At 68.2% G+C, this 55096-nt stretch carries 62 protein-coding genes (1 of these 62 running past the window's edge); 40 read left to right on the forward strand and 22 right to left on the reverse strand.

What is annotated here, in order from left to right:
* On the reverse strand, positions 1-724 hold the 5' portion of the coding sequence (locus J2853_RS33655) for an alpha/beta hydrolase family protein (protein ID WP_307564731.1). The gene continues 635 nt to the left of window position 1, outside the view; 724 of the gene's 1359 nt are visible here — the first part of the coding sequence; the start codon lies at positions 722-724; its stop codon lies beyond the left edge, outside the window.
* A gap of 240 nt (positions 725-964) precedes the next feature.
* Between J2853_RS33655 and J2853_RS33660 the strand changes: the two genes are divergently transcribed.
* The 6 genes from J2853_RS33660 (at position 965) to J2853_RS33685 (ending at position 5265) form a co-directional block, all read left to right on the forward strand.
* The gene (locus J2853_RS33660; RefSeq protein ID WP_307564733.1) at positions 965-1525 is read left to right on the forward strand and encodes an ArsR/SmtB family transcription factor; all 561 of its coding nucleotides are present in this window, start codon (positions 965-967) and stop codon (positions 1523-1525) included.
* Positions 1526-1568: 43 nt separating this feature from the next.
* Positions 1569-2090 carry an NUDIX hydrolase gene (locus J2853_RS33665; protein WP_307564734.1) on the forward strand — a complete coding sequence of 174 codons (522 nt, stop codon included), beginning with the start codon at positions 1569-1571 and terminating at the stop codon, positions 2088-2090.
* A gap of 91 nt (positions 2091-2181) precedes the next feature.
* Positions 2182-3120, forward strand: coding sequence for an RNA polymerase sigma-70 factor (locus tag J2853_RS33670; RefSeq protein WP_307564735.1), 939 nt, complete (start codon positions 2182-2184; stop codon positions 3118-3120).
* A gap of 178 nt (positions 3121-3298) precedes the next feature.
* Positions 3299-3928, forward strand: coding sequence for a GNAT family N-acetyltransferase (locus J2853_RS33675; RefSeq protein ID WP_307564736.1), 630 nt, complete (start codon positions 3299-3301; stop codon positions 3926-3928).
* A 96-nt stretch (positions 3929-4024) separates the two neighbouring features.
* A complete protein-coding gene (locus J2853_RS33680) occupies positions 4025-4525 on the forward strand; it encodes a hypothetical protein (RefSeq protein ID WP_307564737.1) in 501 nt (166 codons plus the stop codon).
* 35 nt (positions 4526-4560) lie between these two features.
* Positions 4561-5265 (forward strand): class I SAM-dependent methyltransferase, encoded by a 705-nt coding sequence (locus J2853_RS33685; RefSeq protein WP_307564738.1) that lies wholly within the window; start codon positions 4561-4563, stop codon positions 5263-5265.
* Between the two features lie 69 nt (positions 5266-5334).
* On the opposite strand, the gene J2853_RS33690 is transcribed toward J2853_RS33685, so the two are convergent.
* Positions 5335-6855 carry a PucR family transcriptional regulator gene (locus J2853_RS33690; protein ID WP_307564739.1) on the reverse strand — a complete coding sequence of 507 codons (1521 nt, stop codon included), beginning with the start codon at positions 6853-6855 and terminating at the stop codon, positions 5335-5337.
* Between the two features lie 170 nt (positions 6856-7025).
* Between J2853_RS33690 and J2853_RS33695 the strand changes: the two genes are divergently transcribed.
* From J2853_RS33695 to J2853_RS33705, 3 genes are read left to right on the forward strand one after another with little or no spacing between them, the layout of a single operon-like run.
* On the forward strand, positions 7026-7388 hold the full coding sequence (locus J2853_RS33695; RefSeq protein ID WP_307564740.1) for a RidA family protein: 363 nt from the start codon (positions 7026-7028) through the stop codon (positions 7386-7388).
* Positions 7385-8347, forward strand: a complete 963-nt coding sequence (locus J2853_RS33700; RefSeq protein ID WP_307564741.1) for a threonine ammonia-lyase — start codon at positions 7385-7387, stop codon at positions 8345-8347. Before J2853_RS33695 ends, J2853_RS33700 begins: the two co-directional genes overlap by 4 nt.
* Positions 8344-9675, forward strand: a complete 1332-nt coding sequence (locus J2853_RS33705; protein ID WP_307564742.1) for an alpha/beta fold hydrolase — start codon at positions 8344-8346, stop codon at positions 9673-9675. Before J2853_RS33700 ends, J2853_RS33705 begins: the two co-directional genes overlap by 4 nt.
* Before the next feature lie 59 nt (positions 9676-9734).
* Here the strand turns inward: J2853_RS33705 and J2853_RS33710 are convergent, their stop codons facing one another.
* Both J2853_RS33710 and J2853_RS33715 read right to left on the reverse strand, forming a co-directional pair.
* Positions 9735-11090 (reverse strand): serine hydrolase, encoded by a 1356-nt coding sequence (locus J2853_RS33710; RefSeq protein ID WP_307564743.1) that lies wholly within the window; start codon positions 11088-11090, stop codon positions 9735-9737.
* The gene (locus J2853_RS33715) at positions 11091-11846 is read right to left on the reverse strand and encodes a Type 1 glutamine amidotransferase-like domain-containing protein (protein ID WP_307564744.1); all 756 of its coding nucleotides are present in this window, start codon (positions 11844-11846) and stop codon (positions 11091-11093) included.
* A gap of 66 nt (positions 11847-11912) precedes the next feature.
* On the opposite strand from J2853_RS33715, the gene J2853_RS33720 reads away from it, so the two are divergent.
* The 3 genes from J2853_RS33720 (at position 11913) to J2853_RS33730 (ending at position 15315) form a co-directional block, all read left to right on the forward strand.
* Complete coding sequence (locus tag J2853_RS33720; protein ID WP_307564745.1) at positions 11913-13004, forward strand: threonine synthase; 1092 nt, start codon at positions 11913-11915, stop codon at positions 13002-13004.
* Between the two features lie 142 nt (positions 13005-13146).
* A complete protein-coding gene (locus J2853_RS33725) occupies positions 13147-14631 on the forward strand; it encodes an amidohydrolase family protein (RefSeq protein WP_307564746.1) in 1485 nt (494 codons plus the stop codon).
* Positions 14632-14661: 30 nt separating this feature from the next.
* Positions 14662-15315: a Chromate resistance protein ChrB gene (locus J2853_RS33730; protein WP_307564747.1), complete on the forward strand. Its 654-nt coding sequence runs from the start codon at positions 14662-14664 to the stop codon at positions 15313-15315.
* Positions 15316-15376: 61 nt separating this feature from the next.
* On the opposite strand, the gene J2853_RS33735 is transcribed toward J2853_RS33730, so the two are convergent.
* Entirely contained in the window at positions 15377-16762 is a 1386-nt protein-coding gene (locus J2853_RS33735) for an MFS transporter (RefSeq protein ID WP_307564748.1), read from the reverse strand.
* A gap of 214 nt (positions 16763-16976) precedes the next feature.
* Here J2853_RS33735 and J2853_RS33740 point away from each other — a divergent pair, with 214 nt between their 5' ends.
* The 6 genes from J2853_RS33740 (at position 16977) to J2853_RS33765 (ending at position 22188) form a co-directional block, all read left to right on the forward strand.
* Positions 16977-18185, forward strand: coding sequence for a metal-dependent hydrolase family protein (locus J2853_RS33740; RefSeq protein WP_307564749.1), 1209 nt, complete (start codon positions 16977-16979; stop codon positions 18183-18185).
* A gap of 156 nt (positions 18186-18341) precedes the next feature.
* Positions 18342-19124 (forward strand): COG4280 domain-containing protein, encoded by a 783-nt coding sequence (locus tag J2853_RS33745; protein WP_307564750.1) that lies wholly within the window; start codon positions 18342-18344, stop codon positions 19122-19124.
* Positions 19121-19330, forward strand: coding sequence for a hypothetical protein (locus J2853_RS33750; protein ID WP_307564751.1), 210 nt, complete (start codon positions 19121-19123; stop codon positions 19328-19330). The genes J2853_RS33745 and J2853_RS33750 overlap by 4 nt, the downstream gene beginning before the upstream one ends.
* 3 nt (positions 19331-19333) lie before the next feature.
* A complete protein-coding gene (locus J2853_RS33755) occupies positions 19334-20041 on the forward strand; it encodes a VIT1/CCC1 transporter family protein (protein ID WP_307564752.1) in 708 nt (235 codons plus the stop codon).
* A 380-nt stretch (positions 20042-20421) separates the two neighbouring features.
* Positions 20422-20895, forward strand: a complete 474-nt coding sequence (locus J2853_RS33760) for a GNAT family N-acetyltransferase (protein ID WP_307564753.1) — start codon at positions 20422-20424, stop codon at positions 20893-20895.
* A 228-nt stretch (positions 20896-21123) separates the two neighbouring features.
* Positions 21124-22188: a DUF418 domain-containing protein gene (locus J2853_RS33765; protein ID WP_307564754.1), complete on the forward strand. Its 1065-nt coding sequence runs from the start codon at positions 21124-21126 to the stop codon at positions 22186-22188.
* A 165-nt stretch (positions 22189-22353) separates the two neighbouring features.
* Here the strand turns inward: J2853_RS33765 and J2853_RS33770 are convergent, their stop codons facing one another.
* The 3 genes from J2853_RS33770 to J2853_RS33780 all read right to left on the reverse strand — a co-directional run bounded on the left by J2853_RS33770 (position 22354) and on the right by J2853_RS33780 (position 24974).
* On the reverse strand, positions 22354-23139 hold the full coding sequence (locus J2853_RS33770) for a carbon-nitrogen hydrolase family protein (RefSeq protein ID WP_307564755.1): 786 nt from the start codon (positions 23137-23139) through the stop codon (positions 22354-22356).
* Positions 23140-23673: 534 nt separating this feature from the next.
* Entirely contained in the window at positions 23674-24018 is a 345-nt protein-coding gene (locus J2853_RS33775) for a GNAT family N-acetyltransferase (RefSeq protein ID WP_307564756.1), read from the reverse strand.
* Between the two features lie 269 nt (positions 24019-24287).
* Complete coding sequence (locus J2853_RS33780; RefSeq protein WP_307564757.1) at positions 24288-24974, reverse strand: alpha/beta fold hydrolase; 687 nt, start codon at positions 24972-24974, stop codon at positions 24288-24290.
* Positions 24975-25156: 182 nt separating this feature from the next.
* Between J2853_RS33780 and J2853_RS33785 the strand changes: the two genes are divergently transcribed.
* The 3 genes from J2853_RS33785 to J2853_RS33795 all read left to right on the forward strand — a co-directional run bounded on the left by J2853_RS33785 (position 25157) and on the right by J2853_RS33795 (position 26945).
* Positions 25157-26173: a helix-turn-helix transcriptional regulator gene (locus J2853_RS33785; protein ID WP_307564758.1), complete on the forward strand. Its 1017-nt coding sequence runs from the start codon at positions 25157-25159 to the stop codon at positions 26171-26173.
* 95 nt (positions 26174-26268) lie between these two features.
* Positions 26269-26556 (forward strand): ArsR/SmtB family transcription factor, encoded by a 288-nt coding sequence (locus J2853_RS33790; RefSeq protein WP_307564759.1) that lies wholly within the window; start codon positions 26269-26271, stop codon positions 26554-26556.
* Complete coding sequence (locus J2853_RS33795) at positions 26553-26945, forward strand: VOC family protein (protein ID WP_307564760.1); 393 nt, start codon at positions 26553-26555, stop codon at positions 26943-26945. The genes J2853_RS33790 and J2853_RS33795 overlap by 4 nt, the downstream gene beginning before the upstream one ends.
* Before the next feature lie 22 nt (positions 26946-26967).
* Here J2853_RS33795 and J2853_RS33800 read toward each other — a convergent pair whose 3' ends face one another.
* Both J2853_RS33800 and J2853_RS33805 read right to left on the reverse strand, forming a co-directional pair.
* A complete protein-coding gene (locus J2853_RS33800; protein ID WP_307564761.1) occupies positions 26968-27819 on the reverse strand; it encodes an RNA-guided endonuclease InsQ/TnpB family protein in 852 nt (283 codons plus the stop codon).
* A 1-nt stretch (position 27820) separates the two neighbouring features.
* Positions 27821-28180 (reverse strand): helix-turn-helix domain-containing protein, encoded by a 360-nt coding sequence (locus tag J2853_RS33805; RefSeq protein WP_307564762.1) that lies wholly within the window; start codon positions 28178-28180, stop codon positions 27821-27823.
* A gap of 118 nt (positions 28181-28298) precedes the next feature.
* Between J2853_RS33805 and J2853_RS33810 the strand changes: the two genes are divergently transcribed.
* Complete coding sequence (locus J2853_RS33810) at positions 28299-28829, forward strand: GNAT family N-acetyltransferase (protein WP_307564763.1); 531 nt, start codon at positions 28299-28301, stop codon at positions 28827-28829.
* Positions 28830-29160: 331 nt separating this feature from the next.
* On the opposite strand, the gene map is transcribed toward J2853_RS33810, so the two are convergent.
* Positions 29161-29943: a type I methionyl aminopeptidase gene (gene map / locus J2853_RS33815; protein ID WP_307564764.1), complete on the reverse strand. Its 783-nt coding sequence runs from the start codon at positions 29941-29943 to the stop codon at positions 29161-29163.
* A 66-nt stretch (positions 29944-30009) separates the two neighbouring features.
* Here map and J2853_RS33820 point away from each other — a divergent pair, with 66 nt between their 5' ends.
* The gene (locus tag J2853_RS33820; protein WP_307564765.1) at positions 30010-30312 is read left to right on the forward strand and encodes a helix-turn-helix domain-containing protein; all 303 of its coding nucleotides are present in this window, start codon (positions 30010-30012) and stop codon (positions 30310-30312) included.
* A 107-nt stretch (positions 30313-30419) separates the two neighbouring features.
* Positions 30420-30893 carry a hypothetical protein gene (locus J2853_RS33825; RefSeq protein WP_307564766.1) on the forward strand — a complete coding sequence of 158 codons (474 nt, stop codon included), beginning with the start codon at positions 30420-30422 and terminating at the stop codon, positions 30891-30893.
* On the opposite strand, the gene J2853_RS33830 is transcribed toward J2853_RS33825, so the two are convergent.
* From J2853_RS33830 to J2853_RS33840, 3 genes are read right to left on the reverse strand one after another with little or no spacing between them, the layout of a single operon-like run.
* Positions 30874-31677 (reverse strand): VOC family protein, encoded by an 804-nt coding sequence (locus tag J2853_RS33830; RefSeq protein WP_307564767.1) that lies wholly within the window; start codon positions 31675-31677, stop codon positions 30874-30876. The two genes, J2853_RS33825 and J2853_RS33830, sit on opposite strands and share 20 nt — an antisense overlap.
* Before the next feature lie 60 nt (positions 31678-31737).
* On the reverse strand, positions 31738-32151 hold the full coding sequence (locus J2853_RS33835; RefSeq protein WP_307564768.1) for a VOC family protein: 414 nt from the start codon (positions 32149-32151) through the stop codon (positions 31738-31740).
* 20 nt (positions 32152-32171) lie between these two features.
* Positions 32172-32606 carry a helix-turn-helix transcriptional regulator gene (locus J2853_RS33840; RefSeq protein WP_307564769.1) on the reverse strand — a complete coding sequence of 145 codons (435 nt, stop codon included), beginning with the start codon at positions 32604-32606 and terminating at the stop codon, positions 32172-32174.
* Between the two features lie 177 nt (positions 32607-32783).
* Here J2853_RS33840 and J2853_RS33845 point away from each other — a divergent pair, with 177 nt between their 5' ends.
* The 3 genes from J2853_RS33845 to J2853_RS33855 all read left to right on the forward strand — a co-directional run bounded on the left by J2853_RS33845 (position 32784) and on the right by J2853_RS33855 (position 34552).
* Entirely contained in the window at positions 32784-32975 is a 192-nt protein-coding gene (locus tag J2853_RS33845; RefSeq protein WP_307564770.1) for a hypothetical protein, read from the forward strand.
* Positions 32976-33014: 39 nt separating this feature from the next.
* Positions 33015-34225 (forward strand): IS3 family transposase gene (locus J2853_RS33850; protein ID WP_307568558.1). Its coding sequence is split into 2 segments (ribosomal slippage): positions 33015-33324 and positions 33324-34225, totalling 1212 coding nucleotides; the frame shifts between segments, so codons are not numbered across the junction.
* 51 nt (positions 34226-34276) lie between these two features.
* The gene (locus J2853_RS33855) at positions 34277-34552 is read left to right on the forward strand and encodes a DUF1801 domain-containing protein (RefSeq protein ID WP_307564771.1); all 276 of its coding nucleotides are present in this window, start codon (positions 34277-34279) and stop codon (positions 34550-34552) included.
* Positions 34553-34920: 368 nt separating this feature from the next.
* Here the strand turns inward: J2853_RS33855 and J2853_RS33860 are convergent, their stop codons facing one another.
* Together J2853_RS33860 and J2853_RS33865 are read right to left on the reverse strand one after the other, a co-directional pair.
* Positions 34921-35736 carry an alpha/beta fold hydrolase gene (locus tag J2853_RS33860; RefSeq protein ID WP_307564772.1) on the reverse strand — a complete coding sequence of 272 codons (816 nt, stop codon included), beginning with the start codon at positions 35734-35736 and terminating at the stop codon, positions 34921-34923.
* Positions 35737-35821: 85 nt separating this feature from the next.
* Positions 35822-36193 carry a DUF1048 domain-containing protein gene (locus tag J2853_RS33865; RefSeq protein ID WP_307564773.1) on the reverse strand — a complete coding sequence of 124 codons (372 nt, stop codon included), beginning with the start codon at positions 36191-36193 and terminating at the stop codon, positions 35822-35824.
* Between the two features lie 311 nt (positions 36194-36504).
* Here J2853_RS33865 and J2853_RS33870 point away from each other — a divergent pair, with 311 nt between their 5' ends.
* The 3 genes from J2853_RS33870 to J2853_RS33880 all read left to right on the forward strand — a co-directional run bounded on the left by J2853_RS33870 (position 36505) and on the right by J2853_RS33880 (position 39553).
* A complete protein-coding gene (locus J2853_RS33870) occupies positions 36505-37233 on the forward strand; it encodes a GbsR/MarR family transcriptional regulator (protein ID WP_307564774.1) in 729 nt (242 codons plus the stop codon).
* Between the two features lie 206 nt (positions 37234-37439).
* Positions 37440-37661, forward strand: a complete 222-nt coding sequence (locus J2853_RS33875) for a hypothetical protein (RefSeq protein WP_307564775.1) — start codon at positions 37440-37442, stop codon at positions 37659-37661.
* 200 nt (positions 37662-37861) lie between these two features.
* Positions 37862-39553 carry a hypothetical protein gene (locus tag J2853_RS33880; RefSeq protein ID WP_307564776.1) on the forward strand — a complete coding sequence of 564 codons (1692 nt, stop codon included), beginning with the start codon at positions 37862-37864 and terminating at the stop codon, positions 39551-39553.
* Positions 39554-39826: 273 nt separating this feature from the next.
* On the opposite strand, the gene J2853_RS33885 is transcribed toward J2853_RS33880, so the two are convergent.
* Complete coding sequence (locus J2853_RS33885) at positions 39827-40405, reverse strand: YwqG family protein (RefSeq protein ID WP_307564777.1); 579 nt, start codon at positions 40403-40405, stop codon at positions 39827-39829.
* Positions 40406-40683: 278 nt separating this feature from the next.
* Here J2853_RS33885 and J2853_RS33890 point away from each other — a divergent pair, with 278 nt between their 5' ends.
* Both J2853_RS33890 and J2853_RS33895 read left to right on the forward strand, forming a co-directional pair.
* On the forward strand, positions 40684-41268 hold the full coding sequence (locus J2853_RS33890; RefSeq protein WP_307564778.1) for an RNA polymerase sigma factor: 585 nt from the start codon (positions 40684-40686) through the stop codon (positions 41266-41268).
* A complete protein-coding gene (locus tag J2853_RS33895; protein ID WP_307564779.1) occupies positions 41265-41945 on the forward strand; it encodes a hypothetical protein in 681 nt (226 codons plus the stop codon). The genes J2853_RS33890 and J2853_RS33895 overlap by 4 nt, the downstream gene beginning before the upstream one ends.
* Positions 41946-42369: 424 nt before the next feature.
* Here the strand turns inward: J2853_RS33895 and J2853_RS33900 are convergent, their stop codons facing one another.
* The gene (locus tag J2853_RS33900) at positions 42370-42873 is read right to left on the reverse strand and encodes an ArsI/CadI family heavy metal resistance metalloenzyme (protein WP_307564780.1); all 504 of its coding nucleotides are present in this window, start codon (positions 42871-42873) and stop codon (positions 42370-42372) included.
* 89 nt (positions 42874-42962) lie between these two features.
* Between J2853_RS33900 and J2853_RS33905 the strand changes: the two genes are divergently transcribed.
* From J2853_RS33905 to J2853_RS48010, 5 genes are all read left to right on the forward strand, one after another.
* Complete coding sequence (locus J2853_RS33905) at positions 42963-43334, forward strand: ArsR/SmtB family transcription factor (RefSeq protein WP_307564781.1); 372 nt, start codon at positions 42963-42965, stop codon at positions 43332-43334.
* On the forward strand, positions 43331-44110 hold the full coding sequence (locus J2853_RS33910) for an aquaporin (RefSeq protein WP_307564782.1): 780 nt from the start codon (positions 43331-43333) through the stop codon (positions 44108-44110). The genes J2853_RS33905 and J2853_RS33910 overlap by 4 nt, the downstream gene beginning before the upstream one ends.
* Positions 44107-44526, forward strand: coding sequence for an arsenate reductase ArsC (locus tag J2853_RS33915; RefSeq protein WP_307564783.1), 420 nt, complete (start codon positions 44107-44109; stop codon positions 44524-44526). The genes J2853_RS33910 and J2853_RS33915 overlap by 4 nt, the downstream gene beginning before the upstream one ends.
* A gap of 88 nt (positions 44527-44614) precedes the next feature.
* Positions 44615-44959, forward strand: a complete 345-nt coding sequence (gene cutA, locus J2853_RS33920; RefSeq protein ID WP_307568916.1) for a divalent-cation tolerance protein CutA — start codon at positions 44615-44617, stop codon at positions 44957-44959.
* 40 nt (positions 44960-44999) lie between these two features.
* Entirely contained in the window at positions 45000-45281 is a 282-nt protein-coding gene (locus tag J2853_RS48010) for a tyrosine-type recombinase/integrase (RefSeq protein ID WP_370879550.1), read from the forward strand.
* A gap of 250 nt (positions 45282-45531) precedes the next feature.
* Here J2853_RS48010 and J2853_RS33925 read toward each other — a convergent pair whose 3' ends face one another.
* Positions 45532-47652 carry a transglycosylase domain-containing protein gene (locus tag J2853_RS33925; RefSeq protein WP_307564784.1) on the reverse strand — a complete coding sequence of 707 codons (2121 nt, stop codon included), beginning with the start codon at positions 47650-47652 and terminating at the stop codon, positions 45532-45534.
* An 808-nt stretch (positions 47653-48460) separates the two neighbouring features.
* Here J2853_RS33925 and J2853_RS33930 point away from each other — a divergent pair.
* The gene (locus J2853_RS33930; RefSeq protein WP_307564785.1) at positions 48461-48979 is read left to right on the forward strand and encodes a SigE family RNA polymerase sigma factor; all 519 of its coding nucleotides are present in this window, start codon (positions 48461-48463) and stop codon (positions 48977-48979) included.
* Positions 48976-50055, forward strand: a complete 1080-nt coding sequence (locus J2853_RS33935; RefSeq protein WP_307564786.1) for a hypothetical protein — start codon at positions 48976-48978, stop codon at positions 50053-50055. Before J2853_RS33930 ends, J2853_RS33935 begins: the two co-directional genes overlap by 4 nt.
* Before the next feature lie 900 nt (positions 50056-50955).
* Here J2853_RS33935 and J2853_RS33940 read toward each other — a convergent pair.
* Together J2853_RS33940 and J2853_RS33945 are read right to left on the reverse strand one after the other, a co-directional pair.
* Entirely contained in the window at positions 50956-52152 is a 1197-nt protein-coding gene (locus J2853_RS33940; RefSeq protein ID WP_307564787.1) for a hypothetical protein, read from the reverse strand.
* Complete coding sequence (locus J2853_RS33945; protein ID WP_307564788.1) at positions 52149-52670, reverse strand: SigE family RNA polymerase sigma factor; 522 nt, start codon at positions 52668-52670, stop codon at positions 52149-52151. The genes J2853_RS33940 and J2853_RS33945 overlap by 4 nt, the downstream gene beginning before the upstream one ends.
* A 183-nt stretch (positions 52671-52853) precedes the next feature.
* Here J2853_RS33945 and J2853_RS33950 point away from each other — a divergent pair, with 183 nt between their 5' ends.
* Positions 52854-54110, forward strand: coding sequence for a hypothetical protein (locus tag J2853_RS33950; RefSeq protein WP_307564789.1), 1257 nt, complete (start codon positions 52854-52856; stop codon positions 54108-54110).
* Between the two features lie 186 nt (positions 54111-54296).
* On the opposite strand, the gene J2853_RS33955 is transcribed toward J2853_RS33950, so the two are convergent.
* Positions 54297-55022 (reverse strand): helix-turn-helix transcriptional regulator, encoded by a 726-nt coding sequence (locus J2853_RS33955; protein ID WP_307564790.1) that lies wholly within the window; start codon positions 55020-55022, stop codon positions 54297-54299.
* Positions 55023-55096 lie beyond the last annotated feature (74 nt).

Below are 55096 nucleotides of genomic sequence, written 5' to 3' on the forward strand. Positions count from 1 at the left end.
ACGTGTAGTGGCGGTTGCCGCCCTTCTCCAGTGCCTCGGCGAATATCGGCGGACTCTCCTTCGGTGGTGTCAGCAGGTCGTGGGTGCCCCAGATGCCCAGCACCGGCTGGCGTACCGCGCTCAGGACCGGCGCGGGGTCGTAGTAGGGCTCGGGGAACATGCCGCCGTCGGAGATCGCCCGGTACAGGTTGAACTCGGCCCGGTCGATCAGCGAGCCCGACACCCCCGCCTTGCGGAGCCCGGCCGCCACGGTCCAGGTCTGCTGCCGCAGCGGTGGCAGCCCGTTGGCTCCCACGAGCACGACAAAACCGATGTCCTTCGAGCGGGACGCGGCGATCGGGACCACCCAGCCGCCCTCGCTGAACCCCCAGATGCCGATCTTCGCCGGGTCGACGCCCGGCTGGGAGCGGAGCGCGGCCACGGCGCCGAGCGCGTCGTCGGCGAGCTGCGAGTAGGACCGGTGGAAGAGCGAGTAGCCCTCGGACCGCTTGTCGTAGATCAGCACCGACAGACCTCTGCGGGCGAACTCGACGGCCTCGCCCATCAGCTTCTCGCGAGGGCCCTCACCCGCGCCGTGCACGAGGACCATGCCGGGGCGTGCGGGTTTCGCCGCGGCGGGTGAGACGACCGTGCCGTGCATGGCGAGGCCCCCGCTGCCGCGGAAGCTCACCTCCGTCGCGGTCAGGTCGGAGGGTACGGCGGGCGAGGGCGTCGGTGCCGCCACCGTCGTTGCCGCTGCTGTCGTTGTCGTTGTCGTCGCTGTCGCTGCCGTTGCTGTCGTTGCCGTTGCCGTTGCTACCGCCGTCGCTGTCGTCGCTGCCGTCGCCGCGGCGGGAGTGGCGAACAGGCAGAGGGCGAGGACTGCGGCTGGGAGGATTCTTCTCACATACCGAATATATTCTGCAGAATTTTTTCGGCAAAGACTTGTCTGCAGATATCATTCGGCAGGACTAGGCTGGTCATCATGAAGGATGAAGAGTCGTTCATGCTCGACGATCCGGCGAAGCTCAAAGCGCTGGCCCACCCCCTGCGACGGCTCATGCTGCGTCACCTCAACGTGCACGGCCCCGCGACCTCGACGACGCTCGGCGAGGTGCTCAACGCCAAGACGGGCACGACCAGCTACCACCTGCGCCTGCTTGAGAAATGCGGCTTCATCGAGGAGATCCCCGAGCGCTCGACCGGCAGGGAGCGCTGGTGGCGCAAGGCCGGCCCCACGGACATGCGGCTCCCGACGCCCGACCGGCTCGCCCCCGAGGACCGTCCCGCGCTCGCCGAGTTCCATCGGATCGGCATGGACGAGGATCGTGAGCTGTTCGAGCGCTTCCCCGCGGCCTACCTGCGCGATCCCGAGTGGGCCAGGGGCTCGCGCGGCTTCAGCTGGATGACCGGGGCGGAGCTGGAGGAGTTCTACGAGGCCTACATCGCGCTGCTGATGAAGTACCACCGCCGGCCGGAGGAGGCTCCGCCGGACGCGCGGCCCCTGTACATCCGCCTCTTCACCCTGCCCGCCGACGAGGAATGATCCGGCCTGGCCCGCTCCTGACGCGAGCTGGCATGCTACCGGCGTGACCGACCAAGTGATCGCCGTTCAGACCGTGCCCTGGATCCCGGTGCCGCACCGACTGGAGATCGTCCTCACCCGGGATCTCCCACCGGTCGACCAGATCACCACCGCCTTCGTCTTCGTCGTCGACGACCTCGGCCGGACCCTGCTGACGTACGTCGACCGAAAGGGACGTGGCTGGGACCTCCCCGGTGGGCACGTCGAGGCGGAGGAATCACCCGTGGAGGCCGCGATCCGGGAACTCGCCGAGGAGACCGGGCTGGTCCTGGAGGCCGATCGGCTGTCGGTCCTCGCCTGGCACCGCATCCGGCTGACGGCTCCCGTACCGGCCGGCCATCCGTACGGGCCGCTGACGTTCATGGTGATGTACGAGGCGCGGCTGACGGAGCGGGGCATGCCCACGCGGCCGGATCCGCGGTCCGAATCCACGCGGGCGGAATGGCTGACCCGCGAGGAAGTGGAACAGCGGTGTTCCGGACGCACCTGGCTGACCGTCCATCGCGTTCTGACGGCACAGGGATAGCTCGCGGGCCTTCCGGCGAACAGGCCATCGACCAGCCCTTATAGGCTGGGCGAACGTCAGAGCCAGGGAGCCGGGGGAGGCAGTCGCGATCATGCACCCAGAAGACCCGCAGGCGGCGAATGCCCTCGATCAGGCCGCTTCGAGCTTCAACGGCCTGCGTCCCCGGCTCTTCGGCATCGCCTACCGCCTGCTCGGCAGCTCCGCGGAGGCCGAGGACATCGTGCAGGAGGTCTGGGTGCGGTGGCAGAGCACAGACCGCACGGTCGTCATGGATCCGGCGGCGTTTCTCGCGACGACGACGACGCGACTGGCGATCAACGTCGCCCAGTCCGCCCGGAAGCGGCGTGAGACGTACATCGGCCCCTGGCTTCCCGACCCGGTGGACACCGGCGCCGACCCCGAGGCCAGAGCCGAACGGGGCGAGGAGCTGGAACTCGCGGTCCTGCTTCTCCTGGAGAAACTCCCGCCCACGGAACGGGCGGCGTACGTTCTCCGGGAATCGTTCGACTACCCGTACGGCCAGATCGCGACCATCCTTCAGCTGAGCGAGGCGAACACCCGGCAGCTCGTCAGCCGCGCGCGCAAACACATCGCCACCGAGCGCCGCACTCCGGTGAGTTCGTCCGCGCACCGACGTCTCTTGAAGGCTTTTCTCGCCGCGGCCCAGAAGGGCGACTTCGCCGCCCTGGAAGAGCTCTTCGCCGCGGACGTCGTCAGCTACTCGGACGGCGGGGGAGCCGTGCGCGATGCCGCGCGGATCCCGGTGGCCGGCCGTACGCGCGTCGCGAGGTTCGTCGCGGCGTTCTCGTCACGATTCTGGCCCGGTACGGCGATCACATGGGTCGAGGCGAACGGGCAGCCGGGTGTGCTGATCTCACAGGGTGAGACCATCGTCGCCCTCCTGACCATAAGCGCCTCCGCGCAGGGCATCGATCAGCTCATGTGGATGATGAACCCCGGCAAGCTCTCCGGATCGCACTGGCGACTCCAGGGTCGCGCAGGCGCAGCCTCCGGCTCCGAGCCCGACTGATCGATCGGCACGGCCGCCGCCTCCCTGACCGGGCGACCGTGCTCCGGCTTCCGAGGACCGGCCGGCCACAGGGCGGCCAAGCCGAACGTCGGGCCGAAGAGTCCCCCTGGCTCACGCCGCCGAGCCCGGGGCATGATCGGTTGGGAGGATCGGGCGGGTGCCCGATACCGTGCCGCCTATGACCCAAAATGACGGAATCCAGGCGGTCAGGGAGACTGAGGCGGCGGTCGAGGCGTTCCTGGCCGGCCAGACGGACGATTCCCGCAGGGTGACCCTGCGCCCGCTCGCCGCCGGCGATCAGAGCGAGTTCCTCGACCTGGTGAACACCAGTGCCGAACTGCACCACCCGTGGATGTCCCTGCCCTCCACCCCACGGGAGTTCCAGACCTACCTCGCGCGATACGAGCAGCCCGGCGAGGAGTCGCTGCTGGTCTGCCTACGGAGCACCGGGGCCATCGCCGGCATGGTCAACATCAACAGCATCATCCGCGGGCGTTTCCAGAACGGCTCTCTCGGCTACGCGGCCTTCGCGCCCACCGCCGGCCAGGGATACATGTCCGAAGGACTCGACCTGGTGGTGCGCTATGCCTTCGAGCAGTTGCGGCTCCACCGGCTGGAGGCCCAGATCCAGCCCGGCAACCACGCCTCCCTGAAGCTGATCCGGAGAAGCGGCTTCCACCAGGAGGGCTACTCCCCCGAACTCCTGTTCATCGACGGCGCCTGGCGCGACCACGAACGGTGGGCCCTCATCAGCACCATGGTCGACATCGCTCCCACGGCCCCGCATCCCACCCTGCCCGAACGCTGAGACGCCTGCCCTTCGGCGCCCGGCCTGGCCCACCCGCCCGAAGGTGTCCCCGGCGAAGCCGACGGCCCACGGGAACGTCAGTAAGGAGTTGTCGCGGTGAGCCCGGAATTCCTGGAGCGTACGAGGTCGCTCTCGGTGACTCTGACGGCGTTGCTGTGCATGTGGCTGTTCGGCAACCTCTACGAGGGACTCGTCACCAACCCCCAGTTGATCGCCAATCCCCGGCCGGGCACCTTCGTCGGTGAGTTCGCCGTGGGAAGTCCTGTCTACTACTACCTGCCCTGGGCGCCTTTCTGCGTCATCCTGATGATCGTCCTGCGCGTACGATTCGGCCGCGGCGCACCGGCTCGGGTGCGCCGGGCCTGGAACGGCGCGATCGGCTTCGTCGTGGTCGCCGTGATCGCGAAGGTCGTCCTCATCACCCAGGTCAATCCCGTCTTCCGGGATCCCGCCGTGTCCGGCGAGCTGGTCCGCGACCGGGCGGTGTGGTGGGCGTTCGGCAACGGCGTCGCGACCATCGCGGTGGCGGCCGCGGTGGTGCTCCTCACCTTCCATCGTCGTCCGTCCACGGTGGGAGACGGCGTCGAATCCCGGTGACGGCGGTCGACGGAGTCGCGGTAGCGTGGCGCGCCATGACGGACTTCATCGCCCTCCCCTTCTATGACCTGTTCCATGAGAACGGGCACGTGCCGGGAATCCGTATGTCGTTGCCCCCGCTGCTCACCGGGGTACGGCGGAGCATCCTGGAGATCGGTGCGGGAAGCGGTCTGATCACCACGTCACTGGCCGACTGGACACCGGCCGAGATCTTCGCGCTCGAGCCCTCGGCCGGTATGCGCGGGATGTTGCTGTCCCGGCTGAGCGCGCGTCCGGAGCTGCTCAAGCGCGTGACCGTGCTTCCCTGCGACGCGCTGAGCATGAACCTGGCCGAGCCGGTCGAGGCCATGGTGATGATCAACGTGATGTACGCCCTGGAGCCGGACTACCGCAAGCGGCTCTGGCCGGTGCTGGCTGCCCAGCTCGAACCCGGTGGCCTGCTGGTCTTCACCTGGCGCGACGGCGGTCCCCCGGCGCCGCGTCCTCTCCATGAGCTGGACTCCCGTCAGGTGGGCCGGCACACCTACACGGCTCTGTCGGAGATCCTCGAGTCGGAGGAGGAGTCGTGCAAGGCCCGCTACCTCTATCGGATCACCGAGGACGACAGGGTGGTCAGCGAGGAGGAGATCGTCGGCCACGCCTACCGTCCCACCTGGAAGACGATCGAAGGGGAGCTGGTCGGGGCGGGGTTCGTCCAGGTCGACGCGCCCGAGGGGCTCCTCGCCTGGCGGCTCGTCTGAGGTCGGGCAGGCCCCCCGCCACGCGCTGAACGACGTCTGATCCTCCGGTCCCCGTTGTGGTGCCGGTCGTCAGGTGAGCCGTAGCTGCAGGGTGACGACCAGCCGCTCGTCGGGGTCGGACAGATCCAGGCCGAAGACCTCGTTGATGCGTTTGAGTCGGTATCGGAAGGTGTTGGGGTGCACGCCGACGCGATCGGCGGCCACCGTGACGTCACCGAAGGCGTCGAGATAGGCGCGAACGGTCGCCACCCAGGAGGTGCCCTTCTCCGCGTCCTGGGCGGCGAGCGCGGTGAGCCCGCCCTCGCGCAGCCCGTGGAACTCCGGGTGCTCCCGCAGGAGGTCCCGCAGTCCCTCGATCGTGACTCTCGCCCGCACGTCGTCGATTCCCGCGACGGCGGGCCCCGTCCCGCCCGCCAGCAGGTCGAGCACCTGGTCTGCCTCGCGGCGGGAGGCGACGACCCCGGCCAGGTCGCTCACGGCGGCGCCGATGCCCGCGCGCACGGCCAGCCGCAGGGTGGCCGTCGCTCGATCGACCACCTTCCCGGCGAGTTCGCGCGCCAGGTCCACGTCGCCCACCAGCGCGTAGGCGCGCCCGCCACTCGCCGAACAGGCCACGCGGCGGTGGTAGGCGGCGGCCGTGAGCGTGACGAAGTCGGCGACGCGCCGCGCGGCGGCGACCTCCTCGGCCGAGCCGTCCATGCCCGGGCTCTCGGGAGCGAAGGCGATGACGGTCATCTCGCCCACCGGGGCGATGCCCAGGGCCTCCCTGGTGAGCAGGCTCGCCGCGCGGCCGTCGAGTACGGCGAGCAGCGCGGCGTCCCCGCGTCTGCGGGCATGGGTCACGGCGCGGGAGCTGAGCAGGTCGAGCGCGACGAGGTCGGCGGCCGAGCGCAACGCGCGTTCGGCCTCGACGCCCAGCGGCTGCTCGCCCTCCACCACCCAGACGCTGCCCAGCGGCTCGCCCCCGGCCCGCACGGCGACGGCGAGCCGCGGGCGGTAACCGGGAGCGTCGAAGACCGTGACCTTCACCACCTCCTCGCTCCGCCACAGGCGGTGGAACACTCCGGCGTCCCGCAGGTTCCTGACCCACTCACCCGGCACCCGCCGCTCCAGGATGACCTGCCGCCTGGGTGGGTCGGTCGGATGGCCGAGGTTGGAGTAGGCCAGGACCCGGCCGTGCGGATCCTCGATCGTGGTGGCGCCGCCGACGGTGGCGGCGACGGTGTCGGCCAGCTGGAACAGGTCGTCGAGCGGCTCGTGCGGACCGAGGTCGGAGGCGGCCTGGAGCGAGGTGTGGAGGCGGCCCCAGGAGAGCGTGTGATCGGCGGTCAGCAGCGCGACCCCGGCCCGCTCTGCCTCCGTGAGCGTGCCCGGCTCCACCGGCGGCCGGAAGACGGCCGCCGCCGCGCCCGCCGCGCCGAGCGCGCGCAGCAGGTCGGCTCTGGCCGAGGGCGTGTCCACCCCGACGGCCAGCACGACCGCACCCGCCGACGGGTCGAGGATGGCGGGCGCGCCGACCTCCACGTCCAGGCCGCGCGGGGCGGCCAGCACGTCAAGGCCGGCCTGCTCGGCGACCAGCCGCAGGCTCATCGGAGGAAGAGGAGGAATCGAGGGGATCGAGGAAATCGATGGAGTCGAGGGGATCGTCATCTGATTCATGGCAACAACCAGTCCGTTGTGCGGATAGTCCGACAACCGGGTCCGAAGTCTGGCCGGACGTACGAGATTCATGGCCGACGGGGGCGATTACAGTCCCTGACATGCCTAGACCTCCTGCTCCGTACTCCTCCGCCCGGCGAGCCGGTGACCTGCTGTTCGTCTCGGGTCAGCTCGGCTTTCACCCCGACGGCACGCTCCCCGAAGGTCTTGACGCGCAGACGCGGCAGGCGCTGGCCAACCTGGACGCCGTACTCGCCGAGCACGGCTTGGGCCGCGACGACGTCGTGAAGTGCCAGGTGTTCCTGGCCTCGATCGCCGACTGGTCGGCGCTGAACGCCCTCTACGAGGAGTACTTCACCCGGCCGTACCCCGCCCGCTCCGCCTTCGGCGTCCAGCTTCATCCGGGCGCGCTGGTGGAGATCGAGGCCATCGCCTTCTACCCGCCCTCATCCGGGGCGTCGTGAGACTTCCGACGACCGGCGACGTACGGGGGGCGCGGAGCGCGCTGCTGGGCCGCGTGGTCCGCACCCCCGTGCTCGGTTCGGCCGCCCTGGACGCGCTGACCGGCTGCCCGACGCTGGCCAAGGCCGAGTGTCTGCAGCTCACCGGCTCCTTCAAGGTGCGCGGCGCGCTGTACAGGATCACCACCCTGCCGCCCGGAGCGCTGTCGGCGGGGCTCGTCACGGTCAGCGCGGGCAATGCCGCGCTGGGCGCGGCACACGCCTGCCGCGAACTCGGTGTCGAGCTCACCGTGGTGATGCCGGAGAAGGCGGTACCCGAGAAGCTGGCCGCCGTCGCGGCGCTCGGCGCGACCGTGGTCAAGGACGGCGTCACCGGTTCGGCGGTCGCCTTCGAACGCGCCGAGGCCCTGCGGGCCGAGCGTGGCCTGACCTTCGTGCACCCCTTCGACGACCCCATGGTCATCGCGGGTGCGGCGACCGCGACGCTCGAACTGCTGGAGGACCACCCCGATCTGGAGCGCCTGCTGGTGCCGTGCTCGGGCGGCGGGCTGCTGGCCGGTGCGATCATGGCGGCCCGTACGGCGGGCTCGTCCGTCGAGGTCGTCGGGGTGCAGCCGTCGGGCGCCGACGGCATCGTGCGCTCGCTCGCGGCCGGACGGCCCGTCGCGCCGCCTGTGATCTCCACCATCGCCGACGGCCTCACCGCCCCGAAACCGGGCGAGGTCAACCTCGCGGTGATCGCCGAGGCGGGGGTGCGTGTCCTCACCGTCGGCGAGGAGGCCATCCACACCGCGCTGGGCGAGGTGGTCCGTACGCTGAGGGTCGTCGTCGAGCCGTCGGCCGCGGTGGGCCTGGCCGCGCTGTCGGTCCACCGCGAGTTGCGCGACGGCGCCCGCACCGGGCTGCTGTTGTCGGGAAGCAACGTCAACTGGCGACTGCTCGCCGAAGGAGTGATCCCTTGAGAATCCATCCGCACGTCCTGATCAGCAACGACGGCCGCACCCGGGTCCCCTGCGAGGCCGGGTGGTTCCCCGTGCCCGAGAACCGTCACGTGGCCGGGTCCAGGACGATCGAGCTGGCCTTCGCCCGTATCCGGAGCACCTCTCCCAACCCCGGGCCGCCGCTGGTCTACCTGGAGGGCGGCCCCGGCGGGTCGGGGCTGAGCACCTGGGCGTCGCAGCCCGATCGCTACCTGTGCTTCCTGGAGTTCGGCGACGTGATCGCCCTCGACCAGCGCGGCGTCGGGCTGTCGAGGCCCAACCTGACCGGACCCTTCAGGCTCGACCTGCCGCTGGACCGGCTGGTCACCCGCGAGGAGTATCTCGCCGAGCACCTGGCCAAGGCGGCGGAGACCGCGGCCTTCTGGCGGGAGCGGGGCACCGACCTCGACGGTTACACCACCGAGGAGAACGCCGACGACGTCGCGGAGTTGATGGAGGCGCTCGGTTACGACACCTTCCGCACCTCCGGAGGCTCCTACGGCTCCCACCTGTCGCTGTCGGTGATCCGCCGGCACGGCGAGCGGGTCGACCGCAGCCTCGTCTACGGGGTCGAGGGACCGGACGACACCTACAAGCTGCCGAGTGCCACCGACCGCCACCTGGGAAGGCTCGCCGAGCTCGCGGCGGCGGCGCCCGAGCTGGACGGGCGGGTGCCCGACCTGCTGGGCCTGATGAGCAGGGTGTTCGAGCGTCTGAGCAAGGAACCCGCCGTGGTCGACGGCCTGGTGATCGGGGAGTTCGACGTCAAGGCCCTCACGGCGACGGGGATGGGCTTCCACCCGTTCCTGAAGATGCTGCCCAAGCTCTTCCTGGCCATGGACTCCGGCGACTTCGCCTGGTGGGCCGGGCACGTCAGGAAGATGCGGACGGCACCGGTCGACAACCTGATGGCGCTGGTCATGGACTGCGCCTCGGGGGCCACGGCGGAGCGGCTGCGAAGGATCGAGCGGGAGACGTCGCTCCTGGACGACCTGATGAACTTCCCCTTCCCCCACATCGGCCAGGCGATCGGCGGGCCGGACCTGGGAGACGCGTTCAGGGCTCCGGTCAGCTCCGCCGTACCGGCTCTGTTCATGAACGGCACGCTCGACGGGCGTACGCCGGAGACCAACGCGCTCGCCGTCATGAAGGGTTTCTCCGACAGTCATCTCATCCTCGCCGAGAACGCCGCGCATCAGACGGTGCACAACATGCCCGAGGTCTTCGACGCGATCAGGGACTTCATGCACGGCCGCCCGGTGACGCTGACGGACGTGCGGCTGGACTTCACCTTCGATCCGGCTCCGTGACCGTGATCCCGTGATGTTGGGGCATGGCCCTCGGAGGAATCCGAGGGCCATGCGCGTTCCTACGCGATGCGCCGGGCCACCCGGTGCGACCAGCGCACCCCCACGATCTTGCCGTCGGCCAGCCTGACGAACGTGCCGTCGGGCTGGCGCCCGGAGCGGCCGGCCTGGAAGAAGGCGTCGCCCGCGAGCGGGATGAGCGTGAGAGGTTCCTGGACGGGGATGACCAGGTCGGGCTTGAGCGCCCGGTATCGGGCGATGATCGCTTCGGAGTACTCCCTGAGGACCTCCAGGCGGTCGCCGTCGGGGCGCACCACGAGCAGGTGGCCGTCGCCGCGGTCGTAGGTACCCGCGTACTCGGCCAGTTCCTCCGCCGTCAGGCTCACCGGCTTCGGCACCGCGGGCACCAGGCCGAGGTGGTCCTCAAGGATCAGCTCCTCGATCTCCCGCAGCAGGGTGACCGACCCCGTGCCGATGGTGTTGACGGTCACGGCGACCGCGACGTCGCGCTCGGGGACGAGTTGCAGGACCGCCGCCCCGCAGACGGTGCCTCCCGTGTGCTGGACGACCCGGCCGCCTTCGAAGTCGCGCAGCGTCCATGACAGGCCCATCTGCGTGTCGTCGTAGGGCAGGTCGGTGGAGGGCAGCCGCATCAACGCGAGGTCCTCGTCGTCGAGGTGGTGCCTGCCGTAGGCGAGCAGGTCCCTGATGTCGCAGAAGACGCCTCCCGCGGCCGCCCGGTCACGCTCCATGTGCCAGGAGTGGATGACCGCGGTGGACCCGTCGTCCGCGCCCTTGTTCCCGTGCCCGACCGCGAACCTGCGGGTGATCACGTCGGCGACGTCGAAGAAGCTGTTGCGCAGCCCCGCGCGGTCGAACACCAGCTCCTTGATCGCCGCCTCGTAGGTCTTGCCCGTCACCTTCTCGATGACCCGCCCGGCCAGGCAGAACGCGGCGTTGTTGTAGGAGACGACCCTGCCGGGCGAGAAGACCTGCTCCAGCCGCGCCATCCTGTCCACGAAGGCCGCCAGCGCGCCGTCGTCCCTGGAGGGCCCGCCCGCGCCGTCGCCGCCGTTGAACCCGGCGGTGTGGTTGAGCAGCTGGAGGACGGTGATCTTGGTTTCCTTGAGCGCGAGCTCGGGGACGTAGCGGGTGACGGGGGCGTCCAGCTCCACCTTGCCGAGCCCGGCCAGCCGCACGATGGCGGTGGCCGTGTAGGTCTTGGTCACCGAGCCGATCGAGAAGAGGGTGTCCTCGGTGACGGGCAGCGGGTTCTCGGTGGAGGTGACGCCGTGGCAGAGGTGGAACTCCGCACCCGCCTGGTAGACGGCCACCGTGGCGCCGGGCACGCCGAGCTCGGGCGCACGGACGGCGAGCAGCTTCTCAAGGCGTCCGCGCAGGGTGTCGAGGTCGGTCATTCAGATCCCCGCCTCGGGGTTCGGCTCGACGGCGTCGAGGGCGTCGAGTGAGTGGTGGGCGCCCTTGTGGAAGACGACGACCCCCGGCGCGCCGATGGTGACCCAGCCGCCGTCCGGCCCCCGGACGACGCCGGCGTTCTCGGGCACGGCGAGGATCGGGACGTGGATGGGGGTCGCGGCGAGCATGGAGGTCAGCATCCACTGGCCCTTGGCGGTGTCGCTGTGGGGCACCACCCGCATGCCCGGCAGCAGACCGAGACCCGTCGCCTCGTAGGTGTACCAGTAGGGATCGGGGACGGCCGGTCCCTTGCCGCCCTTGCCCACCCCCTCCGAGTCGATCACATATTCGGTGAGCACCACGGCACCGGCGGACTCACCGGCCAGCACGGCGCCCGCCTGCCACCGGTCCATGATCGCCTGCCAGAACGGGGTGCCACGCAGGATCGCGGCCAGCGGCTTGGGCCGCCCGCCGGTCAGGAAGATGTAGTTCGCCTTCTCGACGGCCTGGACGTTCGCCGGGTCGTGGGCGTCCTCCCGGCTGAACACCTCCGGCACGGTGACCTTGGTCCCGAGCTTCTCCTCGTAGAACCCGACGCGTTGGTTCAGAAGCTCGGTGGCGCGATCCCTGGGCCACTCCACGGTGGCCGTGGGAACGACGAGCACCTCGTTCCCGCCGGACCGTTCGAGCAGGTGACTGTCGATTTCCGCGCGGGTGTCGATGTCGTTCTGCCCGACGAGGGCTATGGGGCCTGGCATGTCGTTACTCCTTAATATGAAATATGTGTTTCAATGTAGCAGATGTTACTTCAGAGAGAAGGTCCCGTGATCGTTCCCTACGAATGCCGTTGCGGAAGCTCCTACGCCCCGACGGCCGACCGCTGGCGCTGCGACTGCGGGGGCCTGCTCGACCTGCCGCTCGGCGCCGTGACGTGGCCACCGCGTGCCGGGGGCCGGTCGATGTGGCGCTACCTGGACGCCGGCGATCTGCCCTGGCGCGACATCACCCTCGGCGAGGGCGACACCCCGCTGATCGAGGAGGACGGCGGGATGCACCTGAAGCTGGAGTTCGCCTCCCCCACCGGTTCCTTCAAGGACAGAGGCGCGGTCGTGCTGGTGGCGCTGGCCAGGGCGCTCAACGCGAGCAGGCTGGTCGCCGACAGCAGCGGCAACGCCGGCACCGCGGTGGCCGCCTACGCGGCCCGCGCCGGCATCGCGGCGGAGATCTTCGTCCCCGCCGGAACCAGCGAGAAGAAGCTGCACCAGATCAGGGGGCACGGCGCCGAGGTCACCGTGGTCGAGGGCTCGCGCGAGGACACGGCGACGGCCGCCGCCGCCCGCGTGGAGGAGAGCGGCGCCTTCTACGCCAGCCATGTGTACAACCCCTACTTCCACGAGGGCACCAAGACCTACGCACTGGAGATCTTCGAGCAGCTCGGCGGCGCCGTACCCGCGACGTTGGTGCTGCCCGCGGGGAACGGCACGCTCGTGCTGGGCGCCCATCGTGGCTTCGCCGAGCTTCGTGCCGCCGGGGTGATCGACCGCGTCCCGCGCATCGTCGCCGTCCAGTCCGAGCTCTGCGCCCCGCTGGCCGAGGCCTGGACGGCGGGGCGCGACGAGCCCGAACCGGTACAGCCCGGCCACACCCTCGCCGAGGGCATCGCCATCGCCGATCCGGCCAGAGGATCGCGGATCCTCGCAGCCGTCGAGGACAGCCACGGCGCCTTCGTCACGGTCGGCGAGGACGAGATCGCCGAGGCTCACGCCGCGCTCGCCGCCCGGGGCCTGTGGGTCGAGCCGACGGGCGCCGTCTCCTACGCGGCCGTGAGGCGGCTGCGCGCCGAGGGCTCGCCCCTGGTCATCGGCGGAACGATCGTGGCGCCGCTCTGCGGTTCGGGCCTCAAGGCCTCCCTGTGAAAGGCACCCTCGTGAAAGGAAACCCTGTGAAAGGCGACCCCGTGAAAGGCGTGGCCGGGATGGTCCGGACGGACGAGAAGCCCCGCCCGTTTCCGTCGTCACGGACGAAAGCCCGCGTCGGCGCCGTCCCTGTGGTGACGCCATGACCACGAAGACCCATGATCTGGTGCTGGCGGGAGCCAGGGTGCTCGACCCGGAGACCGGCCACGACGCGGTCGCGAACGTCGGCGTGACCGGCGGGACCATCACGGCGGTGTCGCCGGACGCGCTCGAAGGCCACCGGACGCTCGACGTCGCCGGGCTCGTCCTCGCCCCCGGCTGGATCGACCTGCACAGCCACTCACACACCATCGCCGGTCACCGCCTTCAGGCACTCGACGGCGTGACAACGGTCCTCGACCTGGAGGCGGGCGTCTTCCCGGTCGCCGAGGCCTACGACGTGGCCGCCGCCCAGGGCCGCCCGCTCAACTACGGGTTCTCCGCCTCCTGGGCGCAGGCCAGGATGACGGCCGTCGGCGGGCTCCCGCCGGGCGGCGGCCTCGACGCCGGGCTGCGCAACCTCGGCAACCCCGCCTGGCAGCGCGAAGCGACCTCGCGCCAACTCGACGCACTGTTCGAGCTGATCCGTCACGACCTCGCCGCCGGCGCTCTGGGAATCGGCCTGCTCGTCGGCTACGCCCCGCGTGTCGCCCCCGAGGAGTATCTGTCTGTGGCCGGACTCGCCGCCGAGGCGGGCATGCCCACCTATACCCACGCCCGCGACCTGGTCGACCAGGTCCCCGACATTCCGATCGACGGCGCCGAGGAGGTGGTGCGGGCGGCCGCGGCCACCGGGGCCCACATGCACTACTGCCACATCAACAGCACGTCCCTGCGCCAGGTGGACCGGGTGCTGACGCTGGTCGACAAGGTCCGCGCCGAGGGTGCCAGGATCTCGACCGAGGCCTACCCGTACGGCGCGGGCATGACCGGCGTCGGCGCGGCCTTTCTCGCCCCCGAGGCCCTGCACACCCGGGGCATCGGGCCGAGCTCGATCACCTACGTGCCGACCGGGGAGCGGGTGGCCGACGCCGCACGGCTGCGTGAGCTGCGCGCCGCCGACCCGGGCGGCCTGGCGATCGTCCACTTCCTCGACGAGAACGTCCAGGCCGACCATGCCTTCATCGACCGCGCGCTGCTCAGCCAGGACACCGTGATCGGCTCCGACGCCATGCCGCTGACGTGGACGGGAGACGAACAGCCCGACCCGATGACCTGGCCGCTGCCGCCGGGCGCCGTCACCCATCCTCGTACGGCCGGCACCTTCTCCAAGGTCCTGCGTCGCTACGTCCGTGAGACCGGCGCGCTCTCTCTGCTGGAGGCGGTACGGCGGTGCAGCCTGCTGCCGGCCCAGGTGCTTGAGGGGTCGGTGCCGGCCATGCGGCGCAAGGGCAGGATCCAGGCCGGTTGTGACGCCGACCTGGTCGTCTTCTCCCCGGAGGAGGTCAGCGACCAGGCCACCTACGCGGCCAGCACCAGGCCGTCGACGGGTTACGCGCACGTGCTGGTCGGCGGACAGCACGTGGTGCGCGACGGCGAAACGGTCCTCGACACGCTTCCCGGCCGTGCGATCAGGTGCTGGCGATAGAGTTGAACACTCCCGGTTGAAGGAGTGTGTATGAGCCCGACGGTTCGCGGACCATCGCAGAAGAAGGCTCCCACCGAGAAGAGCGGCGCCAGGAAGAAGCAGTCGCGCCCGGTCGTGGCGCCCGCGGAGCCGCGGCTGCCCAGCACCTGGCTGCTGCTCACCTACAAGGTCCCCAGCGAGCCCTCCCGCGTGCGCGTCTCCGTCTGGCGAGAGCTCAAACGCCTGGGCGCCCTCTATCTGCAGCAGGCCGTCTGCGTCCTGCCCGACGTCGGCACGGTCGGCGAGGACCTGCTGCAGATCAGGCAGCGCATCCATTCGCTGGAAGGCACCTCCTACTTCTTCCAGGTGCCCCTCGGCGACGAGGAGCAGGACGCCACGCTCATCCAGAGCTTCAGGGAGATGGCGGGCAAGGAATACGACGAGATCATCGAGGAGTGCCAGACCAAGTTCGTCAAGGAGATCGAGTTCGAGCGCTTCCGCGACAACTACACCTTCGAGGAGGCCGAGGAGATCAGGCAGGATCTGGAGAAGATCCACCGGTGGTTCGGCAAGGTCGTGGAGCGTGACTGGTTCGGCGGCTCCGGCAGGGCCGAGTGCGAGCAGTGGCTGGCGACCTGCGAGACCCTCCTCGAAGAGTTCGAGAACGACGTCTACGAACGGACCACGGGCACCGGGGAGGCCTGACCCTCTCACGCGGGGTCTCCGGCGGCACGGATGACTCCCCGACGGTACGGACGACCCCGGCTCACGCCATCTCCCTGGACGCGCGGATGTCCCCGGCGACCGAGCGCATGGCGGTGAACTGGATGAGGCCGGCGACGACGACCACCGGGACGAGGCTGAGCAGGGTGTAGCGCAACGGCATGCCCTCGGTCAGCGCCAGCAGGGCGGGACTCAGCACCCCGCCGGCGAGCTGGAAGGGCGCGGTGAGCTGCAGGCCGACGCCTCGATGCCGGGCGGGGAGCACCTGGGTGATGAGGATGATGAAGGACGGCACCTGAGCGCCGGCGATCATCGAGAACAGCAGGTTGACCCCGATGTAGACCGGGACCGAGGGGAACAGCCCCAGGGCCAGGACCAGACAGCCGATGCTGAGGGTGCACACGCCCTGCATGGCGGCCAGCAGGGCGGGACGCCGTTTCATGAAGCGGTCGGCCAGCACACCGGCGAACGGGACCACCAGCAGCCCGAGGATCATCTGCCCCTCCAGCACCAGCGAGCGCTGGAACGGATCGAGGGAGAAATCCTGCTTCGCCATCAGGGACGCGACCATGCCGACCAGTCCGGTTATGATCGAATACACGAAGCTGCTGATGGCCAGGATTCGCAGGGTCCTGATGGACCAGGCGACCCGGATTCCCTCCCAGAACCGCGGCGGCGGCCTTTCCTCCGTGGCGGGCCGCTCGACCGCGACGGCCCCGTCGGCGACTTCGGACCGTCCGACCGCGACGGCCCTGTCGGCTGCCTCGGCCCGGTCGGCCTCGGCCCGGTCGGCCGCCCCGCGGCGGGGCTCGCGCAGCAGGAAGGTCAGGCAGGCGACGGTGGTCGCCATGACGGCCAGCATCAGCGTGGCCGTGCGCCAGCCGTACACCGTGACCGTGTAACCGGCGATCGGCGCGGCCAGCAGGCTGCCGATGCCGCCGGCCATCCGCAGCAGCGCGATGACCCGCCCGCGTGAGGACGGAAGGTAGTAGTCGGACAGCAGCGGGACCTGGGCCACGTCGTTCGGCAGCCTGCTCACCCCGCCGAGCGTCCGGCCCACGATGAGCAGGCCCACGTTGGGGGCCAGCGCCTGGATGACGTCTCCCAGGTTGGCCGCTATCTGGCCGAACTGGACGAGTCGCACGCGTTTGGGGACCCGGTCGGTCAAGTATCCGAGCGGGAGTCCCGCGGCGTTGGTCACGATCAGCGTGATCGTGCCGATGACGCCCAGCATCGTGACCGAGAGCCCGAAATCCTCTTTGATCTCGGGAAGTGCCAGTTGAAGTGCGGTGTCGTCCCAGCCTGCCAACAGTGCCACCAGGCAGAACACGGTCAGCGGGAGCCGGGGACCTTCGATGTTGCGGGGGTTGAGGTCACTCAGGAGTCCACGCAGGCCGCGGCGTCCAGTGATGGGGGATTCAGTCTCCACTGCCGCCTCCGGCGAGAGATGCTTCGAGATAAGTGCAAGTGTTACATTATCCCTACTGTTACCTTTAACAGAAGTTCTAAATCAGTTCTTCTGCTGGAAATGTGGGCGCGATGCCCTGACATGGATCGGTCCATCGGCCACCTCTTGATCACAAGAGGAAGGCGCCGACCTCCATTCCCCCCGGATTCCCCTAATGAACAGACGGTGATTGATCATGAAAACCACGGTGGTACGGGCGGCCAGACTCTTCGACGCGATCGAGGGGGTGACCCTGAAAGACGTCGACGTCGCGGTGCGCGGCGACGTGATCACCGAGGTCGGCCCGGGACTGCTCGGCGACGAGGTGATCGACCTCGGCGACCGGACGCTCCTGCCCGGTTTTCTCGACGTGCACATGCACCTGACCGGAATGCGCTCCTATGCCGAGGGGCGCAACCTGCCTTCCAGGGAGATCCTGGCCGTGCGTGCCGCCCAGGACTGCGAGGCTTTGCTGACGGCCGGGTTCACCACGGTCCGCGACTGCGGCAGCGCCATCGCGCTCAACCTTCGCGACCTCGTCGCCGACGGCACGATCCCCGGCCCGAGAATCCACGCAGCGGGGCCGGTGATCTGCCAGACCGGCGGCCACGCGGACGCGCACCACCTGCCGCTGGACCTGGCCCGCGCACAGCCCGACTCGCTGATCGCCGACGGTCCGTGGGCGTGCAGGCAGGCCGTACGAGAGGCGGTCCGGGCCGGCGCCGACTTCATCAAGATCTGCACTACGGGCGGGGTGTCCTCCGAGCGCGACCACCCCAACGACGCGCACTTCACCGCCGAGGAGATCACCGCCATCGTCGACGAGGCGCACCGGCTGGGCCGCAGGGTGGCCTCCCACGCACAGGGCACGTCGGGCGTGCTGACCGCGGTGCTCGCCGGCGTCGACTCCATCGAGCACGGCTACTACCTCGACGACGAGTGCGTCGCCGAGATGGCCGCCCGTGGCACCTTCTACGTGCCGACGTTCGACCTGCGGACCTTCTTCCAGCGGACGGTCGACGGAGGCCACGGGCTGCCCGAGTGGCGCCTGCGCAAGCAGCGCGAGGCCATCGCCGCCATGGGGCCGTCCCTGCTCCGGGCGTACGAGGCGGGCGTGCTGATCGCCACCGGTTCCGACTACCTCGGCACGCCGCTGCGCGCGCACGGCGCCAACGCCGACGAGCCGATCGCCATGGTCGGCGGCGGTCTGCCGCCCGTCGAGGCGCTGCGCGCGCTGACCGTGAACGCGGCCACGGTGATCGGCGTCGAGGACCGGACGGGCAGCATCGAACCGGGCAGGTGGGCCGACCTGGTGGCCGTGGACGGCGACCCGCTCACCGACATCGAGGCACTGCGCGCGGTGGCCTTCGTCATGAAGGGAGGGCAGGTGCACTCACCTCGATGACCAGCGCTTTCCCGCGGCCTCGACCAGGTGGCCACGACCGCGGCCACCCGGTGGAGCCACGGCCCGCCGGCATCCCAGACCGCCCGTTGACACGATCAGGACATCTGATGAAACATCTGATACAAATAAACAACTGTTACTTCTAAGGAGTCGCCGGTGACCGGTGCGACATGGGGCCTGGTGGCCTCGGTATTCGTGGCCTCGATCGTGGAGTTCGTCGAGGCGTTGACCATCGTGCTGGCGATGGGTGTCACCCGGGGCTGGCGCTCCGCCGTCGCGGGCGTGCTCGCGGCGCTGGCGGCGCTGGTGGCGTTCACCTTCGCCGCGGGGTACGCGCTCAGAACGTGGATGCCCGAGTCGCTGCTGCAACTCGTGGTCGGCACACTGCTACTGATCTTCGGACTGCAGTGGCTGCGCAAGGCGATCTTGCGATCGTCGAAATTGAAAGCCCTGCACGACGAGGAGGAGGAGTTCGCGTCACAGACCGCCGCCGCACGCCAGGCGGCGGCGAACAGCCGCTTCGGCATCGACACCTTCGCCTTCGTGGTTTCGTTCAAGGGAGTGTTCCTCGAAGGCGTGGAGATCGTGTTCATCGTGATCACGTTCGGCCTGAGCGCGGACAACATGACCGCCGCCATCGGCGGCGCGGTGGTCGCGGGCCTTCTGGTGCTGATCGTCGGCCTGATCCTGCACAAGCCTCTCGCGATGGTGCCCGAGAACACCCTCAAATACGGCGTGGGCCTGCTGCTGGCGTCGTTCGGCGCGTACTGGGCCGTCGAAGGACTGGGCGTGTTCACCGACGGCGGCGAGAGCCTGCACTGGCCTGGCGGCGACTGGGCCATCCTCGCGCTGCTCGCGGCATGGGTGATCGTCGGTCAGGTGATGGTGCGGACGCTGCCCGGTATCAAGAACAAGCGAAAGGAGGTCGTGGCCCGATGAGATTCCTGAAGGGTTTCGGCAGGTTCTGGTACGACTTCATCATCGGCGACGACTGGAAGATCGCAGTAGCCGTGGTCCTGGCGCTCGCCGTCACGCTCGGCGTCACCCTGACCGGCCTGGCGCCCCTCGGCGCCGTCACGGTGGTGGGCGGCCTGCTGCTGCTCGTGTTCTTCGTGGTCAGTCTCGTCATCGACGTCAGGAGGTAGACGGTGCTCGCGCATACCGCCGAGCTGCACACCCACCACCGCGACGTCACCGGAGGCTGGCTGCGGCCCGCCGTTTTCGGAGTGATGGACGGCCTGGTGTCCAACGCCGCGCTGTTGGCGGGTGTGGTGGGCAGCGGTGCCTCGGCCACCGCGATCGCCGTCACCGGGCTGGCCGGGCTCGCCGCGGGCGCCTTTTCGATGGCGACGGGGGAATACACCTCCGTCGTCTCCCAGCGAGAGCTCACCCTGGCCGAGATCGACGTCGAGCGCAGGGAGATCTCCCGCAACCCGGAGGCCGAGGAGCGCGAGCTCGCCCTGGTCTACGAGTCGCGGGGGCTGACGCCGGAGCTGGCCATACAGGTGGCCGGGCAACTCCACAAAGACCCGGAGATCGCCTGGCGGGTGCATGCCCGTGAGGAGCTGGGGGTGGATCCCGACGACCTGCCCTCACCGTGGGTGGCCGCCGGGTCGTCCTTCCTGGCGTTCGCGATCGGGGCGCTGATCCCCGTGCTGCCGTTCCTGCTGGGCCTCTCCTCGGCCGCCGTGTCGATCGGGCTGACCGGGTTCGCACTGTTCGGGACGGGCGCGATGGTGGCGCGGCTCACCAAGCGGTCACCGCTGTTCGGCGGGGTCCGCCAGCTCGGGCTCGGCGCGGCGGCGGCCGCAGTGACCTACGGCATCGGCGCGCTGGTGGGAGCCGCGATCTCCTGAGCCCGGCACATGAGCCCGGACGACATGAGCAGAGCACATGAGCTCGGCATATGAGCCCGGCGCATGCTCGGCACATGAGCAGGGCACATGAGCCCGGACGACATGAGCGGGGCGCCGCGTCCGCCGGAGGACGCGGCGCCCCGCTCATGTCGTCCGGAACCACCGGATCCGCCGAGCGTTCACGGCGCCGGGTGGCGTCTCTCCGGGAGAACGGGGCCTCGCCCGTCCGGCCGAAGCGCAAGATCATTGAACGGACGTCGCACGTCCGGCACCGCCGACGCGGCGCCCCTCCCTCATCGGGATCACCCGAAGGGGCGTCGCCCGCGCCCCGGGGCACTGACCGCGCATGACCGCGCGCGTTCGACCCCTATTGTTCTCGCATGACTGGAAGCCTCCGCCTTGTGCCCATCACGCCTGCCAACATCGAGATGGCCCTCGCGGTGCAGGTCAGTCCCGACCAAGAGCGCTTCGTCTCACCCGTGGTGAAGTCGCTGGCCGAGGCCTACGTCCACCCGCAGGTGGCCTGGCCGCGTCTCATCCTCGACGGCGACCGTCCCGTGGGCTTCCTCATGGCCTTCCTCGACATCGACTGGAACGGCAAGGGCGTCGACTTCCGGTCCGGTTTGTGGCGCCTCAACGTGACACCCGACGCGCAGGGGCGCGGGGTCGGCCGCTTCGCCGTCGAATCGGTGGCCGCCGAGGTCAAGCGTCGTGGCGGCACGCAGATGTACGTCACGTGGGAGCCGGATGAGGACGGGCCCGAGGGCTTCTACCTGAAGCTCGGGTTCCAGCTCACGGGTGAGAAGAGTGGGGGCCAGACGGTCGGGGTGCTGGATCTGACGAACCACGCGTAACAACCGGCACCGTGGCGACATCCGGCAGGACGCCATGCCGTTCGGGAAATCAGACCGGGAGGTCACCACCCCGTTCAGGCGATCAGACCAGGAGGCCACCCCACAGTTCGGGCGATCAGGCCAGGAGGTCTCCACCTCGCGCCGAAGCGGCCTGAAGTATGGCCCGGACCGCCGCGAACCCTACTTTCGACCGATCCGGCCTCGGAACGGGGATCGCAGGATGAGCCCATGCCACCTGCAACGCTCCCCCCGGCGCCGAAAGCCACCGGATCGGGGCTTCCCTCCTCGACCTCCTCCGGCCGGCCGCGTATCACCGCGCTCGACGTGCTGCGCGGGTTCGCCCTGTGCGGAATCCTGCTGGCCAACGTCAAGCCGATCGCCCACATGGTCGACGCCGTATCGGTCGTGCGGCCCGTGGTGACGGCGAATCGAGACGACGCCTGGCTGGGGCCGGGGTTGTTCGTCGACCAGCGATTCTTCCCGATCTTCTCCCTGCTGTTCGGCATCGGTTTCTCGCTGCTGCTGGAGTCCGCGGGACGAAACGTCCCGCGTCCGCGGGTGCTCCTGCTGCGCCGGCTCCTGGTGCTGCTCGCCGTGGGCCTGGCTCACATGTTCCTCCTGTGGCGGGGCGACATCCTGACCGTCTACGCCGTCGTCGGCCTGCTGGTGCTGCTGCCCTCGACCTGGCTGCCGCGCTGGGCCGTCGCGGGGCTCGCCGCCGTCCTCACCGTGACGCCGCCGATTTTCGGCCAGCAACACCTGGCGCTGGTGCCCGGGCTGTTCCTCCTGGGCTCGGCGTTGACCCGATACGGCGTCATCGACCGGATCGAGCGCTCCGCCCGTGTTCCGGCCGCGCTGGGCCTGGTCTTCGCGGCGGGCGCGGTGCCCGCGGTGTGGATGCAGATCGAGTCGGGTGCCTCCGGCACGGATGATTTCACCTCCTGGTTCGCCCTCGCCGGGTTGCTGCTCGCAGGTGTGTACGTGTGCGCTCTGCTGCTCCTGCTCAGAACGCCGCTCCGGCCGGTGCTCCAGGGGGTTTTCGCGCCGCTGGGCCGGATGGCGCTGACCAACTACCTGTCCGCCACGCTCCTCGTCCTGATGGCCGCCCGCCTCATCGGCAGTTCGCCGGACGGCTGGTCCTCGGCGACGGTGCTCCTGATCGCCGGAGCGATCCTCATCCCTCAGTGGCTGGTCTCCACCCTCTGGCTGCGCCGCTACCGCCAGGGTCCCCTGGAATGGCTCTGGCGCTGGGCCACCTGGGCCGTCCGTCCACCCCTGCGCCGCACCCCCTGACCGCCGTACCCCCTGACCAGCCGTACCCTGCGCCGCACCCCCTGACCACCGAGTCCGGTGAGCGTGGCTCAGGCCGCGGGGCCGGCGGCCGGCATCGGCCTTCGACGACGAGATGAGCCGTCTCGCGTCTCCGGATCGGTGTCTCATCCGAACCGGTGAACATCACTACGCCGCTCCGCGCGGGTATCCGGCCCGTGTGTCCCTGTCACGCAACGCCTGCAGTTCGCCGCGTGACAGGGACGCGGTGAACAGGCCCGGACCGGTCGCGGCCTGTGTCAACCGCGTCCCGTCCGGGTGCCAGGCCCCGCTGCCGCCGCACGACACCCAACCCGGCCCCGTGCCGGCGTAGTTGGCGGCGACCGCGAACATGCGGTGGTCCATGGCCCGTGCCGCGAAGTGGAGGTCCAGCCGCCGTGTCTCCGCCAGCGTGTACAGGACCGATCCGGCGTAGACATCGGCGCCTCGACGGGCGGCGTCCTCGGCATGGGCCGGCACCCCGGCGTCGTAGCAGATGGCGAGGGCGATCTTCCAGCCGTCGACGTCGAGAAGCCGGCCCGGCCCACCGGGCTGAAAGAGGTCGCGCTCCCGGCCGTGCAGATTCCGCTTGCCGTAAACGTGGATGCTCGCGTCCGGGCGCACCGCCAGCGAGGCGATCCAGCCCGTGCCGTCCGCCTGGCGGTAAGCGGCGCCCACCACCGCCGTCACCCCGCAGTCCTGCGCGGTCCGCCGGACGACGTTCAGCCGAGGGTCGTCCTCGGTCACCCACGCCGCCGGATCGTGGAAGAGGTCAAGGTCATAGCCGACGAGAGAGAGTTCGGGAAACATGAGCAGTTTCGCCCCGGACTCGGCGGCCGCTCGGATCGAATCCACCGCCGCACGAGCATTGGCGGCCACGTCTCCCGGCTCGGAGGAAGTCTGGGCCACCGCCACGATCAACGTTTCTTGGGACACCGCGGCATCGTAGCGTCCGTACCTATTGTGTTAGCGGTTATTACTCGGGTGGATCCAGCCCATGGGCCTTGAGCGCCTTGCGAACCCGGTGGAGGCATTCTTCTGCGGAGTCAGCGTCGGCTCGGATAGTCCATCTGTCGTCTTGGGGGCCGCCGCTCGCGTGGAAGGTCTAGGGTCGAACGCCCTGACGCTCGGCGTCCACCCTGAGCAGGGCACTCACGTCGCGCTCCAGGAGCCATTCGAGCATCGCGACCGCGTCCACTGGGGCAGCATACGACCTCGATGGCGCGTCGCAGGGCGGCGAGTGGGTTGGCTACGGCGAGCGCGCAGATCGATGGACGGCTCGGGTCGCCGCCGACCTGGACCGGCGCCCACGCCACACGTCCCGGCGTGCAGCGGTTTCGGCAGACAGCGCCCCTTCTCGTCATCCACGAGGCCTGTGGTCAAGACCGCTGAGCAGGGGCAAACGCAACACCCATTGAAGATGTTGCACGAGATCAGCTGCGAATGCGGTAGGGGCCTGGTGGCGGACGCTCACACCGGGTCGACCACTTTGCTCACGATCCATGCGTGCTTGCCAACCTGCCGTCCGCGGGCGAATCCGAACTGCTCGAGGAGTTCGACGGTCGCGCTGAACAGGAAACGGCCCGGCGCCTCGCGGCCGGTGGTCACCTCGGAGATGGCTTCGACGAGGCCGCCGCCGGCATGGGCGATCTGGTCGAGCGCGCCTTCCAGCGCCGCCCGTGCGACGCCCTGGCCGCGGTGCTTCTTGTCGACGTAGAAGCAGGTGATCCGCCAGTCCGGACCCGGTCCTCCTTGGCCGCGCGATGGCTGATCCCCTCCTGGCGGCGCTCCTGGTGGAAACCGATGCACCAGCACCCACCGAAGATCCCGTTGTTGCGCTCGACGAGCTCCGCGAAGGCAGCCCAGGTAGAGGCGTCCAGGGGCCGGGTCGTGTACGACATCCTTGAGTCCTTCCGCGCGTTTCCATTGTCCCGGCCCGCGAGTTCGAGGCACAACAACCGCTCGCCGCCCAGCCGGTCGATCACCGCCGTGAACCCGGCGTCGAGAGACGTCGGCCAAAGGTCCGCAGCGGAGTTCCTCGTCGATGGCGCGTGACGTGTCCGGCCCCTGTCCGCGACGTCAGGTCAGGCCTCGGCGGCCGACGCGGCCAGGATCCGGGCGAGTTCGATCGGCTTGGTGACCATGGGCCAGTGGCCGGAGTCGATGTCGACGACGTCAATGTGCTTGGCTTTGGCGAGCTCGGGCACGTCACCGGCGCCGATCCACTCCTGAGCCTGGGCGGGGGTGAATTCGGGGCACACGAGTACGACCGGGACCTCGAAGCGTCGCTCGTCCGTCAGACGTACCACGCCCTTGGCCACTCCCCCGGGGACGGAGATCGCAGCGGACGCGATGGTTCGCCTGGTCTCCTCGTCGAGGTCGGCGGAGTCCGGTCCCTCGAACGGGCCCCAGCCGGGGAAGGGCATGACGCCGTCCTTCAGCTCGAAGAAGTCGGCGTAGGAGTCCCCGTCGGCGGACGGGAAGCCTCCGATGAGGGCGACCTTGGCGACCTTCTCCGGTCGCGCGTCGGCGGCCAGCCACGCCAGGGTGCAGGCGGCGGAGTGCCCCACCACCATGGTCTTTCCGGACGCCGAGTCCACAGCGGCCAGCACCGCCGCCACCTGATCGTCGAGCGTGGCCGAGGTGGATCCGTCGCCCTGCCCGGGGAGGGTGAGCGGCACGGGACGGTGGCCGAGTGCCTCAAGCGTGGGCACGACCTCGTTCCACGCGGATCCGTCGAGCCACAGGCCGGCGATGAGCAGTATGTCCATGATCAGTTCTCTTTCTCCAGTGCGGTCAGATCACGTTCGGCGTAGAGCCGGTGTTCCCATTCCTCGTTGAGGACGATGCTGAGACATTCCTTGAAGAGGGAGAACTCGGTCATGGACGCATGCTAGGACCGGTTCCGGACAATCTACTTCCGGTTTGTCCCGTGACCACCTAATCTGCTCGTGTGCCGACCGATCTCAGCCCCACCGCACGAGCGCTGCGTGCCATGGAGATCCTCCAGACCCGCCCCGGCGTGACGGCCGACGAACTCGCCGCGTTTCTGGGGGTCACGGAGCGGGCCGCGCGCCGGTACGTCGGGATCCTCCGAGAGGCGGGCATCCCCGTCGAGTCGGCCCGGGGCCCCTATGGCGGGTACCGGCTCGGGCGCGGGACGAGGCTCCCTCCGGTCGCCTTCACGGAGCCCGAGGCACTCGGTCTGGTCATGGCGGTGCTCGACGGCCAGCCGGCGGCCACCGACGTCGACGACCTCGTCGGCTCCGCTCTGGGCAAGGTCATCCGGGCACTGCCCGAGAGCGTCGGCCGGCAGGCGGCGGCGCTGCGAGAGCATGCGTCGGCCGCGCCCGACCGGTACTCGACCCGTCCGGACCCCGCCACCGTCAGCGCACTCGTCGCCGCCGTCGCGGTACGGCGTCGCGTGCTGGTCACGTATCGAAGCGAGGCCGGCAACGAGTGGGAGGCCGAGGTGGATCCCTGGGCGGTCGTCGTCCGCCACGGGCGCTGGTACCTCCTGTGTCACTCCCATCGCGCGGACGCGATCCGTACCTACCGGGTCGACCGGGTCCGCGCGGTTCAGCAGACCACGCACGCGTTCGAGCCGCCCGACGGCCTCGACCCGGTGGCGGCGCTGGAGGAGAACCTGGGCACCGGGTGGGAGTTCCCCACTCGCGTTGTGTTCGACGCCCCACTGGCCGAGGTGGCGCCCTGGGTCCGGTCTCCCATGGGACGGCTTGAGCCATCGGGAGACGGGTGCGTGCTCGTCGGCAGCACGAGCAATCCGGCGATGTACGCGCAGGAGTGGTTGGCGAGCATGCCGTTCGCCTTCCGCGTCGACGGCGGGCAGGAACTCCGTGCCGCGGTCGGGACGGTCGCGGCGCGTTTCGCCGCCGCCCTGACGGACCAGCCCCTGACCGCGGCGTCGAAGGACGCGGTCGACCCAGGGCACGCGGAGAGGAAAGCCTGACGGTGACCGTCCGGCGCGCCCCTCTTCCCGGAGCCGGAACGCCCCGCCGGAGGCATGCTTGACAGGCAAGTGACGACTTGCCTATCATCGCCCGCATGGGCGATGTCTTCAAGGCCCTCGCCGACCCCACTCGGAGAACCATCCTCGACGAGCTGACCGAGCGCGACGGTCAGACGCTGTTCGAGATCTGTGTCCGCCTGACGAGTCGACATCAGTCGAACCTGACCCGGCAGGCCGTGTCCCAGCATCTGGCGGTGCTGGAGGAGGCCGGGCTGATCACGACGCGCAAGCAGGGACGGTACAAGTTCCACCACCTCGACACCACCCCCCTGGCCGCCATCTTCGAGCGGTGGCCGGTCACCAGGAAAGGACAGGCACCGTGAAGATCTATGTCACCAGCGTGTTCGTGGACGACCAGCAAAAGGCCCTCGACTTCTACACCGAGGCGCTCGGCTTCACCACAAAGCACGACATCCCGCTGGGCGAGGCCCGGTGGCTGACGGTCGTCTCACCGGAGGACCCCAAGGGCACGGAGCTGCTGCTGGAGCCGGACGGGCACCCCGCGGTCAAGCCGTACAAGGAGGCGCTGGTCGCCGACGGCATTCCGGCCGCCTCGTTCCAGGTCACGGACGTGCAGGCGGAGTACGAGCGGCTGCGCGGGCTGGGGGTGACGTTCACGCAGGAGCCGATGGAGGCGGGGCCGGTGACCATGGCGGTCTTCGACGACACCTGCGGAAACCTGATCCAGATCTTGACATCCTCCTCTGCCTGAAGGGCAGAGGATTCAACGGCACCTACCCCACCAGGAGGAGATCACGTTGAGGTTCGCGGTTCGCAGGCCCGCCCAACGGCAAGCCTCCCCGCGCAGCCACCGCATATCCCTCGGCGGTATCTCGGATGTTCTTCGCCGCGTTGACGTCGGCGTGATCCTGGTGCTTGCAGGCCACACACCGGAAGAGAGCTTGGCTCTCACGACTCTCCCGGGCGACATGTTTGCAGGCGTTACAAGTCTGCGACGTATACCGCGGATCGATCTTCCAGACCCGGCCCGGAGCCTTGTCCTCCAGCCGGGCCGCCAACCGCCCCCACCCGCTGGCCAGAATGCCCCGATTCAACCCCGCCTTCTGCCGCACGTTCCTACCCGGTGCCTCCAGGGTGCCTTTCGCCGACCGGGTCATCGCGGAGATCTTCAGGTCCTCGATGCCGATCACGTCGAAACGCCGCGCCAGATCGGTGCTGGTCTTCTCCACCCAATCCTTGCGCCGATCACCATCCCGCGCCTTCAGCCGAGCGACGGCGGCCTTGACCTTGGCGCGGCGCTTGGACCCGGACCGGGCGCGGGCCAGGGCGCGCTGCAACCGCAGCAGCCGCTTCTTCTCCGCCTCGCCCAAGGTGGGAACGGTCAGCGGTTCACCGGTGGACAACGCCGCCGACACCACCACACCCCGATCCACGCCGACGGCCGCACCCGTCCCCGGGGCCGGAATCGGCTCCGGAATGATCGCGAACGCCACATGCCAGCGGCCCGCCGCATCCCGGGTCACCCGGAAGGACTTCGCTTCCCCCATGGCGCGGGACCACCGGAACCGCACCCATCCCACCTTGGGGATGCGCACCTGACCGACTTTGCGCGACAGGCGGCGCACATCACGACAGGCGGCGCACATCACCGGCCTTGACCGCGACGATCCGGAAGCCTTCGTTTCGGCCGCGCCGGCGCCATCTCGGCCGCCGGTGGGTTTGGCCGAAGAAGTTCGCCATCGCCTGATGGAAGTCCTTCAGCGCCTGCTGCTGAACGATGACCGACCCGGCGGCCGGCCACGGCGAGGCGGCACGGGCCTCGGTGAGTTGTCGGCACTGCTCGGTGAACCCCGGCGCCGGTGTGCGCCCGCCCCGCCAGTGGGCGTGTTGTTCTATGGCCAGGTTCCACACATATCGGGCGTGCCCGCAGTGCTCCAGCAGCGCCGCTTCTTGGGCGGGTGAGGGTTGCAGCCGGTAGCGGGACACGCCGAGCAACCTACCGATGCCCACCGACAAAACCGGGAGACCATCATGGGTGACCGTTCTGTGTTTCCTTCCCGTCCTGAAGGACGGGACCTCCACGCTGTAAGTACTCGGTGACCCGATGACCAAGCACTTCGCGATTTTCCAGGCTTCCGCCGACGACGGGGACGTGCTGGGCGAGATCCACGCGGAGTCCTGGAAGGCGGCCTACATCGGCTTCTTCGCCCCGGAGTTCTTCGCCGAGGCCGTGCGGCAGCGGCGCACCCAGTGGCACGACCGGCTCGCCAAGGGAGAGGACACCGTCATGTTTGCCGCGCTGGAGGAGCGACCGTTGGCTCTCTCCTTCTTCGGCTCCTCACCGGCTCGGCCGGATAGGGCTCAGATCTTCAGCTTCTTCGGACACCCGGCCGGCTGGGGCACCGGTATCGCGAGCGCCCTGATGGCTGCGACCCTGCGCAAGCTGCGCGAGGACGGCTTCAGCCGGGTGCACCTGTGGACGCTGCGCGATACACCCCGGTCACGCCGCTTTTATGCCAAGAACGGCTTCACCGAATCGGGTGCGGTCCGCGGGTACGACTTCGGTGACGGCAACCTGATCGACCAGGTCGAGTACGAGTTCATCGTGACTTCCACAGGAACGACGCCACGGTGACGAATCCGCTCTCCGGTGGAGACGTATTCGGCACGATCGACCACGGCCACCCCGGGTGGCATGATCTCGATGACGCGTGCCGTTCCGGCGGGCGGCCGAGTCTCGTGCATCGTGATCGCGTCACCCGGTTTGAGGCGCTTCCGGCGTTCGGAGGTCGCGGAGACGGCGAAGCCGGTCCTCGGTACAGGCGACCAAGCGCGTGGCGTCGTCGCAGGTCGTTCGCCTGTCCGGCCTGGAGCTGGGCACGCACCTGGCTGTACCGGCGTGTCAACTGGGGTCCTCCCAGAAGATCCGAGGCGCCGGGAGCACAGGGGCAGGCGTGGCTTCGACCTCACGGTCGCGCCGGCTTCGGCAAGGTGAGGATTTCGGCTCCGTCGTCGGTGATCGCGATCGTGTGCTCGCTGTGTGCCGTCCGGCAGCCCGTCGCACTTCGGAGCGTCCACCCGTCGGCATCGGTGACGAGCTTGGCGGTGTCCTCCATGACCCACGGCTCCAGTGCGAGCAGCAGACCGGGGCGCAGTTTGTACCCGCGGCCGGGCCGTCCGGTGTTTGAAATGTGCGGGCTCTGGTGCATCGTCGATCCGATGCCATGACCTCCGAACTCGGTGTTGATCGAGTACCCCGCCTCGCTGAGGACCGAGCCGATGGCATGGGAGATATCACCGATGCGAGCCCCAGGTCCGGCGGCGGCTATCCCCGCGCTCAACGCGCGCTCGGTCGCGCTGATCAGCGCGACGCTCTCCGTGGGCTTCGAGTCGCCCACGATGAAGCTGATGGCGGAGTCCGCGGCGACTCCGCCTTTGGAGACGGCGAGGTCGAGCGTCAGCAGATCGCCGTCGGCAAGCGTGTAGTCGTTCGGCAGTCCGTGGAGCACGGCGTCGTTGACGGCCGTGCAGATGTAGTGGCCGAACGGCCCGCGTCCGAAGGACGGCTCGTAGTCGACGTAGCAGGACTGCGCTCCACCCTCGACGATCAGGCTCTTGGCCCACCGATCGATGTCCAGGAGGCTCGTGCCGACCGTGCTACGGCTCTTCAGTGTTTGCAAAATGTCGGCGACCAGGGCACCCGTGTCCTTCGCACGGGCCAGCTCGGTGGAGTTCAGGATCTCGATCATGCGGCGCCCTTCTCATGAAACCAATAACTATACCGGCCATATTATCCCGGTACTATAATCGGAATCATGGTCAGGTTGCCGCTCACTCCCGTCGAGGTCGAGCGCGGACAGCGCCTCGGCGCCCTGTTGCGTCGCGCCAGGGGAGAGCGCTCGATGCTCGAGACCGCGCTCGACGCACGCGTCTCACCGGAGACCCTCCGGAAGATCGAGACGGGCCGCGTCGCGACCCCTGCCTTCCCGACCATCGCTGCGATCGCCGATGCCCTCGGCCTCTCCCTCGACGCGGTGTGGGCCGAGATCAACCAGCCCGAACGTGATGTCGAACCGACCAGCCCCGGTCACAACACACGCGAGTGGCTGGCCTCGTAAGCCTTAATCCCGCAGCCGCGTCGGCGAGCGACGACGCGTGGGCACGGCTCTCAACCGATGTCCCTTGTCGGTGCGGCGTTGACGGCGCTCGGCGGTATGGTCCCTCCGTGACCCTCGTCGCCTGGCAGGCCGGCCCCGACCTCCTCGCCTGCATCCTGCGCCGACACGGGCAAGCACCCGACGCCATCACGGACACCATGGCCGCGTGGGCGGCGTTCGCAGAGTTCGCCCAGACGAAGGTCACCGGAATCGATACCCGACCGGATTCCGACTCTGATGGGTTCATCCTGCAATGGGGGCGCCGGTCTTGGAATGATCACCGTCCGAGCATGAGCTTCGCCCGGCAAGTGGCCGTGCCCTGCGCGGACGGTCAGTTCGATGGCTGCGGCGAACTTCGGCAGATCGAGCTGGTTCTCCTTTATGAGGACTCGGGGGTGACCAGCTCTCATCCGGACCAGGACACGGGCTTCTTCTTCCCCAACGGGGATGAGGAGTGGCAGGCGGCTCTTGGGGAGGCACAGGACTTTCCGCCGTTCCAGGCCGTTGCCGCAGCCGCCCCGGTCAGCAGCTCCTTGACGTGATTCTCCAGTGGTAGCCGTCGGGGTCGATGCAGTGCCCTGCGTAGTCGCCCCGGTCGGACCGGGTCGCTGCGGCGGTGACCCGGCCGCCGGCAGGGTCTACGGCGGCGAGAAGAGCGTCGACGTCGTCACGGGAAGCGGCGATGTGGGTGAGCACGAGCGCCGGGAAGCCGTCGCCGTGCTCGTCGACACCGGCGTCCTTGGCGAGGGCCTTGCGTGGCAGCAGTCCCAGCCGACACCCGCCGTCGGCGATGGCGAAGTCGATGAACTTGTCGCCGTAGTCGTGGTCGGCGCTCATGCCCAGCGTCTCGTAGAACACCCTGGATGCCGTCGGCTTGGCGACGCCGAGGTAGACGGCGGTCTCGGTCGGTTTCGGCGGGTCGGGGACGGGACCGGTGTCCTTCTTGGAGGCCGCGGCCAGCTTCCACACGGCCCCGTCCGGTGCCTGGTAGACGGCGGTGAACTCACCGAAGAGCTGCTTCTTCGCCGGCTTGATGACCGTCGCGCCCCTGGCTGTGGCGGCATCGAGAAAGGCCTTGACCTCGGCGGGCCGGTTGACGATGGAGGACAGGACGTAGCCCCGGAAACCCGAAGTCGCCGGATCCGCACCGGAGTCGGTGGCGAGCGCGTCGACCCGGCGGAGGGCGAGCTGCCCGGTGCCGTGAAGGTCGAGGCCGGTGGTGTGGTCGTCGTCCATGGCCGTGGCTGAGAACGCGGACGTGTAGAAGGCGCGTGCGGCTTCCACCTGCGGTACACCAAGAGTGATGATGTCTACGGAGAGCGGCATCGGATGGTTCCTCCGTGCTTTCGGGGGTCGGTTGATCCGGTGAGAGTGGTGCGGGCCGGCTCAGTCAGATGCGCTGGTTATGCGGATGAGGTTGCCGGCGGGATCACGGAAGGCGCAGTCGCGGACTCCGTAGTCCTGGTCGACGGGTTCCTGGACCACATCGGCGCCCGCGGCCTGGAGGCGGTCGAACAGCCCGTCGAGGTCGTCGGTGGCCAGCGTGACGGCGGTGTAGACGCCCTTGGTGATGAGTTCCAGGATGGTGCGGCGCTCCTCATCGGTGATGCCCGGATCGGCCGCCGGCGGGTGCAACACGATGGAGGTGCCGGGCTGTCCGACCGGGCCGACGGTGATCCACCGCAGGTCTTCGTAGCCGGCGTCGGCCCGGACCTCGAAGCCCAGGATGTCGCGGTAGAAAACCAGAGCGGCCTCGGGGTCGGTGTGCGGGAGGAAGGCGTGCTGAATGGTGACCTTCATGCCCATCACGCTACGCATGACTACCGGGCGCGGGCTTCTCGATTCTTGACCGGTCTGGTCACCTGCTTGCTCAGACACGGCGGGATACCCGCCGCGGCCTGGGAATGGTCACGCCGGTAGACGCTCGGCGGCACGCCGACCAGCTCGGTGAACCTCGTGCTGAACGTGCCCAGCGAGGAGAAACCCACTTCGAAACACACTTCCGTGACGCTGAGGTCTCCGCGGCGCAGCAGCGTCATCGCCCGTTCGATCCGCCGGGTCATCAGATACGAGTACGGAGACTCATCGTAGACGCGACGGAACTCCCGGCTCAGGTGCCCGACCGACATGTGCGCCCCAGCGGCCAGCGCCTGAAGGTTCAGCGGCTTGGCGTACTCACGGTCGATCCGGTCTCGGACACGACGGATCACGGCGATGTCGTGCAATCGTTGCGCCTCCGCACGCCCGAGACTCATACGCGCCATCGTTCCATCTCACCTGCCGCAGGCGACAGCCGATGGTGTGGGCCCGTACGACGAGGTGTGTCCAGAGGCACGGGGCGAGCATCGGTCAAGAATCGAGAAGCACCGGCTTCGCAGCACGGCTAACGTCGCAAGCACTTCACACCGATGACGACGAGGAGAGTGACAGCGGTGAGCGCGGAGAGCAGGAAAAGCACGGACGGCTTCTCCGAGGAAGAACGTGCTGCCATGAAGGAGCGCGCCGCGGAACTGAAGAAGGAGGCGAACCGCGGTCGTGGCAACAAGGCAGCCGCCGAGGAGCTCGACGTGCTGTCGAAGATCGCGGAGATGGAGGGCCTTCACCCCGAGGTGTGGACATCTTGAGTGCCAGATCATAGAGATCTGGAGACCAAGGAGTTCCTCGTGGCCATGAAGGCCTACTCAGTTGAGTTCAAGACAGACGCCGTCGCGTTGTATCTGTCGGACCCGTCGCGGACGTACGCGTCGGTGGCCAAGGACCTGGGCGTCAACCGTGAGACGTTGCGCCTGTGGGTGCACCAGGCGCGGTCTGCCGGCACTGCTCCGAAGACGGGCTCGGTGAAGAGGCCGCCGACGGGATTGGTAACCTCCGGCAACGTGCTGGAAGAGGAGAACAAGCAGTTGCGGGCCCGGATCCGGGAACTGGAGCTGGAGCGCGAGATTTTGCGGCGGGCGGCCAAGTATTTCGCCGGGGAGACGAACTGGTGAGTCGCTTCCAGTTCGTTGCCGATCACCGTGACGCCTTCGGGGTGAAGCGACTGTGCCGAGTGCTGGAGGTCTCCCGGTCGGGGTTCTATCGGTGGGTGGCCGCCACACCGGCGAGGGCGGTGCGGACGGCGGCCGACGCTGCGCTCGCGGCGGAGATCAGGCAGATCCACGCCGACTTCGATGGCACCTACGGCAGCCCGCGGGTGACTGCCGAGCTGCGCGATGCGGGCCGGCGGGTCAATCACAAGCGGGTGGCGCGGATCATGCGGGTCTTCGGCATCGTCGGGCTGCATCTGCGTAAGAGGGTCCGCACCACGGTGCCCGAGCCCTCCCATCAGAAGATGCCCGACCTGATCAAGCGGGACTTCACCGCGGCCGCGCCGAACCAGCGGTACGTGGGCGACATCACCTATCTGCCCGTCGGTGAGGGACAGTTCTTGTATCTCGCGACGGTGCTGGACCTGCATTCACGTCGCCTGGCTGGTTGGTCGATCGCCGATCACATGCGCACCGAGCTGGTGACCGACGCGCTGCGGGCAGCCGCCGCCACGCGGGGTGGTGACCTGGCCGGGGCGGTCTTTCACTCCGATCACGGGGCGCAATACACCTCCGCCGACTTCGCCGCCGTGTGCAAGGAGTTCGGTGTTCGCCAGTCGATGGGCGCCGTCGGGACAAGCGCGGACAACGCTGCCGCCGAGGCGTTCAACGCCACTCTCAAACGCGAGACGCTGCAGGGCGCCAAACGCTGGTCCTCGGCCCGCCAGGCTCGCCTGGAGGTCTTCAAGTGGATCACTCGCTACAACACCCGAAGGAGGCACTCCAGCCTGAACTACCTCAGCCCGATCACCTACGAGCAGCGGTCCGATAGGGTCCTGCTCGCCGCATGACAGCTGGTGTCCACATTTTGGGGCCAAGGCCCGGAGCCGTCGGACCGCGCAGTGGCCGAACGCCTCCACGCCATTGTCACCACCCAAGCCCCGGAGCTGTCGCCGAAGCTGTGGTACGGACAGCCGGCCTACGCCAGAAAGGGGAAGGTTGTGTGCTTCTTCCGTAGCGGGCACGTGGACAAAGAGCCCTACTCAACCTTCAGCTTCACCGCAGAAGCGAACCTCGCCGACGACAGCGGCCTGTGGCCCACGTCCTTCGCCGTGACCGAGTTGAGCGACGAAGCCGCGAAGACGATCACCGCCCTCGTCACGAAGGCCGTGAGCTGAACTCCAGTCAGGAGCGCGAACGGCCTTGACCAAGCTCGTCCGGGCGAACACCGTAGAGGCCAGTGATCTCGCCTGGAAGGGACGTACATGTTGGTCTGGGCTGGCTCGAAATTTTGTTTTTTGTGGTCTTGGCCGTCGCCGCTGTTTTCTTGGTGATACGAGCCCGACGGCGATAGACGGGCGGCGGTGCGGCCTCGGTGCGGCGGGGTGGCTGGTGTACGGCGGGCGCTGGGTGCGTAACGCGTTGATCGATCCGATGGCGCGAACGCAGCGAGGTTCGTCGACCAGGTCGTGCCGGTGTCACGATCTTCGGCGTGACACCGGCGAACGCCGCCGCGTGGCCGATCGTGAACCCGCCGGTCATGTCCTCAGCGCCCTCCGCCGTCGAGCGCGGCGACCTCGCGTACGGCCTCGGCGACGGCGCGGAAGTCCTTGCGCAGGATGGCGCCGTGGTTGCTGGGGACTTTCGCGCTGATCTTGATGTTCGGGTTGCGCTCGACCACCTGATCGAGACTGGCGCGAATGCGTTCCTGCTCATCACCCTTGCTTCCGAAGGACGACCCCGAGGCGTTCACATACCGGGTCGGGACGGTGATGTTGTCCAGCACGGGGCCCAGCTCGCGCTTGCGGGCGATCTCGCCGGCCTCGATGTTGCTGTTGGCCATCTGTTCGGCGGTCATCCGCGGAGCCAGGCCCGTCGGGCGCAGCAGCGGCATCAACCAGCTCAACCGCCGCCACAGCTTCCGCATCTGCTCGACATCGACCTCGTCGATCCAGTCGTGCGGCTGGGCGCCGTCGACCAGGACCGCGCCCACGGTACGGTCGGGATTCCGGCCGGCCCAGTGTGCCGCGACGAACGCCCCGTAGGACCAGCCCACCACCAGTGCCCGGTCCACACCTCTGGCCGCGAGAACGGCATCGACATCCCGGACGTTCGTCTCGAACGAATAGTCCGCCGAACGCTTCGACTTGCCGCGGGCCCGCATGTCGTAGGTGATGTGCCGCCACCCCACCCTCAGATCGGCGACGACCCGCCGCCAGTACCCCTGGGTGGCGACGTGGCCGTTGAGGTAGACCACGGGGATACCGGGGCCGCCGGTGTCGGTGACGGCCAGGGCCGTGTCATCGACCGGCACCATGCCGGTCCACGTCGCATCGATCGAGGACGTGCTGTTCTTCGTCATGTGGTCCCTCTGCTCGTGGTAGGTGTTCTGTGCGGCTTCTCCAGGCCCCGTGCACGGATCGCCGGCTCGGGGGTCGTGCGCGCGGTCATCGGGGCTTCTCGTCCTCGGCGCGCGTGATGGCGTCGGTCAGCTGCTTCCGCGAACGGGCGGGGACGTAGCCACCGTCGGAGTAGTTCTGGACGAACGCCTCGGCGAACTTCACCGGGTCGCCCCCGACGATCTCGCTGATCGGTGTTCCGTCCGCCGCGGCCCGTTCGAACAGCTCGGCGAGGTCTTCGAACCTCGACGCGTCGCTGTCGCCGTCGGTCGGCACGAAGTGCATCAGGTACCGCTCGATCGCGTCGACCGCCGCGCGGTAGTTCGGCGGAAGTTGTCCCACGCGCGCCCTGTACTGACGCCACCGCTGCTTGGGGCCGATCACCTTTGCGATGAAGCCGCCCTTTTCAGTGTCGAACATGGTCATCTTCCTCCTTCGAGACGTTCCTGTCCGTGAGCGTTGAGGGAGTGCGCCTCGCGTGCCGTGACAGGCGTTCATGGATCGCTGAACTTCTGCAAAGGTACATTGCATTCATATTTTGGTCAACATGCAAAGAAGGCTTGATGAGCCTGTTCAGAAGCAGTAAATGGCTTGCATTGCAATAAATATGGCACTGAATGCAATGGATGATCAAGATTGATATTGCAATGGACTTCGAGTGAATGCATACTGTGCGACGGGAGTGCGGGCGCCGAGCCCCGCGCATGCCGGCAGATGGGAGACGAGCACCGATGCCCGGAGACAGACTCACCGATGAGGACCGTCGGCACATCGCTGCGGGGCTGGCCGAGGGGCTCGGATTCGCAGAGATCGGCCGGCGTCTCGGGCGGCCCGCCTCGACCGTCATGCGGGAGGTCACCCGCAACGGCGGACCCGACGATTACGCGGCGCAGCGGGCGCAGGAGGCCACCAGGCAGCGTGCGCGCCGGCACAGGCAGGCCAAGTCACCGGCGCCGCCGGTCGGCGACAGCAGCCATGGGCGTGACCCCCAGGCGGTCCGGAACCTCACGGAATCCTTCGCCACGCTCCTGGAACAGCAGGGGATGCCCCGGATGACGGCCAGGGTGCTGGCCTGCCTGTATGTCACCGACTCCGGTACCCTCACCGCCGCCGAGCTGGTCCAGCGGCTTCGCGTCAGTCCCGCGTCGATCTCGCAGACCGTCTCCTTCCTCGAACAGCAGGGACTGATCAGGCGGGAACGGGCTCCCGGCGGGCGCCGCGAACGCTATGTCATCGACGACGGGCTCTGGGTCCGGTCCACCCTTGCGGCTATGCACATGAACGACGCCCTGGTCGCCGCGTCGCAGCACGCGGCGGAGACCCTCGTGGCCGAGACCCCGGCCGGCGCCCGCTTCGGCGCCGCTGCCGAGTTCCTGCTCCTCGTGAACGCGGCCCTCCGGCAGGTCATGGAGCAGTGGCAGCAGAACCAGGCCGACCGGGACGCCGGGCGCCAGTCATGATCTCTCGCGGCTTCGAGAGGGGGCCTCTGACCTGCGGAGGCTCAGGGGTTTGAACCCCGGATGGGCGGTAACCCCAAACCGCGTCAGCAGCGCCGATCCTGCCCGTCCCGATCAGTCCCACCTGGACTGACAGACGTGGCCGGTCTCCTCGAAACGGGATTGAACGGGGCTGGATCGCAACTGGAGAGCATTACTACAGTCAGGTCATGAGCGACGATCAGACCGCGCTTGACCGTCTCATCGCGTTGGTTCCTCCACCCATCGAACCGGCCTTCGGCGCTGGGGGCTGGGAGGAACTGGCCGCTGACATGGGGCTCAGGTTTCACCCATGTTCACCCGGTTCGACGGTGCGTCGCTTCAGAGATGAATCCGGGCTGGGGTCGGCCCCGGAAGCCCGGCCAACATTCATGGTCAGCGCACTCCATTGAGCTGCGAATCCCCACTGACGATCGACCACGCCCTGGCCGGCCACTGGCGACGCGGCCTGTCTTTCCTCGCACACGTGGCCTTTTGCGCGCCCCTGCGGCTTGGAGAAAATCTCGGTTGATCATCTTGTGAACAGTTCGCGCACAGGCGCCGCCAGATGGGCATTACGATCAGCCCTTTCTCACTGAAAGGACAGCATTCGGTGCGGAGATACCGTCTGGGGCGATTAGCGGCAGTCGTCAACATGACGGCCGTGGTGGTCGCGGTCGTCGTCAGCCTGGTCCGGGATTCCCTTGATCCGGCCTGGACCGTGGTCCAGTGGTATCCGCCCTCCCGCTCCGCCGACGAGACCTCGCTGCTCGCGGTGCTGGGTGGATTGCTCCTGGTGGGCGCGGTCAATTCGTGGATGTTCTGGCAGGTGCTCCAGGGACCGGCCGATGCCGCGCCGTTGCCGCGACGCGCGCTGTGGCTGCGTCGCCTGCTCTATGTCTACGTCGGCTGGCTACTGATCCCGGTACCGCTCCCCGACGAGGTGAGGACCGCGTTCGACGTGGTGCTGTGGGTGCCCATCGTCATCCTCTTCGCGCAGGTGCTGACCCACTCAGGACCGGCCTTCCGCCTGATCCTGGTCACCACCGCTCTGCTGAGCACGATGCTTTCATGGGTGCTCGTAGCCGTACCCCGGGACGGCTACGCCGACCGGGGCGCACCCGTGCTTTCCACTGTGATTCTGGCACTCGTGGCGGTGGGGCTGGCCTGGTTGCTGATGACCCTCATCGCCCAGCGACGCGACGGCCGCTGGAGGAGGACCACGATGGTCCTGGGAGCGTGCCAGCTGGCGGTCATCCCCGTCGCCGTCGTCCTGAACCAGCTCGTCGACTTTCCGGAGAGCGTGGTCCTGTTCGACCTCGTGTATGTGCTGGCCGTCTTCCAACCGGTCTGGCTCGCCCGGACGGCCCACGAGCTCAACCGCCCCGGCACCGCACCGGATCCCGGGCCCCTGCGCTCGCCCCGATGGCTCCTCGCGCCGATGGTCCTGGCTCCGATGGCGGTCATCGCCCCCGAGGCCAAGCCCCACATGACCTACAGCTGGCTCGATGCCGACTGTTCGTCGATCCCCCTGTTCGCCGACACCCCTCCGCAGGATCGCCGACGCGTTTATCTGTGCCTGGCCGGAGACGGGCGGCTCTACGAAAACATTCGGTTCTGGAGCAGAGGCGGGAGCCCGGTCACGGACCAGCAGCTCCTGGGCAGGGGCTGGAAGAGCTGCGCGGCAGGCGACGGCAAGGTGAGAGCCGAGGCGCTGGTCTACCTGTGCCCGGAAGTCGTCGCACGTGACCAACCCGACCTCCTGCTCACGGCGGCTCAGCTCAAGCAGCGAGACGCCAAGGAGCGAGCCCGGCGGCGGCAAGCGGTGGTGGATGAGGCCGCTCAGTACGTGAGCGGCTGCCGCGATCCCTGGCCCGCGCTGCGGACCTCCCGCCAGGCCACGGCCGTCCACCTGCCCACCGACTGGGACGGCTACCACATCTTCAACGGGCGCCAGGCGAGCCTGGACGCACTTTATGACGAGAACCTCGAATCCGACAGCCCGCTTGTGGCCCACGGGGGTGCTGCCATGGTCAGCACGACGCTGGAGTACGGCGCCACCTGCGTCACGGTGAAGGTCCTGCGTACGGCCCCGCCGATCCGGCGCAAGGGCTGGGACGACGTGGTCGACGCGGATCTGGTTCTCGGCTCGGGACGGGTGCACCTGAAGGGCAGGGGCATCGAGGTCGCGGTCGCCCTTCCGAAGGCGGGGAAATACCGGGTTCGCCTGCACACCCGAACGTTGGACGAGGGGATCGGAGAAGACCTTGTGGTGGTGTTTCCCACTTCCCAGCGCCGGCCGTGAACGTCGGCCGGGTTGGATCACGCTGCTTGTGGTGTGGGTCCGCCCCAGCGCAGGTAGGCCCGCAGCTCATAGGCAGGCACGACAGGGCTGGGGTGATCGGAGTCGCCGATCAAGCCGTCGGCCTTCCTCCTCGGTCAGCCGACGTGCACATCCTCGCTTCGCCATCCATTACTTCTCATCTTCGGGTCATCGATCACATCGACGACCCGAAGCGGACACCGGAATCAGATCGTCAGGCCAGGCATCCTGTCAGGGACGTCCTGGGACATGGCGCTATGAGCACTGCCATAAAAAGCGGCCCTCTTCGCCGTCGGCGCTGAGAAATCCGTAGCCAATACCGGCGTCGCCGAAGTTGACATCGTAGAACTCGCCCCCGCCGTCAAGCTGGAACAGGAAGGTCCAATCCCCGGGCGGATACTCCTCGTCTTGGATCCACGCAGGAGGACCGCCAAGCCGATCGTCCCAGCCCTCTTCGAGCTCGGCAGCGCCGGCCGGCACGAGTTCGACGGCCAGATCCTCACTCATCGTGGGGCCCTCGGCGTCGTCGGTCACCGTGATGAAGGACGGCACCCGTCCGGGCTGCACGATCAGCGCGTTTTCACCCTCCTCGCTATCCCAAGTGCCGTCGACGTAGTCCTCACTGCCGGTCATGAACAGGTAGGCCATCCGGACCTCCTCCCCGGGAAGCCGGAACTGGCCGAGGAACATCATCGGTGTTTCCAGCTCGGTGGACAGCGGCCACTGCGGCTTGTCGACCCACACCGGCTGGCCGCCCAGCTTGGTCACCGGCTCCAGGACGGGCGCGCCGGCCTTACTGAGCACGAGGCGGCGGGGGGATTCGCTGATCGTCATAGGGGCAGACCGTAGCGCCCGCAACCGACAAGACGCCTGGTGAAGTCCGAACTCTTGAAATCCTGCTTGCAAAGACGCGTACCGATCTCGGACGACCGGCGAAGACGCAGCTCCGCGCCCTGATCGCGCTCTCCGTGACCCCCGCTGTTCCCCCTCGTTTCCCGCCCCCATCGGGCACACAGCGGGCACGCCATTCGAGCAGCCTCCGCACCGAAAGGCGCATTTCGTGTAACGGTGTGCCTTGCTCGGTCCAAGCAAGGGTGTGATGAGACGCACGTATGACAAAGGGAGCTTCGGTGCTGCCTGAACACAGGGGACTGACAGACATAGTCCAAGACCCCGAGGCCTTCGAGACTTTCTACCGACGCCACGTCGAGGCCGTAACCCGCTTCCTCGCGAGGCGCGTGCCGGATCCACACGCCGTGGCCGATCTCACGGCGGAGGTGTTCCTCGCCGTCCTGGACTCGGCACACACCTACCGGCCCGGCAAGGGCAGCGAAATCGCCTGGCTGTACGGCGTGGCACGCAACACCGTCCTGGCCGAGCGGCGACGCTCCGCCAGAGAGATGCGAGCGACCGGCCGGATCGCGGGGCGCCGACTGCTGGAGGCCGACGACATCTCACGGCTGGAGGACCGAATCGACGCCGAGTCTCCGGCGCGACGCGCCCTGGAGGCCATGGCCGCGCTGCCGGAGGGCGACCGGGCCCTGCTGGAGCTCGTGGCCGTCGACGGTCTCAGCCCAGCCGAGGCCGCCACCGTGCTCGGCATCCGGCAAGGCACCGCCCGGGTGAGGCTCCACCGGGCCCGGCGCGCCGTTAAGCAGGCTCCCGGCCTCATTCCGCTGATGGAAGGAACGAAATGAACAGCACTTTCGAGGACAGACTGCTCGACGAACTCAAGGCAGAGATCACCGCACGGGCGGCACAGGGGCGCGCACCGGCTCGTCTCCGCCTGAACCGCCGCAGGATCGTGAGCGGTGCAGCCGTCGTCGGGCTCGCCGCAGCCGCTGCCATCGCCGTCCCGATGGTGTTCGGGCCGCAGACCCCGGCGTACGCCCTGACCAAGAACCCGGACGGCTCGATCAACCTGCGAATCAACGAGTTCAGGGACCCCGATCAGATCGAGGAGGACATGGCCCACCTGGGTGTCCCCGCGGACATCACCTACCTTCCGCTGGGCAAGCGATGCGGAAACACGCGCGCTCCCTTCGTCGCCGGTGACCGAACCGTCACACCCGAGGAAGTCAAGAGCAAGGACCCCGCCGTGCAGGCCCGGGTACGCGAGCGGGCGACGAACACGGCGTCCGCCAAGGCCATCCGTCCCGGTAACGGCATCACGATCTACCCCCGACACATCAAGCCCGGGCAGATCGTGCTGATCGAGGTGATGGAGAACTCGGTGGAGCCCAGCGTCGAACGCCCCGGGGTCGCCTGGCAGTTCTCCGGTCGCCTGACGGACGGCCCCGTCGCGCCGTGCCAGGTCGTCGACGATCCGTCGGCCTTCGACATCGGTAACGCCACGCCTCCCCCCGGCAACTGACTACGGCTCACACCGCGGCGACGAGGCGAAGCGGGACCGGCCGGCCCACGCGTCAGGCCGGTCCCTTCCGCATCGGCGGCTCGGGGCATGACCGTTCAGGACGGTTCCACCTGGATCAACGCTCCTCGGTGGTCCTCCTGGAACGAGCTGGTACGGCGGAACCCTGGATCTTCGATCGCCCCTGGCCACGACGAATATCGGCCGCCCCATGGCGATCGTCGTGCTGTATGGAGGGCGGCGGTGCGACCAAGGGCCGGCGGATGGCGTGGGTACGGCGCGGCGCGCGTGCGGCGGCCCGGAGTCCTGCGCGCGTGCCGGGACCGGCCCCCGGGCAGCATCCCGGCGTGCGTCGGCAGGCGCAGCGCCGTCGCCCCTTGATAACCACAAGAACAATTCGGCGGTGATCGCGGTACGACTGTGAGGGTCAGCAGCAGCCGGAGTTCGCGCCGACGGTGACCGGCTGGGCACGGTCGGCGGCCTCGCCGATGTTCTGGTCGGCTGCCTGCCCGCAGACGCAGGGAGCCTGCTGGTTCTCAGGGTTGGCGGACTTGCCGAGGACATCGGCATCAGCCTTGACGACGTAGACCTCCCAGGGCTCGGCGCCGGAGCCGTGGACCCAGACCTTGTCCTGCAGGGCGTAACAGCAGGAGGTGTCGTTCTCTTCGAAGGTGGCCAGTCCGGCGTCCTTCAATCGCTGGGTGGCCGCGGTGACGTGACTGGTGTCTTCGACCTCGACGCCGAGGTGGTCCAGGCGGGTGTCGTGGCCGGCCTCGCCTTCGATCAGGACCAGCTTGAGCGGGGGCTCGGCGATGGCGAAGTTGGCGTAGCCGGGGCGGCGTTTGGCCGGTTCGACGCCGAACAGTTTGGAGTAGAAGGCGATCGAGCCTTCCAGGTCGGCGACGCGCAAGGCGAGTTGGACTCGGGACATGGCGGTCTCCCATTCCGAACGTTGTTGTATCGATGGCTGTCGATATAGGCGAGGTTGTCACCTGATTAGATGCCTGTCAATATAGACGTATGTCGAAACAGGTGCTGCCGGTCCTCCAACCCGATCAGACGTGTTGCGCGCCGATGACCCGCGAACCCTTGGGCGAAGCGGACGCGGCCGAGCTGGCGCGGATGTTCAAAGCGCTGTCGGATCCCGTCCGGCTGCGGCTGCTGTCGCTGATCGCCTCCTACGAGGGTGGCGAGGCATGCGTGTGCGATCTGACCGGCCCGTTCGACGTGTCCCAGCCGACGATCTCCCACCATCTGAAGGTGCTGCGCGAGGCCGGACTGGTCGACTCCGAGCGGCGCGGGACCTGGGTGTACTACTGGGTGCAACCCGTTGCGCTGAACCGCTTGTCGGCCCTGCTGCAGGCCCCCGTCCCCGCGCGAGTCGGCGCGTGAGTCCTGCTGTTGTCCCGCTGGGTCGGCGGGTGGCCGCCGAGGCGATCGGCACCGCGGCACTGGTCACCGTGGTGGTCGGCTCCGGCATCCAGGCCACCCGGCTCACCCAGGACGGCGGGGTAGCGCTATTGGCCAACTCCCTGGCCACCGTCTTCGGCCTGGGCGTACTGATCGCCCTGCTTGGTCCGATCTCCGGCGCGCACTTCAACCCCGTGGTCTCGCTCGCCGCCTGGTGGAACGGACGCCGCGACGGCCAAGGCCTGACCACGTGGGAAACAGCCGCCTACGCCCTCGTCCAGATCAGCGGAGCGATCGGCGGCGCGGTGCTGGCCAACGCCATGTTCGCCCTGCCACTGGTGCGCTGGTCGATCCAGGAACGCTTCGCAGGCCATCTCTGGCTGGCCGAGGCGGTGGCGACCGCCGGACTGATCGTGCTGATCTTCGGCCTCGCCCGCACCGGCCGCGCCCACCTCGCCTCGATGGCGGTGGCGTCCTACATCGGGGCGGCCTACTGGTTCACCTCCTCCACCGGCTTCGCCAACCCAGCGGTGACCATCGGCCGGGCCTTCACCGACACCTACGCGGGCATCGCCCCGGCCTCGGTCGGACCGTTCATCGCCGCCCAGCTCTCGGGCGCCCTTGTCGGTCTGGGCCTGGTCACCATCGTGTTCGGCCTGCCCGCTCCCACCGCCGCACACGTCCCATCCCGCGATTCCCGTGATGAGGTCGCTCTCGCCTCTGCCGCCTTCGCTGAGCAAGGAGGTTCCCGCCCATGAGTACTGCCATCCCGTCGGTGCTGTTCGTCTGCGTTCACAATGCCGGCCGCTCCCAGATGGCCGCCGCGTTCCTCACTCACCTGACGCAAGGACGCGTTCACGTCCGCTCCGCCGGGTCCACCCCCGCCGATGAGGTGAACCTGGCCGTGGTGGAGGCGATGAAAGAGTCCGGTATCGACATCTCCGCCGAGATCCCCAAGGTGCTCACCACCGAGGCGGTCCGGTCCTCCGACGTGGTCATCACCATGGGCTGCGGGGATGCCTGCCCGATCTTCCCCGGCAAGCGCTACCTGGACTGGCAACTGGACGACCCCGCCGGCCACGGTCTCATCGCTGTCCGCCCAATTCGCGATGAGATCGAGACTCGTGTTCGCGCCCTGATCGCTGAACTCCTCCCCGCCCCTGGGCAGGGATGACCGCCACACCAGGCTTGAGGCCATGGGCTCCGAGCAGCCCGATTAGGTGCTGGTGCGCAATCCCAGCAACTGGGAGCAGACAGTCAGCATGATCGAAAATATTTCGGATTGCATCGAGGTTCGCGTCACTGCCGGCAGCCGGGATGAGACCGATCGGATTTGTTCGGCAGTGGTGGAGCACCGGCTGGCCGCGAGGGCGCAGATCGTCGCGCCGATCGAGTCCACCTACTGGTGGGCCGGGGAGGTCCAGCACTCCGGCGAGTGGCTGTTGCTGATGACGACGACCACTGAACGGTTCGAGGATCTGGCTCGGTGCGTGCGGGAGCTGCGCTCCTACGAGGTGCCGCAGATCATCGCTGTCGCACTTGTCGCCGGCACGGCTGACTACCTGGAGTGGATCAGGCGGGAGACGGCCCCGCGTTCCGGCGCGTAGTGGCGATGTCGCCGAGAAGCTCGCGAACGGTGTGGTCGCTGTGGGGACCACGGGCTCGTGTTCACCACTCGGCACGGCGGCCCGATCGAGCGCACCGAGGACTGGACGGTGCGGAAAACGATCCTCAAGCAATCCGGAGTCCGGGACGTCCGGGTGCACGGCCGCGACGCTCCTCATCGAGCAGCGTGTGAACATCCGCGTGGTCCAAGAGGTGCTCGGTCACACGAGGATGACCACGACCGAGCGATACACGCACACATCCACACCGCTCATGCGCGATGCCGGGGAACGGCCGGCCTCCGCGCTCTGGGGAAAATCCTGAGCGTCGCAACCAGCACTGCGACCACGACGCCTCTAGAGATCGGAAAAGGCCCTCTCCCAAGTTTCGGGAGAGGGCCTCTGTACTGCGGAGGCTCGGGAATCTGAACCCCGGATGGGCGGTAAACCCAAACCGCACTAGCAGCTCTGACCCTGCCCGTTCAGGACAGTCCCACCTGGACCAACGCCTCTCGATGGTCTTCCTGAGGAGTCGAGCGCCCCGCCGGAGTCATAGGAGATCCGCGAAGGACCCGTCAAAAGCCGTCGCCTTGTCCGGGCGCGTCGCCGAGGTCCACGCCCTCGGCGTCGACCTTGTCGCGCTCGGGCTTCTGGGGCGCGCAGCTGTTGCAGCCGCCGAACCGGGAGCTGTCCACGGGGTGGAAGGGGGTCTTCTTGATGCCCTTCAGCGCGTCGAGCATGGTGTCCTTCCAGATCCGCCCAGAGATGTCGGCTCCGAAGACCGTGGAGTAGCCCTGGCCGCCAATGGTCACCCCCCTTAGCGGGTGATCGATCGGGCCGCGGGGGTCGCCGAGGCTGACCGCGCCGGCGAGGTCGGGGGTGAACCCGGCGAACCAGGCAGTGTAGGAGTTGTCGGCGGTTCCGGTCTTGCCGGCCGCGGGGCGGCCGATGGGGCCGACCTCGCTCATGGTGCCCCGGGTGAAGACACCGGAGAGGATGTCCGTGGCGGCGTCGGCGACGCCCTCGTCGATGGCTTGGCGGCATTTGGGCTTGTAGGTGGTGGTCTTGCCCTCGCGGTCAGTGATCGAGGTGACGGCCATCGGTGCGCAGTACTTGCCCCGCGCCGCGATGGCTGCGTAGGCGGTGGCCACAGTGACCGGGTCCATCTCGTTGACGCCGAGCGTGAAGGTCTCGACCTCCTGCAGCGGCAGGCCGTCCGAACGCTTGATGCCCAGCGCCTTGGCCGTCGTGACCACGTCGCACAGGCCGACGCGCTGCTCCAGCATCATGAAGAACGTGTTGACCGACTGCTCGGTGCCGGTGCGCAGAGTCAGGAAACCGGCGTCGCCCTCGTCGTTGGTGATGGTGTGGATGGGATCTCCGCGAGTGCCGCCCTTGCAGTCCTTGAACGACGAGTACCCGGGCGCCCGGTAGCCGCCGGGGGCGTTGAACCCATCGTTGATCTTGTAGCCCTTATCCAGGGCGGTCAGCAGCGTGAACACCTTGAATGTCGAGCCGGCCTGGAAACCGGTGGCGCCGCCGTGAACCCTGTCGGCGACGAAGTTGAGAGAGGTCTCCTTCTTGCGCTTGTTGTCCCCGAACTTCCTGCTCGTCGCGAGCGCCCTGATCTCTCCGGTGCCCGGTTCGACCAGGGCCTGGGAGGCGACCGGGTAGTCGGTGGGGTACACCTTCGCCCTGATCGCCTTTTCCGCGGCCTTCTGCATCGCCGGGTTGATCGTCGTCTTGATGGTGAGGCCGGCGTTGTCGAGGTACTTCTCGCGGGCGTCCCGCGTCTTGCCGAACGCCTTGAAGGCCGGGTTTGTGAGGATGTCCTCGCGCACGTACATGCAGAAGAACGGGTAAGGGCTCGTGCCACACCCGCCCCTGAGCACCTTGGTGTCCTTGTAACCCAGCGGCTTGGCCTTGGCCTCGGCGGCCAGCGCGGGCGTGATCTTCTTCAGCTCCAGCATCCGGCCGATCACCACGTCGCGCCTGGCCAACAGTCGCTCCCTGGCCTTCTTGCCCGCACTGGGAGAGGTCGCATTGGGGTCCTGTACGGCCCCGGCCAGGGTCGCTGCCTGGGCGAGGTCGAGGTCGGAGGCCGAGACGCCGAAGAACTGCTTGGCTGCCGCCTCGATACCGTTGGCCCCGGCGCCGAAGTAGGCGATGTTGAGGTACTTCGCGAGGATCTCGTCCTTGGAGTACTTCTGCTCCATGCCCATCGCGTACCGCAGCTCGTTGAGCTTGCGCGCGTAGCTGGCCTCCAGCGCCTTGTCCTGCTCCACCTTGCTCTCGGCCTTGTTCAGCTGCACCTGCTTGACGTACTGCTGGGTGATGCTCGAACCGCCCTGGCTCACCCCGCCCGACGTGAGGTTCTTGGCCAGCGCGCGGATCGTGCCCTCGATGTCGATCGGCCCATGCTGGTAGAACCGGTAGTCCTCGATCGAGATGATCGCGTCCCGCATGACTTTGGAGACCTTGTCCAACGGCACGATCACACGGTACGTGTCGTAGAACTGCGCGATCTGCTTGCCATTCGCGTCGAGCACGGTCGACTTCTGGGCAAGCGGAGGTTCCTCCAGATCCTTGGCTTTAAGATCAAATTCATCGGTGAGGGCCACCACTCCGAGCCCGACGCCGCCGACCGCCGGCAGCCAGATGCCCGCCACCAGTACGCCCGCCGCGACAGCGATCACGAGGAGAAGAGCGATGCCTTTACCCGGTCCCGTCCGATTTAACCCCCGATTTGGCATGCGCCAAGATTATTACGAAAGCGCGGAATGCTTCGTACGGTCGTATGAGCAAATGTCCGCTTCCGGTCGCCGTCACCAGGGGTCGAAGACGTCCGCATCTGCCCCGCAGGTACCTCACCATCCAACCGAAGGCAGCCTTCCGCACGGTGGCATGGGACGGCGTGGCTACCCATCGGAGTTCCGGCGGGCCACGCCGGCGGCTGGAACAGGCACCTATCGCTTTGCCGCGCTGGGCCAAGCCGTACCTGTACGCCTTGGTTCTCCCCGTCGACAGACGTTTCGTCGCTCGAACGTTTCCCGACCCGCATGCTTCGCCTGAGTGGCCGGGGTGGCAGCGGCGGCGCTGAGCATTTCGAACTTCTGACCTCGGCTGACGTCCTAGGCTCAAACCAGTGACATCTTGCTTGCAAGGCGATCCAGATGGGTGCCTGGCCAAGGCCGATACCGGGCCCGACCTGCGCGTACGGCCCACGGTGATCCACCGGCGTCCGGCCTCGTCCGCGGTCGTTGTCACCCGGTTGGTCACCCAGAACTCGCGCTCTTCGCGCGCTCTCTCGGCTCGTCCGCCCAGACACGCTCAGCCCGTCCCCACCCAGCCAGGCCCTACCAGAGGAACTGACCCAACTGCAGGTAGTGCCGGTGTCACAACTTACGGCGGCGCGGCGGTTTCGCCGTAGAGAAAAAGAAAAGAGAAAGGACTGCAACCTTTCGTCCGATGAGTCGCGTTGGGAACGGGCGAGAGGAGATCACATTGGATCGTCACGACGGCTTCCGCGAGTTCGTGCTCGCCCGCCAGCAGGCGCTGATGCGGACCGCATACTTGCTGACGGGAGACGCCCACCTTGCCGAGGACCTGCTGCAAAGCGTCCTGATCAAGATCGTAGGGCAGTGGTCCAAACTGTCCAGAGACGGCAATCCCGAGGCGTACACGCGCAAGGCGCTGGTCAACCAGTACATCTCCTGGAAGCGCCGGCCACACCCCGAGTTACCGAGCGCCGACCCGCCCGAACGCGGTGCCTCCTACGACGGAGCCGCACTCGACCGAATCGTGCTGCGGCAGGCGCTGGCCAGATTGACGCCCAAGCAACGTGCCGTGATCGTGCTGCGCTTCTGGGAGGACCTCACCGAGGCGCAGACGGCCGAGGCGCTCGGCTGCTCGGTCGGCACCGTCAAGAGCCAGGCCCATCACGCACTGGCCCGCCTGCGCATGCTCGCGCCCGAGCTGGCGCACCTGCTGTCCGATTCCGAGATGAAGGAGGTGGCCCGATGACAAAACTGCGTGAGGCGCTGGACGGCATCGCCGACGAGGCCCCATTGGTGAGCCTGGCCGACCTGGCCATCGCCGGTCACCGACGCAGGCGACGCACCACCCTGACACTGGCTGCCATCGCAGCGGTCGTGGCGCTGGGAGTGGGGACCGCGTCCGTGACACTGCTGGGGCCGCGTGGCGACTACACGGCCACACCACAGCGCGTGGATACGGTGCCCGACCTGCCCGACGGCAAGATGGAGTCGCTCAGCTACGGGTACCAGACGCCCTGCGAGGCCGACTGCAACACCACCGAGTGGCGGGTGGTCACCCGCAGCGGCACGACCTACCGGGTGCCGCAGGCGCTCGTCAGAAACGCCAAGGGGTGGCGCGCACCCATCTCGATCAGCCGGGACGGGCGCATGCTCGCCTACTACAACCGTCAGGCCCAGGCGCACGTGGTCCGCGACCTGATAAGCGGCTCCGAGGTGACCTCCTCCGTCACGGTGAAGGAGGAACGGATCGGCGTGGGCTCCATGCTCGTGGTCTCCGACGATGGACGCTACGTGTTTTTCGACCCGCGCGGAGGAAGCAAGGAGCCCGGGCTGCTGATCGACATGCGCACCGGCAGAACAGTGTCGATACCGGGCAAGTTCGAGACGATCAGCATTAAGGACGGCGTCGCCGAGTTGGTCAGGTACCGCGAGACCGACCTGTGGCTGATGCCCGTCACCGGTGGAGGCGCGCCGGTGCGCTTCGACGGCGTGTTCGCCATGTTCAGCGAGCTCGCCCCGAACGGCCGCACAGTGGCCGCCTTCGAAGCACAGGACTTCAAGAAGCGCAAGCTCACTCTTCTCGACGCCAAGACCGGGCGGAGCTTGCGGAAGGTGGCCATCCGCGGCCTGCCGAAGGACAGCCTCATCTCCAATGTCTCCCTATGGCGGAGCGGATCCGAGGTCACACTCAGCTCCTGGGACAAGCTGGGAGGTAAGCACATCTACGCGGTAGACGTCAATACTGGTCAGGTCCGGCAACTGGCTCATTATCCCGGCGATTTTATGCGAATGATCTTCCCTGGAGACTCGAACAAAACATAGAGGTCGTGCGAAAAGTGCGTGGACGAAGATGTTGGTGGTGTAGTGACTCGGCGTGGAGTACGGGGCCGTCGATGACGAGGAAGCGTGCCGCCTATCCGACGTATCCGTCCGATACCGCGCGGGAAGTCCTTACCCCGTTGGTTCCAGCGGGGTAAGGCGGGTGGGCGTCCGGTCGAACACTCCCCTCGGGAGGTCGTCGACGCGCTGGCGTACTGGCTGCCGGCCGGGCGTGCCTGGCGGTTGCTGCCACACGACAAAAGGCCCTGCCTCAAGGACCGCACGAGTCATGCCGACAGGTGCCCGAAGCGCACGGGCGGGGGCACCGTCTTCCGGCAGCGCAAGGGCAAGAGCAAGCTCACTCTCCAATGCCCTCCCGAGTTGCTCGCGTTTCTCAAGCACACCGCAAGATCCAAGCCGCGGAACGCCTCAAAGCGGGGGAGCACTGGGAGGATCACGACCTCGTGTTCACCGCTCGGCACGGCGGCCCGATCGAGCGCACCGAGGACTGGACGGTGGGGAAAACGATCCTCAGGCAATCCGGAGTCCGGGACGTCCGGGTGCACGACGCTCGCCACACAGCCGCGACGCTCCTCATTCCGTACTGCGGAGGCTCGGGGACTTGAACCCCGGATGGGCGGTAAACCCAAACCGCACCAGCAGCTCGGGGCATGACCGTTCAGGACAGCCCCACCTGGACCAACGCCCCTCGGTGGTCTTCCTGGAACGAGCCGGTACGGCGGCGCGGGGCGCCGCCGCTTGATACCTATGAGAACAATTCGGCAATGCAACGGACTGTCTTTTGTCGTGTCCCGGGACATGCAGGACATGTGATCTAAGAGGTGGCGTGGAGGTTCGGAGTCGGCACGGGGCGAGATGTTTCCCGCAGCGTGAGACCTGAGGTCACAGCGCCCCGGGGGGGCCGGGTAGGACGATCTCGAAGAAGCCCTGCGCTCTATACGTGGCGAGCTTCCTGGCCTTGCCGGTCCTGACGTTCACCGCGTAGGCGGTCATGGTCCGGTACGGCGAGTCGATTATCGCGGGCTCGTCGTCTGGCACCTCGGACGCCGGCCTGCACCGCACGGACATGGTGAGAGCCGTGACCTCCTCGGCGCCGAGCCAGGTGCGCAGCGAGATCTGGGAGACATCAGAGGGCAGCCCGCTGATGACGGTCGTCTTCCGCTTCTTGCCGGTGAGCGTGTCCATCATGATGAGGTCGCCCTGACGGCATGGCTGCTCGGCGGTGCTGCGGTTCTCGATCACCGCGACGGTCTTCCCATCGGGGGCGAGCGGACTGAAGAAGTAGTGCACTGGCAGGATGACCGACGTGGAGTCGCCCTTTGAAGAGCTCGGCCACAGGTTCGAGATCGTCCGCAGCTGTGATCTGGGCGAGTATTCCGCGAGCGTGATGGTGGCACCGTCCCGTGACAGGCCGATGGGGACCCAACGGTTCGGCAACTCGCGGACGACCCCGTCGCGCATATCGATGAGCAGCGCGGGGTCCTTGAAATCCGGGACCTTGCTGAAGGCCACGAACCGCCCGTCGTCCGACAGCATCAGACGCGAGACGCTTCCCAACTGGGCCTTCGGCACCTTGCTCGCAGCCGTCGTCTTCTGGCCCGAGGCCAGGTCACGGACCTGGAAGGTGCCTTCCTCGGCGCTGTAGTAGGCAATCTTCCGGCCGTCCCGGCTAATTGCCAGCGGGCTGTCGCGCAGGCCGGTGCGGCCGGGGGCGAGGCTGGGCAGCGCCTCCGGCACGTGGTAGGTCTTGCCGCTCCGGGTGACCACCCGCCAGCCTCCGTCCCGGCAGCCCGACGGCGCCTTCCCGCTGTCCGGCTTGCAGAAGGTCTTGTACGCGTGGCTCAGCGGCCCCACCCCTCGCGCCGGCAGGTCGCTTTGGGAAGCGGCCTCCTGCGGCCTGTCCGGCAGCAGTCTGATGGTGACCGTTGTACCAAGAGCGACGACCACGACCGTGGCCGCCGCGAGGAGTGAGATCACGGTACGCCGCCTGCGGTCATGCGTTGCGATCGTGCGTTCGGCCAGGTCCACCTGTGGAGAGTCGTCGGCCAGGTCGACGAGCACGTTCCGTAGCCAGGTCATCGGTAGGCCTCCTCGGTTTCCAGGTCGACGAGCTTCGGCGCCAGCTCGGGCGCCAGTTCGCGTAAGCGGGCCAGCGCGTAGTGGGCCTGACTCTTCACCGTCCCGATCGAGCAGTTCAGCAGCTCGGCCGTCTCACGTTCGGTCCTGTCCTCGTAGTAGCGCAGTACGATCACCGCTCGCTGCCGGGGCGGCAGCCGCATGAGAGCCTGGCGCATGACGAGCCGCACGATGGTGGAGTCCTCGCCCGAGTACGGCCGGTCGGGCGGGTCGGCGGTCGGGAGCTCGGTACTGACCCGGCGGCGCCGCCACGAGATGCACTGATTCAGCAGCGCCTTACGCGCGTACGCCTCGGGGCACTCGACGTGCGACAGCCTGGACCAGCGTCTGAGCACCTTGAGCAGGACGCTCTGCAGCAGGTCCTCGGCCTGGTGGGCGTCTCCCGTGAGCAGGTAGGCGGTGCGCATCAGCGCCTGCTGATGGCCGGCGACGAACCCGCGGAAGCTGTCATTGCGGTCCAAGGGGGACTCCTCTCAACCGTTACTGACGCCGGTGACATGTCAAAAGGTTCGGTCCCGCCCGGCTAGAACTTCGGGTCGCGTTCGAGCACGCCATCGTGGTCAACGTGGAATACGACCCCGACAGCGGGGAACCCGTCCGGTCAGAACTTGCCAGTCCGCTCTACCGACACCAGGACGACTGACATGCGGCTCACCCTCGCCACCGAACCCGCCTATCCCGACCGGCCCAACGAAGACTTCATCGGCGCCACCCCCGATGCCGTCGTTCTCCTGGACGGCGCCGGCACCCCCGCGGATCTGGAATCGGGCTGCTCACACGGCATCGCCTGGTATTCACACACCCTCGGCTCGACCCTCCTGGCCGCAGTGACCCAAAGCGCCGACCCCTTGACCACAATCCTCGCCGCGGGGATCAAAGCGACAGCCTCGATGCACGACTTCTGCTGCGATCTGTCCCATCCCGGCTCCCCCTCGGCCACCGTGGTCATGCTCCGCCGCAGCGCCGACACCCTGGACTGGCTCGTGCTGGCCGACTCCGTACTCGTCCTCGACCTCCTCGACGCCGACCCCATGGTCATCTGCGACCAGAGGCAAGCCCTGACCGACAACCGCCACCGAGGACCGACGAACACCACTACCGGGGGAAGCCCGGAACACCTCCAAGCCCTGAGCCACTACATGGAGACCACGCGCACACACCGCAACGTCAACGGGGAATTCTGGGTAGCCTCCGTCGACCCCCTCGCCGCGGACCAGGCGCTGACCGGAACGGTGCCGACCGACCGGGTACGCGCCACCGCGATCCTGAGCGACGGAGCATCCCGACTCGTCGACCGATTCGGCCTGGCCACCTGGAGACAAGCCCTCGACCTCCTCAACGACTCCGGCCCCGAAGAGTTGACTCGGCACCCGCGCAGCCTCTTCGCTACCTTGGCCCTGCTGCAACCAGAGTTCCCACCCTCATCTCCACCGGCGACATCGATCGCCGCCTTCAACCTGGGCAACACGACCGCGGCCTGGCTAGGCCGTCCGAACTGTCACAGCACGCCAGCCGAAAGTGGCAGTGCCGGCCAGGAGCACTACCCCGGACAGCACACCGCTGACGAACGGTACCCAGGCGACGGCAGCCGTCGACGCCAGCACGAGACCGGCGGCGCCGAGCAGGGTGAGAACCCCACCGGGTACGGCGATGCCCCAGTCCTTCCAGACCGGCGCCAACGTGATGAAGTGCACACCGACCACGAACGCCACCCAGGCCACGTTGGTCTGCTCAGGACGTCCCAGGGCGGCGAGCACCCGGATTCCGCCGAAGAGCAGGATCGCCTCGGCGACGACGACAACCAGGTAGCCACGGCCGAACATGTTCCGCTGCGGACCCGTGGTGGACTGCTCCTTCCGGGCTGCGGCGAACCACATGGCGATAACACTCGCCGCCCCTAAACAGGCGGCCACCCGCAGGAAATTCACGGTCACGGCGTTCAACGGGCTCTGCGCGTTGACGACGACGAAGACCGCGCCGAAGATCGCACCAACCAGTAATCCAGTCATTCGTTGCATGACCTCATTGAAGTCCGCGCCGGACTCCGTCTGCATGGGAGCTAGAGCTAGGACGAGGTCGGCCTGGCACTACCTCGCCGCGCCGCGCAAATAGGCGAGCACCGCCAGCACCCGCCGGTTGTCGTCCTGAGTCGCGGGCAGCTCGAGCTTGACGAACACGCTGGCCACGTGCTTACCGACGGCCGCCTCCGTGATCGACAGCGCTCGGGCGATAGCGCTGTTGGAGCGCCCTTCGGCGATCAGACCGAGCACCTCGCGCTCGCGCGGGGTCAGCCGGTGCGTCGGCTCAGTAACCTCCCTGGCCCTGGCCCAGGTCTGCTCGAACAGGTCGATGAGGGTGGTGATCAGACTCTGCTGCCTGATCACCAGGGCGCCCGGTGAGTAGGCGACAGGAGTGATCCGGACGAACGCCACCGCGCGATCGAAGACGAGCAGCTGCTGGATCGGCTCGTCGACGACCCGGTGTAAGTTACCGACGGCATGCAGCTCCCTGACCCGGGCCGCCTTACGAGGGTCGTCTAACACGCTCGCGTGAACGATCGTGCGCATCGCCATGCCGCGCCGCAGGGCGTCGAGCACACTGCGCCTGCTCTTCTGCTCCTGGCGGCCCTTTTCCGGCGAGCCCACCGGATGCATGGCGCGCAACTCGCCCGCCGAGTGGGTAGCCTGCGCGATCTGCTGCCGGACGAGCTCGCTGTCCTCCAGCCGCTCGACGTCGACAGGGATTCCGCGTAGCTCACCGACCACCTCTTCCAGTCGATGGGCGAGCTGGGCCAACGACACGCTCTCGTCCACACGTCTCCTTCGCCGACCGCGCCACCCCTCACACCTTACGCAGACCCGACTGGCAGATTCTGACCGGTGCGATT

It is taken from the genome of Streptosporangium lutulentum, from assembly GCF_030811455.1.
Lineage (GTDB): Bacteria > Actinomycetota > Actinomycetes > Streptosporangiales > Streptosporangiaceae > Streptosporangium > Streptosporangium lutulentum.

Excerpts from the sequence above, each read along its gene's own strand:
- J2853_RS33660 (WP_307564733.1), top strand. The coding sequence starts at position 965 with ATGAAGGATGAAGAGTCGTTCATGCTCGACGATCCGGCGAAGCTCAAA.
- J2853_RS33670 (WP_307564735.1), top strand. The coding sequence starts at position 2,182 with ATGCACCCAGAAGACCCGCAGGCGGCGAATGCCCTCGATCAGGCCGCT.
- J2853_RS33675 (WP_307564736.1), top strand. The coding sequence starts at position 3,299 with ATGACCCAAAATGACGGAATCCAGGCGGTCAGGGAGACTGAGGCGGCG.
- J2853_RS33685 (WP_307564738.1), top strand. The coding sequence starts at position 4,561 with ATGACGGACTTCATCGCCCTCCCCTTCTATGACCTGTTCCATGAGAAC.
- J2853_RS33690 (WP_307564739.1), bottom strand. The coding sequence starts at position 6,855 with ATGAGCCTGCGGCTGGTCGCCGAGCAGGCCGGCCTTGACGTGCTGGCC.
- J2853_RS33695 (WP_307564740.1), top strand. The coding sequence starts at position 7,026 with ATGCCTAGACCTCCTGCTCCGTACTCCTCCGCCCGGCGAGCCGGTGAC.
- J2853_RS33710 (WP_307564743.1), bottom strand. The coding sequence starts at position 11,090 with ATGACCGACCTCGACACCCTGCGCGGACGCCTTGAGAAGCTGCTCGCC.
- J2853_RS33715 (WP_307564744.1), bottom strand. The coding sequence starts at position 11,846 with ATGCCAGGCCCCATAGCCCTCGTCGGGCAGAACGACATCGACACCCGC.
- J2853_RS33725 (WP_307564746.1), top strand. The coding sequence starts at position 13,147 with ATGACCACGAAGACCCATGATCTGGTGCTGGCGGGAGCCAGGGTGCTC.
- J2853_RS33730 (WP_307564747.1), top strand. The coding sequence starts at position 14,662 with ATGAGCCCGACGGTTCGCGGACCATCGCAGAAGAAGGCTCCCACCGAG.
- J2853_RS33740 (WP_307564749.1), top strand. The coding sequence starts at position 16,977 with ATGAAAACCACGGTGGTACGGGCGGCCAGACTCTTCGACGCGATCGAG.
- J2853_RS33750 (WP_307564751.1), top strand. The coding sequence starts at position 19,121 with ATGAGATTCCTGAAGGGTTTCGGCAGGTTCTGGTACGACTTCATCATC.
- J2853_RS33760 (WP_307564753.1), top strand. The coding sequence starts at position 20,422 with ATGACTGGAAGCCTCCGCCTTGTGCCCATCACGCCTGCCAACATCGAG.
- J2853_RS33765 (WP_307564754.1), top strand. The coding sequence starts at position 21,124 with ATGCCACCTGCAACGCTCCCCCCGGCGCCGAAAGCCACCGGATCGGGG.
- J2853_RS33780 (WP_307564757.1), bottom strand. The coding sequence starts at position 24,974 with ATGGACATACTGCTCATCGCCGGCCTGTGGCTCGACGGATCCGCGTGG.
- J2853_RS33790 (WP_307564759.1), top strand. The coding sequence starts at position 26,269 with ATGGGCGATGTCTTCAAGGCCCTCGCCGACCCCACTCGGAGAACCATC.
- J2853_RS33810 (WP_307564763.1), top strand. The coding sequence starts at position 28,299 with ATGACCAAGCACTTCGCGATTTTCCAGGCTTCCGCCGACGACGGGGAC.
- map (WP_307564764.1), bottom strand. The coding sequence starts at position 29,943 with ATGATCGAGATCCTGAACTCCACCGAGCTGGCCCGTGCGAAGGACACG.
- J2853_RS33820 (WP_307564765.1), top strand. The coding sequence starts at position 30,010 with ATGGTCAGGTTGCCGCTCACTCCCGTCGAGGTCGAGCGCGGACAGCGC.
- J2853_RS33830 (WP_307564767.1), bottom strand. The coding sequence starts at position 31,677 with ATGCCGCTCTCCGTAGACATCATCACTCTTGGTGTACCGCAGGTGGAA.
- J2853_RS33835 (WP_307564768.1), bottom strand. The coding sequence starts at position 32,151 with ATGAAGGTCACCATTCAGCACGCCTTCCTCCCGCACACCGACCCCGAG.
- J2853_RS33840 (WP_307564769.1), bottom strand. The coding sequence starts at position 32,606 with ATGAGTCTCGGGCGTGCGGAGGCGCAACGATTGCACGACATCGCCGTG.
- J2853_RS33860 (WP_307564772.1), bottom strand. The coding sequence starts at position 35,736 with ATGACGAAGAACAGCACGTCCTCGATCGATGCGACGTGGACCGGCATG.
- J2853_RS33865 (WP_307564773.1), bottom strand. The coding sequence starts at position 36,193 with ATGTTCGACACTGAAAAGGGCGGCTTCATCGCAAAGGTGATCGGCCCC.
- J2853_RS33870 (WP_307564774.1), top strand. The coding sequence starts at position 36,505 with ATGCCCGGAGACAGACTCACCGATGAGGACCGTCGGCACATCGCTGCG.
- J2853_RS33875 (WP_307564775.1), top strand. The coding sequence starts at position 37,440 with ATGAGCGACGATCAGACCGCGCTTGACCGTCTCATCGCGTTGGTTCCT.
- J2853_RS33885 (WP_307564777.1), bottom strand. The coding sequence starts at position 40,405 with ATGACGATCAGCGAATCCCCCCGCCGCCTCGTGCTCAGTAAGGCCGGC.
- J2853_RS33890 (WP_307564778.1), top strand. The coding sequence starts at position 40,684 with ATGACAAAGGGAGCTTCGGTGCTGCCTGAACACAGGGGACTGACAGAC.
- J2853_RS33895 (WP_307564779.1), top strand. The coding sequence starts at position 41,265 with ATGAACAGCACTTTCGAGGACAGACTGCTCGACGAACTCAAGGCAGAG.
- J2853_RS33900 (WP_307564780.1), bottom strand. The coding sequence starts at position 42,873 with ATGTCCCGAGTCCAACTCGCCTTGCGCGTCGCCGACCTGGAAGGCTCG.
- J2853_RS33905 (WP_307564781.1), top strand. The coding sequence starts at position 42,963 with ATGTCGAAACAGGTGCTGCCGGTCCTCCAACCCGATCAGACGTGTTGC.
- J2853_RS33915 (WP_307564783.1), top strand. The coding sequence starts at position 44,107 with ATGAGTACTGCCATCCCGTCGGTGCTGTTCGTCTGCGTTCACAATGCC.
- cutA (WP_307568916.1), top strand. The coding sequence starts at position 44,615 with ATGATCGAAAATATTTCGGATTGCATCGAGGTTCGCGTCACTGCCGGC.
- J2853_RS33935 (WP_307564786.1), top strand. The coding sequence starts at position 48,976 with ATGACAAAACTGCGTGAGGCGCTGGACGGCATCGCCGACGAGGCCCCA.
- J2853_RS33940 (WP_307564787.1), bottom strand. The coding sequence starts at position 52,152 with ATGACCTGGCTACGGAACGTGCTCGTCGACCTGGCCGACGACTCTCCA.
- J2853_RS33950 (WP_307564789.1), top strand. The coding sequence starts at position 52,854 with ATGCGGCTCACCCTCGCCACCGAACCCGCCTATCCCGACCGGCCCAAC.